This is a genomic window from Yoonia sp. SDW83-1 (genome assembly GCF_046762885.1).
Lineage (GTDB): Bacteria > Pseudomonadota > Alphaproteobacteria > Rhodobacterales > Rhodobacteraceae > Yoonia.
Window position 1 is genome coordinate 225881 of sequence record NZ_JBKQXO010000001.1, and the last position, 56375, is coordinate 282255.

At 59.3% G+C, this 56375-nt stretch carries 56 protein-coding genes and 1 pseudogene (2 of these 57 running past the window's edge); 32 read left to right on the forward strand and 25 right to left on the reverse strand.

Annotated elements, in window-relative coordinates; translation table 11 throughout:
• The 11 genes and pseudogenes from ACFWW4_RS01110 to ACFWW4_RS01160 all read left to right on the forward strand — a co-directional run.
• Positions 1–907, forward strand: partial view of a PQQ-dependent methanol/ethanol family dehydrogenase gene (locus tag ACFWW4_RS01110; protein WP_393927853.1) — the 3' portion only. 857 nt of this gene lie to the left of the window's left edge; 907 of the gene's 1764 nt are visible here — the last part of the coding sequence; the start codon falls outside the window, past its left edge; its stop codon occupies positions 905–907.
• A 251-nt stretch (positions 908–1158) separates the two neighbouring features.
• Positions 1159–3942, forward strand: a complete 2784-nt coding sequence (locus ACFWW4_RS01115) for a DUF1963 domain-containing protein (protein WP_411889174.1) — start codon at positions 1159–1161, stop codon at positions 3940–3942.
• A 237-nt stretch (positions 3943–4179) separates the two neighbouring features.
• Positions 4180–4881: a response regulator gene (locus ACFWW4_RS01120; RefSeq protein ID WP_393927870.1), complete on the forward strand. Its 702-nt coding sequence runs from the start codon at positions 4180–4182 to the stop codon at positions 4879–4881.
• Between the two features lie 36 nt (positions 4882–4917).
• Positions 4918–6072 (forward strand): FIST N-terminal domain-containing protein, encoded by a 1155-nt coding sequence (locus ACFWW4_RS01125; protein WP_411889175.1) that lies wholly within the window; start codon positions 4918–4920, stop codon positions 6070–6072.
• Complete coding sequence (locus ACFWW4_RS01130; RefSeq protein ID WP_411889176.1) at positions 6072–8300, forward strand: PAS-domain containing protein; 2229 nt, start codon at positions 6072–6074, stop codon at positions 8298–8300. The genes ACFWW4_RS01125 and ACFWW4_RS01130 overlap by 1 nt, the downstream gene beginning before the upstream one ends.
• 102 nt (positions 8301–8402) lie before the next feature.
• On the forward strand, positions 8403–9647 hold the full coding sequence (locus ACFWW4_RS01135; RefSeq protein ID WP_411889177.1) for an NAD(P)/FAD-dependent oxidoreductase: 1245 nt from the start codon (positions 8403–8405) through the stop codon (positions 9645–9647).
• 34 nt (positions 9648–9681) lie between these two features.
• A complete protein-coding gene (locus tag ACFWW4_RS01140; RefSeq protein WP_411889178.1) occupies positions 9682–10650 on the forward strand; it encodes a TRAP transporter substrate-binding protein in 969 nt (322 codons plus the stop codon).
• A 108-nt stretch (positions 10651–10758) separates the two neighbouring features.
• Positions 10759–11163 (forward strand): annotated as a pseudogene (locus ACFWW4_RS01145) (TRAP transporter small permease subunit); the annotation flags it as partial.
• 144 nt (positions 11164–11307) lie between these two features.
• Positions 11308–12630: a TRAP transporter large permease gene (locus tag ACFWW4_RS01150; RefSeq protein ID WP_393928158.1), complete on the forward strand. Its 1323-nt coding sequence runs from the start codon at positions 11308–11310 to the stop codon at positions 12628–12630.
• The gene (locus ACFWW4_RS01155; RefSeq protein ID WP_411889179.1) at positions 12600–13307 is read left to right on the forward strand and encodes an aspartate/glutamate racemase family protein; all 708 of its coding nucleotides are present in this window, start codon (positions 12600–12602) and stop codon (positions 13305–13307) included. The genes ACFWW4_RS01150 and ACFWW4_RS01155 overlap by 31 nt, the downstream gene beginning before the upstream one ends.
• A 62-nt stretch (positions 13308–13369) precedes the next feature.
• Positions 13370–14083 carry an acylneuraminate cytidylyltransferase family protein gene (locus ACFWW4_RS01160; protein WP_411889180.1) on the forward strand — a complete coding sequence of 238 codons (714 nt, stop codon included), beginning with the start codon at positions 13370–13372 and terminating at the stop codon, positions 14081–14083.
• Here ACFWW4_RS01160 and ACFWW4_RS01165 read toward each other — a convergent pair.
• Positions 14080–14775, reverse strand: coding sequence for a tyrosine-protein phosphatase (locus ACFWW4_RS01165; RefSeq protein WP_411889181.1), 696 nt, complete (start codon positions 14773–14775; stop codon positions 14080–14082). The two genes, ACFWW4_RS01160 and ACFWW4_RS01165, sit on opposite strands and share 4 nt — an antisense overlap.
• Positions 14776–14917: 142 nt before the next feature.
• On the opposite strand from ACFWW4_RS01165, the gene ACFWW4_RS01170 reads away from it, so the two are divergent.
• From ACFWW4_RS01170 to ACFWW4_RS01195, 6 genes are all read left to right on the forward strand, one after another.
• The gene (locus tag ACFWW4_RS01170; protein WP_411889182.1) at positions 14918–15946 is read left to right on the forward strand and encodes an N-acetylneuraminate synthase family protein; all 1029 of its coding nucleotides are present in this window, start codon (positions 14918–14920) and stop codon (positions 15944–15946) included.
• Positions 15943–17079 (forward strand): rhamnan synthesis F family protein, encoded by a 1137-nt coding sequence (locus tag ACFWW4_RS01175; protein ID WP_411889183.1) that lies wholly within the window; start codon positions 15943–15945, stop codon positions 17077–17079. Before ACFWW4_RS01170 ends, ACFWW4_RS01175 begins: the two co-directional genes overlap by 4 nt.
• A 3-nt stretch (positions 17080–17082) precedes the next feature.
• Positions 17083–17829, forward strand: coding sequence for a glycosyltransferase family 25 protein (locus ACFWW4_RS01180; protein ID WP_411889184.1), 747 nt, complete (start codon positions 17083–17085; stop codon positions 17827–17829).
• 69 nt (positions 17830–17898) lie between these two features.
• The gene (gene neuC, locus ACFWW4_RS01185) at positions 17899–19029 is read left to right on the forward strand and encodes a UDP-N-acetylglucosamine 2-epimerase (protein ID WP_411889185.1); all 1131 of its coding nucleotides are present in this window, start codon (positions 17899–17901) and stop codon (positions 19027–19029) included.
• A complete protein-coding gene (locus ACFWW4_RS01190) occupies positions 19016–20293 on the forward strand; it encodes a 3-deoxy-D-manno-octulosonic acid transferase (RefSeq protein ID WP_411889186.1) in 1278 nt (425 codons plus the stop codon). The genes neuC and ACFWW4_RS01190 overlap by 14 nt, the downstream gene beginning before the upstream one ends.
• On the forward strand, positions 20286–21572 hold the full coding sequence (locus ACFWW4_RS01195) for a 3-deoxy-D-manno-octulosonic acid transferase (protein ID WP_411889187.1): 1287 nt from the start codon (positions 20286–20288) through the stop codon (positions 21570–21572). Before ACFWW4_RS01190 ends, ACFWW4_RS01195 begins: the two co-directional genes overlap by 8 nt.
• Here ACFWW4_RS01195 and modC read toward each other — a convergent pair.
• The 4 genes from modC to ACFWW4_RS01215 are packed head-to-tail and all read right to left on the reverse strand — an operon-like array spanning position 21569 to position 25255.
• On the reverse strand, positions 21569–22630 hold the full coding sequence (modC, locus tag ACFWW4_RS01200; protein WP_411889400.1) for a molybdenum ABC transporter ATP-binding protein: 1062 nt from the start codon (positions 22628–22630) through the stop codon (positions 21569–21571). The genes ACFWW4_RS01195 and modC overlap by 4 nt on opposite strands.
• A complete protein-coding gene (gene modB, locus ACFWW4_RS01205; protein WP_411889401.1) occupies positions 22630–23322 on the reverse strand; it encodes a molybdate ABC transporter permease subunit in 693 nt (230 codons plus the stop codon). Before modB ends, modC begins: the two co-directional genes overlap by 1 nt.
• Positions 23322–24059 carry a molybdate ABC transporter substrate-binding protein gene (gene modA / locus ACFWW4_RS01210; protein ID WP_411889188.1) on the reverse strand — a complete coding sequence of 246 codons (738 nt, stop codon included), beginning with the start codon at positions 24057–24059 and terminating at the stop codon, positions 23322–23324. Before modA ends, modB begins: the two co-directional genes overlap by 1 nt.
• A 38-nt stretch (positions 24060–24097) precedes the next feature.
• Positions 24098–25255, reverse strand: coding sequence for an acetoin utilization protein AcuC (locus ACFWW4_RS01215; protein WP_411889189.1), 1158 nt, complete (start codon positions 25253–25255; stop codon positions 24098–24100).
• A 33-nt stretch (positions 25256–25288) separates the two neighbouring features.
• Here ACFWW4_RS01215 and ACFWW4_RS01220 point away from each other — a divergent pair, with 33 nt between their 5' ends.
• From ACFWW4_RS01220 to ptsP, 5 genes are all read left to right on the forward strand, one after another.
• Complete coding sequence (locus ACFWW4_RS01220; protein WP_393927893.1) at positions 25289–25762, forward strand: NUDIX hydrolase; 474 nt, start codon at positions 25289–25291, stop codon at positions 25760–25762.
• 63 nt (positions 25763–25825) lie between these two features.
• On the forward strand, positions 25826–26230 hold the full coding sequence (locus ACFWW4_RS01225; RefSeq protein WP_411889190.1) for a DUF1178 family protein: 405 nt from the start codon (positions 25826–25828) through the stop codon (positions 26228–26230).
• Positions 26231–26252: 22 nt separating this feature from the next.
• The gene (locus ACFWW4_RS01230) at positions 26253–26903 is read left to right on the forward strand and encodes an SDR family NAD(P)-dependent oxidoreductase (RefSeq protein WP_411889191.1); all 651 of its coding nucleotides are present in this window, start codon (positions 26253–26255) and stop codon (positions 26901–26903) included.
• A gap of 71 nt (positions 26904–26974) precedes the next feature.
• The gene (locus ACFWW4_RS01235) at positions 26975–28213 is read left to right on the forward strand and encodes an aspartate kinase (protein ID WP_411889192.1); all 1239 of its coding nucleotides are present in this window, start codon (positions 26975–26977) and stop codon (positions 28211–28213) included.
• A gap of 35 nt (positions 28214–28248) precedes the next feature.
• Positions 28249–30492, forward strand: coding sequence for a phosphoenolpyruvate--protein phosphotransferase (gene ptsP, locus ACFWW4_RS01240; RefSeq protein WP_411889193.1), 2244 nt, complete (start codon positions 28249–28251; stop codon positions 30490–30492).
• On the opposite strand, the gene ACFWW4_RS01245 is transcribed toward ptsP, so the two are convergent.
• Together ACFWW4_RS01245 and ACFWW4_RS01250 are read right to left on the reverse strand one after the other, a co-directional pair.
• On the reverse strand, positions 30483–31286 hold the full coding sequence (locus ACFWW4_RS01245; protein WP_411889194.1) for an EcsC family protein: 804 nt from the start codon (positions 31284–31286) through the stop codon (positions 30483–30485). The genes ptsP and ACFWW4_RS01245 overlap by 10 nt on opposite strands.
• 15 nt (positions 31287–31301) lie before the next feature.
• Entirely contained in the window at positions 31302–31817 is a 516-nt protein-coding gene (locus ACFWW4_RS01250; protein ID WP_411889195.1) for a GNAT family N-acetyltransferase, read from the reverse strand.
• 69 nt (positions 31818–31886) lie between these two features.
• On the opposite strand from ACFWW4_RS01250, the gene ACFWW4_RS01255 reads away from it, so the two are divergent.
• Positions 31887–32498: a flavin reductase family protein gene (locus ACFWW4_RS01255; RefSeq protein WP_411889196.1), complete on the forward strand. Its 612-nt coding sequence runs from the start codon at positions 31887–31889 to the stop codon at positions 32496–32498.
• Here ACFWW4_RS01255 and ACFWW4_RS01260 read toward each other — a convergent pair.
• The 3 genes from ACFWW4_RS01260 to ACFWW4_RS01270 form a co-directional block, all read right to left on the reverse strand.
• Positions 32495–33046 (reverse strand): hypothetical protein, encoded by a 552-nt coding sequence (locus tag ACFWW4_RS01260; protein ID WP_411889197.1) that lies wholly within the window; start codon positions 33044–33046, stop codon positions 32495–32497. The genes ACFWW4_RS01255 and ACFWW4_RS01260 overlap by 4 nt on opposite strands.
• A 77-nt stretch (positions 33047–33123) precedes the next feature.
• Positions 33124–34050: a calcium/sodium antiporter gene (locus ACFWW4_RS01265; protein WP_411889198.1), complete on the reverse strand. Its 927-nt coding sequence runs from the start codon at positions 34048–34050 to the stop codon at positions 33124–33126.
• 100 nt (positions 34051–34150) lie between these two features.
• Positions 34151–35776, reverse strand: coding sequence for a SulP family inorganic anion transporter (locus ACFWW4_RS01270; protein ID WP_411889199.1), 1626 nt, complete (start codon positions 35774–35776; stop codon positions 34151–34153).
• Between the two features lie 174 nt (positions 35777–35950).
• Between ACFWW4_RS01270 and ACFWW4_RS01275 the strand changes: the two genes are divergently transcribed.
• Positions 35951–36817 (forward strand): S-methyl-5'-thioadenosine phosphorylase, encoded by an 867-nt coding sequence (locus ACFWW4_RS01275; RefSeq protein ID WP_411889200.1) that lies wholly within the window; start codon positions 35951–35953, stop codon positions 36815–36817.
• 10 nt (positions 36818–36827) lie between these two features.
• Positions 36828–37358, forward strand: a complete 531-nt coding sequence (locus ACFWW4_RS01280; RefSeq protein ID WP_411889201.1) for an adenine phosphoribosyltransferase — start codon at positions 36828–36830, stop codon at positions 37356–37358.
• A gap of 273 nt (positions 37359–37631) precedes the next feature.
• On the opposite strand, the gene ACFWW4_RS01285 is transcribed toward ACFWW4_RS01280, so the two are convergent.
• The 11 genes from ACFWW4_RS01285 to ACFWW4_RS01335 form a co-directional block, all read right to left on the reverse strand.
• On the reverse strand, positions 37632–39044 hold the full coding sequence (locus ACFWW4_RS01285) for an FAD-binding oxidoreductase (RefSeq protein ID WP_411889202.1): 1413 nt from the start codon (positions 39042–39044) through the stop codon (positions 37632–37634).
• A gap of 58 nt (positions 39045–39102) precedes the next feature.
• Positions 39103–40227, reverse strand: coding sequence for a cobalamin-independent methionine synthase II family protein (locus ACFWW4_RS01290; protein WP_411889203.1), 1125 nt, complete (start codon positions 40225–40227; stop codon positions 39103–39105).
• 85 nt (positions 40228–40312) lie between these two features.
• Positions 40313–41278: a cupin domain-containing protein gene (locus ACFWW4_RS01295; protein ID WP_411889204.1), complete on the reverse strand. Its 966-nt coding sequence runs from the start codon at positions 41276–41278 to the stop codon at positions 40313–40315.
• On the reverse strand, positions 41275–41670 hold the full coding sequence (locus ACFWW4_RS01300) for a RidA family protein (RefSeq protein ID WP_411889205.1): 396 nt from the start codon (positions 41668–41670) through the stop codon (positions 41275–41277). Before ACFWW4_RS01300 ends, ACFWW4_RS01295 begins: the two co-directional genes overlap by 4 nt.
• A 3-nt stretch (positions 41671–41673) precedes the next feature.
• Positions 41674–42657, reverse strand: a complete 984-nt coding sequence (locus ACFWW4_RS01305) for an ester cyclase (RefSeq protein WP_411889206.1) — start codon at positions 42655–42657, stop codon at positions 41674–41676.
• Positions 42654–43667 carry a LacI family DNA-binding transcriptional regulator gene (locus ACFWW4_RS01310; protein ID WP_411889207.1) on the reverse strand — a complete coding sequence of 338 codons (1014 nt, stop codon included), beginning with the start codon at positions 43665–43667 and terminating at the stop codon, positions 42654–42656. The genes ACFWW4_RS01305 and ACFWW4_RS01310 overlap by 4 nt, the downstream gene beginning before the upstream one ends.
• On the reverse strand, positions 43667–44431 hold the full coding sequence (locus tag ACFWW4_RS01315) for an SDR family NAD(P)-dependent oxidoreductase (protein ID WP_411889208.1): 765 nt from the start codon (positions 44429–44431) through the stop codon (positions 43667–43669). Before ACFWW4_RS01315 ends, ACFWW4_RS01310 begins: the two co-directional genes overlap by 1 nt.
• A 53-nt stretch (positions 44432–44484) precedes the next feature.
• Positions 44485–45795 (reverse strand): histidinol dehydrogenase, encoded by a 1311-nt coding sequence (gene hisD / locus ACFWW4_RS01320; protein ID WP_411889209.1) that lies wholly within the window; start codon positions 45793–45795, stop codon positions 44485–44487.
• Positions 45796–45808: 13 nt separating this feature from the next.
• Entirely contained in the window at positions 45809–46819 is a 1011-nt protein-coding gene (locus ACFWW4_RS01325; protein ID WP_411889210.1) for a hypothetical protein, read from the reverse strand.
• Positions 46819–47310: an ester cyclase gene (locus ACFWW4_RS01330; protein ID WP_411889211.1), complete on the reverse strand. Its 492-nt coding sequence runs from the start codon at positions 47308–47310 to the stop codon at positions 46819–46821. Before ACFWW4_RS01330 ends, ACFWW4_RS01325 begins: the two co-directional genes overlap by 1 nt.
• Positions 47307–48353, reverse strand: coding sequence for an ABC transporter ATP-binding protein (locus ACFWW4_RS01335; RefSeq protein ID WP_411889212.1), 1047 nt, complete (start codon positions 48351–48353; stop codon positions 47307–47309). Before ACFWW4_RS01335 ends, ACFWW4_RS01330 begins: the two co-directional genes overlap by 4 nt.
• A gap of 229 nt (positions 48354–48582) precedes the next feature.
• Here ACFWW4_RS01335 and ACFWW4_RS01340 point away from each other — a divergent pair, with 229 nt between their 5' ends.
• From ACFWW4_RS01340 to ACFWW4_RS01355, 4 genes are all read left to right on the forward strand, one after another.
• Positions 48583–49821 carry an ABC transporter substrate-binding protein gene (locus ACFWW4_RS01340; protein ID WP_411889213.1) on the forward strand — a complete coding sequence of 413 codons (1239 nt, stop codon included), beginning with the start codon at positions 48583–48585 and terminating at the stop codon, positions 49819–49821.
• 65 nt (positions 49822–49886) lie between these two features.
• Complete coding sequence (locus ACFWW4_RS01345; protein ID WP_411889214.1) at positions 49887–50912, forward strand: carbohydrate ABC transporter permease; 1026 nt, start codon at positions 49887–49889, stop codon at positions 50910–50912.
• Positions 50913–50923: 11 nt separating this feature from the next.
• Positions 50924–51802, forward strand: a complete 879-nt coding sequence (locus tag ACFWW4_RS01350) for a carbohydrate ABC transporter permease (RefSeq protein WP_411889215.1) — start codon at positions 50924–50926, stop codon at positions 51800–51802.
• Entirely contained in the window at positions 51799–52785 is a 987-nt protein-coding gene (locus ACFWW4_RS01355) for a nuclear transport factor 2 family protein (RefSeq protein WP_411889216.1), read from the forward strand. The genes ACFWW4_RS01350 and ACFWW4_RS01355 overlap by 4 nt, the downstream gene beginning before the upstream one ends.
• A 16-nt stretch (positions 52786–52801) precedes the next feature.
• Here ACFWW4_RS01355 and ACFWW4_RS01360 read toward each other — a convergent pair whose 3' ends face one another.
• Complete coding sequence (locus tag ACFWW4_RS01360; RefSeq protein ID WP_411889217.1) at positions 52802–53413, reverse strand: helix-turn-helix transcriptional regulator; 612 nt, start codon at positions 53411–53413, stop codon at positions 52802–52804.
• 75 nt (positions 53414–53488) lie between these two features.
• On the opposite strand from ACFWW4_RS01360, the gene ACFWW4_RS01365 reads away from it, so the two are divergent.
• Positions 53489–53905: an SRPBCC family protein gene (locus ACFWW4_RS01365; RefSeq protein WP_411889218.1), complete on the forward strand. Its 417-nt coding sequence runs from the start codon at positions 53489–53491 to the stop codon at positions 53903–53905.
• Positions 53902–54318: a DUF6855 family protein gene (locus ACFWW4_RS01370; protein WP_411889219.1), complete on the forward strand. Its 417-nt coding sequence runs from the start codon at positions 53902–53904 to the stop codon at positions 54316–54318. Before ACFWW4_RS01365 ends, ACFWW4_RS01370 begins: the two co-directional genes overlap by 4 nt.
• On the opposite strand, the gene ACFWW4_RS01375 is transcribed toward ACFWW4_RS01370, so the two are convergent.
• Complete coding sequence (locus ACFWW4_RS01375) at positions 54315–54686, reverse strand: winged helix-turn-helix transcriptional regulator (RefSeq protein ID WP_393932004.1); 372 nt, start codon at positions 54684–54686, stop codon at positions 54315–54317. The genes ACFWW4_RS01370 and ACFWW4_RS01375 overlap by 4 nt on opposite strands.
• 86 nt (positions 54687–54772) lie before the next feature.
• Here ACFWW4_RS01375 and ACFWW4_RS01380 point away from each other — a divergent pair, with 86 nt between their 5' ends.
• On the forward strand, positions 54773–55402 hold the full coding sequence (locus tag ACFWW4_RS01380; RefSeq protein ID WP_411889220.1) for an ankyrin repeat domain-containing protein: 630 nt from the start codon (positions 54773–54775) through the stop codon (positions 55400–55402).
• Between the two features lie 55 nt (positions 55403–55457).
• Here the strand turns inward: ACFWW4_RS01380 and ACFWW4_RS01385 are convergent, their stop codons facing one another.
• Positions 55458–56042, reverse strand: coding sequence for a GNAT family N-acetyltransferase (locus tag ACFWW4_RS01385; protein ID WP_393932000.1), 585 nt, complete (start codon positions 56040–56042; stop codon positions 55458–55460).
• Positions 56042–56375, reverse strand: partial view of a M16 family metallopeptidase gene (locus ACFWW4_RS01390; protein ID WP_393931998.1) — the 3' end only. 935 nt of this gene lie beyond the right edge of the window; the window shows 334 of its 1269 coding nt (coding positions 936–1269); its start codon lies off the right edge, out of view — the gene reads right to left on this strand; the stop codon is at positions 56042–56044. The genes ACFWW4_RS01385 and ACFWW4_RS01390 overlap by 1 nt, the downstream gene beginning before the upstream one ends.

Genomic DNA, 56375 nt, shown 5'->3' on the forward strand with positions numbered 1-56375 from the left:
CAATGCCGGTGATAACCTTTATGCCGCCTCCCGCCTTGGCATCGATCCGTCAAATGGTGAGATCAAATGGCATTTCCAGACCACCCCTCGCGAGGGTTGGGATTATGACGGCGTGAACGAGGTGGTTGCCTATACCGACCGCGACGGCAATGACCGCTTTGCCACCGCTGACCGCAACGGGTTCTTCTACGTGCTGAACCGCGAGGATGGTGCGTTTGTTTCCGCTGTGCCTTTCGTCAAGGATATCAGCTGGGCGGAAGGAATTGATGAGACCGGGCGCCCGATCTTTGTCGAGGATAACCGCCCGGGTGACCCATCTGAGTCCACGGATGGCAACAAGGGTGAGGTGGTCTTTGCCTCGCCATCGTTCCTGGGTGGCAAGAACTGGATGCCGATGGCCCATTCGCCCGTGACCGGTCTGTTCTATGTGCCGTCCAATGAATGGGGCATGGATATCTGGAACGAGCCGATCACCTACAAGCAGGGTGCGGCCTATCTGGGGTCCGGGTTTACCATCAAGCCGAACTATGAGGACCATATCGGCAGCCTGAAGGCGATTGATCCTGACACCGGCGACATCGTCTGGGAGTTCCAGAACCCCGCCCCGCTTTGGGGTGGTGTGATGACTACGGCTGGCGGTCTGGTCTTTACCGGCACACCAGAGGGTGAGTTCATGGCGTTTGACGACCAGACCGGAGAGGTGCTGTGGTCGTTCCAGACCGGTTCCGGGATCGTCGGCCAGCCGATCACCTGGGAACAGGATGGTGAGCAATATGTCACGGTCATTTCCGGCTGGGGTGGTGCTGTGCCGCTCTGGGGTGGCGAGGTCGCGCAGAAGGTGAACTATCTCAATCAGGGTGGTCTACTGTGGACATTCCGGTTGCCGCAGCAGCTTGCGGCGAATTGAGCTGATCGGGCAGACGCCCGTCGGACATGCGTAAGACAAGGCCCCCGAGGAGATCTTCGGGGGCTTTCTTGTTTTTGATCTGTTGGGTTGAATACCAGTTTTCTGCAGATGGAACCGCCCATCAAACAAGGCGCCCGCGACTTTGAGGTGCATTGCATATTGGGCGCCGCGAAGTGGGCTTTTCTTGGTCCTTGTCACAGGGCACAACAGCCCGACGAATTTTCGTTAACAACGCGGGACAGTCTGAGACAATGATTTACGTCTTACTATCTATTGCAGCATTTTACTTTGCTCAAAAATACTTGATTAAAGCTCTTGAGCGTCGACCAAACGCGGGCGGCGGAGCGAAAGAACGTGAGTTGGCTCGTCACGCTGAGATTGCTCGAAGGCACCTTTACTTCGAGCATGTCTTTCGTTTCTTCGGACCCTTGAAAACCGAGAGATATGTATTTGGAAGCCCGTTTTCGGCTATCGATTTCAAATTACTCACATCCTGGGATGCTGCGTGCATTTTCATTGCGCAAAAGATCTGGTGTCGTATTGGGCAGGATGAGAACGCACCTACCAGAGAGGTTTTCGACCGTTTACTGGACACCGTTGCACGGCAACTTCAAGACATCGAAGACTCGGTCGAATTCAGGCAACTGCCAGCGGCTGTTCAAAGCTCACCGGCTCAGCCTCCTGTTCGAGACTACGTATATCGCAGTGGGAACAACGTCCTGCCGCCAATCCCACTTCGTGAGATACAAGACGCATTTTACATGTGCTTTGCGGCGGCAAAGATTATCCAATCGAAATTTGATGAAAAAAACCGCGCGAAGGTGCAATCGCTGGAGAGTATCCCCGGAGTCATAGATGAGTTGGAGAGCTTTTTGCATAAGCGCGAAGACGACGTTGCACTCTTCAAGAAGATTGTGATGCTTGATGGATACGCGCCCGGAAAGGCCCTGACCCCCGCGCAACGGTATTTTCAGCTCGAACAGATTTTTTCGGCTATGGCAGCAATCGAAGCTGACGACGCGCCGATTTCGGTGAAGAGGCAGCACTTCGATAGACTAACGCCTTCGAAAGCCGGACCGCAGTATGTTGTGACTGCCTATATGGCAAAGTATTTTTTTAAGCGGCGCGACGTAACCGATGCAGAACATGCCTATGACATGCTGAAAGCCTTTGACCAGCGCATCAGAACAGATCGAATTGCTGCAGCCAGAGAAACTGATCTACAACGGTTCAGCGATATCATGTCGCACTACTCGCACGTAGTACCTAGAAGTGATCAGGACAATCATTTCCTTGACGAAAGGCTGGGTCCTCTGACTGATCACGAAATCTTGGTTCTCGCCGGGCTGGCCAAAATTCCAAACAAATACGAATTTGATAGAGAACCATCTGAAATCGACAAAACCGTTATTCCCTTTGCGCAAGCTGAAGGTCTTGTCGAGGAGTTGGAACGCCAACTGGAATTGGCGACCCGCGAGAGGAAGATGCCAAAAGAAAAGTTGGCGGCCTTACTTGCTGAAAAGATGGAAAAGCGTCTTGAACGTGACCCTCTTTCCGTTGTCCTGCGTCCCCAGGTGCCAATCAGATTTGATGAAATCCCACGCTCTTGGCTGGGTGGACTGCCACACATGCCTGACAGCATAGTGTGGCCACGGGGTGGGGCGAATTCGCTGCCGATGCACTTTGCCGCTCAAATCTGTTGCGCAGATCTGCCCGAAGAGTTGTGGTGTGGTCACGGTCCGCGTGAAGGCTGGTTGCTGTTGTTCATCGACGGGTACCGAATGGGCAATTATGATGGTTTTGACGGAGATTATCCGGACGGCTGGTCCAAGGTTATCCATATTGATGAACTGGGTCCGGAACGATCGCCGCCGGATGATATTCTGGGCGTCAGTGATCCACACTATGCCGGAGCAGATTACGATGACGCCCTTGATGAGACGGACATTCCGACCATCTGGCGAAAATGGCCGATTGATATCGTGCCTCAAAAGATCGAACTGGAGCCGGGCAAGGTTGTTTCTTTTGTGAGCCGGTCTTTCGCTCTGAAATCAACAACCGGCAAAGAACTGTACGGCGTCGACGATAGTGAAATTTCAGACAGGCTGATCCCGGAAGAATGTCCGCCACTGACTTGGGGTGGTGCCTTGAGTTTCACCAAATGTGCGATCAAGGAGCAAAGACGACACGCAAATGCGACTTATCTGGATAAATCTACCGAATTGCGGACCACGCCGGGATGGACGGCGCCCCTGATTTCCGGACTTGAAGAAGACCTGCGGGTCCAGAAAGCACAGCTGGACCAGGCCAAGAGGCGACTATCAAAAGCAATCGAGGAGCAATCCGGAAGAGAGCAATACCTGCGAGACGACATTCGCTCGCGATCGGAACGGATCGTTCGGCAAGAAGAAACGCTTGCTTTGCTGCTTCAAAATACCGAGGAGCTTCCCGAGCGCGCGTTGTCCGAAAAAATTACACATGATGCCGAGACACATGCGGCATGGTGGGCGGAACAAGCTGGTAAGCTGGACGATTTGCTTAATAAGATACAGGCGCGTGACCAGTATGCGTATATCTCGACAGATGAATGGGCGCACCTATATGCCCAGCTCTCCGGCATTCGGCGCTCGTTTCTGCGTATCGGTGTTTCAAAAGATGGGGGCCTTGGCGGCGCACATCTGATCGAAAGCAACGTGGTTAGTCGAGCCTGGCCTGAATCCGTTGTCCGGCAGCATTACCTGGATGTTTATGCGCACAGCTCAGCAACGCGCGATTTGATCCCGAAAGAGACGCAAGAAATTGTCGCAAAGATCGTCCGCGAGGTAAGATGGGGACGACCGCACCGAATGGGAGGACTGGCCGACCCCTTGCAAAACGACATGGGACCGGATGATCCACCGCTGCTGTTCCAGATCGCAAGCGACGATACGCTGAACTGGATGTGGGGTGACGCGGGCGCGATTTTTATCCACACGACCGAGCAAGAATTGGCAGATCGCGAATTCAGCGTATTCGCGAATATGGAATGCCACTAGCGGACAAGAACACTTCGCAGCGCATTTAAGCAATGAGAAGCGGGCACATGACGTCATTGGATGGATTTAAGGTGCTGAGGAACGGTCAGTTGCGCTGCTAGAAGGCGGTTATCACAGGCCCGAAACATCCATCAGCACCCTGCTCTCTTTCTGCCCAGCCTCTCAATGCCGCCCCCTCCTCCACTCTAAGACCTTTGGCGGATTGGCCTGAAATGCCAAGGCTTGTTATACAGAGTTATGGCCACTCTGGAACAGACCACGCAAACGCCGCTTTCTCCCGATACACCCAAGGGTTGGGCGCTGATTATTGATGATCATCCGCTGTTTTGTGACGCGCTTGAGTTGACGCTGCGCGCGCTGGACAACTTCAAGGAAGTCGTAACCGCCCCCTGCATGGAGGATGGTCTGCGTATTCTGGAGGAGAAGAAGGCCCCGGCGCTGATCCTGCTTGACCTCAATCTTCCGGATGTCAGTGGCCTTGATGGCCTGATCCGTATCAAGCGCTGTGCTGAGGAATGTCCTGTCGTCATTGTCTCATCTGTCACCGACAATGCCACGATCAATGGAGCCATTGCCGCGGGCGCGTCAGGCTTTGTGCCCAAGCATTCGGGCCGCGCCGTTTTCAAGGAGGCGCTGGCCGAGATCGCCAACAAGGGTGTTTACAAGCCTGCGGGCTTTGTCGAGCCTGCGGCGACAAGTGATCAGGCGCAGGCCTTGTCGCGCCTGTCGTCGCTGACCAATCAGCAGGGCCGCATCCTTGAGCTGATTTGCGAGGGCAAGCTGAACAAGCAGATCGCTTATGATCTGTCCATCGCCGAGGGCACTGTGAAAGCCCATGTGACCGCCATTATGCGCAAGCTGGGCGTGCAAAGACGGACCCAGGCGGTGTTGGTCGCGCAAGAGGCGCGCTTTTTTAACGTCTTGCCAAGTTCGAAATAGTCATCCTATCCTCTCCTTCCGGGGGGAAGATATCAAATGACCGCAGACCTTTCGTGTCGCGAAAGTTTGCTTTGCAGGGCGCAGGTGCGGTGTTCGACAACGCACCCGGTTGAGGCGTTGCGCGAGGATCTGGGTGACAGGCCCCTGTCACTGCTGGCGCTTTTCGTCACACCGCAGATCAGTTTCGATGCCGTCGTGCAGGAGGCAGAGCGGCTTTATCCTGACACCGATGTGGTTGCGTGTACCACTGCCGGCGAGATCGGGCAGGACGGCTATGATGAGGGGTTGATTGTCGCGGTCGGGTTTCCGCAGTCCGATTTCGCCTCGACATCTTTGGCTATTCGGGACCTTGATCAGTTTCAGGCGGCGTTTGAGATGGACCGAATTGCGCAGGAGCGTGTGGCGCTTCTTGAACGCAGTGCTGATATGGAGGCCGGCTTTGCCTTTCTGATGATTGACGGGCTGTCCTTGCGCGAGGATACGGTTACCGCCAGCATATCCCCGGCCTTGCGTGATATGCCGCTCTTTGGTGCGTCTGCCGGGGACGGGGCCGCATTCCAGAACACGCTGGTTGCTTTGAACGGTCAGGTTCTGACCAACGGTGCCGTTCTGAACCTGATCCGCAGCCGTCACCGAACCGAGGTCTTCAGCCTCAACCATCTGATCCCGACCGAGACCCAGATGGTTGTGACGGATGCGGACCCGGAACGCCGCATCGTCAAGTCGATCAATGCCGAACCGGCGGCCCGCGAGTATGCCCGCATTGTCGGCAAGGACCCCGATCAGCTGGATCGTTTCACCTTTGCCTCGCACCCGGTTGTGGTACGCATTGGGGGCGATCATCATGTGCGTGCGATCCAACAGGTCAATGAGGCGGGCGAGCTTGTGTTCTTTTCCGCCATCGACGAAGGCATGGTGCTGACCGTGGCAGAGCCGCAGAACATGGCCGCCCATCTGCGCGCAAAAATGGCGATGCTGTCGGAAAAGACGATGTTCACCGATATCATCGGCTGCGATTGTATTCTGCGCCGTATCGAGGCCGAACAGACGCAGATGACGCGGGAGTTGTCGCAGGTTCTGTCGGAATACAATGTGACCGGCTTTTCGACCTATGGCGAACAGATTGGCCCGCTTCACGTCAACCAGACCATGACCGGCGTTGCATTCTATCGCAAGGACGCGGCCAACTGATGTCTATCGTGAACCCCAATGATCCGATTGAGAAGCAGAACCAGAAGCTGCTGGTGATCGCGCAATCGCTGATGCGGCGGGTGGAACAGAAGAATGATCAGTCAGGTCTGGCCTATCAGCAGTTCGAGCGTGCCGCACTTTTGGAGACGCAGGTCAGGCAGCGCACGAAGGAGTTGGAGCGCACGCTAGACCTGCTGCAGGAATCCAACACCCAGCTTGAGCATGCAAATGTCGAGACCGAGGCCGCCCGGTCCAACATTACCGAGGCGCTGGAAACCATCAATGAAGGTTTCGCCCTATTTGATCCCGATGAAAAGCTAGCCCTGTTCAACAGCCGTTTTTGTCGTGACATCGCGGATGTCGCTGACCGGCTGGTCGAGGGGCTGCATTTTGACGACTATGTCAATCTGGTTTCGCGCAGTGAACATCTGGCCATTCCTGACAATGAGACACCTGCGGATTGGGCGGCCAAGCGCCTTTCACGCCATAACCGCGACCATGTTGTATTCAACGTCCGGCTGACCTGGAACCGCTGGCTGCAGATCAGTGAACACCGCACACCCCGTGGCGGTACCGTGATCCTGCAGACCGATGTGACCGACATAATGCGGCTGGAACGCCAGCAGCGCGACAAGATGTTGGACCAGCAGGCCAAGATCTTGCAGGCCACGCTGGACCATCTGAACCAGGGCGTCTGTATCTTTGATCATGACAAGAAGCTGGTGGGCTGGAACAAGACATTTGATCGCATTCTTGCCCTGCCCCCGCAAAGCACGATTCACGGGCTGGAGTTTTCCGCCCTTTTGCATCTGTTGCGCAATGATTTGAAGTTTCACGGCGATTTCGATCATGACCGGCTAGAGACATGGGCCCATCGCCGGTCGCGCCGCCAGCCCATCGCGTTTGAGATCACCCGCAAGGACGTACAGATCCTGAGCGTTTTTGCCCAGGAGATGCCAGATCGAGGTTTCGTCATCAGCTTTACCGATGTCACAGCAGAGCGTGAGGCCGCCCGCGCCCTGTTCGAGATGAATGAAACGCTGGAGCGCCGCGTGATTGAGCGGACAGAGGAATTGGGCGAGGCGCTGGAAGAAGCCGAACGTGCCAATGCCTCCAAGTCGCGGTTCGTGGCCGCGGCCAGTCATGACCTGTTGCAGCCTTTGTCAGCGGCCAAGCTGTTCATGTCCTCACTCGCGGATCGGATGGACGACCCGGAGGCCCTGGGTGTTTTGGGCAAGGCTGAAACCGCACTGATGGGGGTCGAACATATTATCGAGGCGCTGCTTGATATCTCTCGGCTGGATGCAGGCAAGGCGGTGTTTGATATTCAGTCGGTCCCCCTGTCCGCCGTTCTGAAACCGCTACGCGATGAATTGACACCGATGGCACTGGCCAAGGGGCTGGACCTGCAAATCATCGATTCCAGCCTGAGCGTGATCAGTGATCCCGGTTATCTGCGCCGCATCTTGCAAAATCTAATCGCCAATGCGGTCAAGTACACGACCACCGGCCGCGTGATCGTTGGGGCGCGCCGCAATGGCGGGTCGGCCCGGATCGAGGTGTGGGATACGGGCCCCGGTATTGCAGAAGACGACCGGCAGACGATTTTTCAGGAGTTTGCCAGGCTGGACCGCCACACGAATAGTGACGGGCTGGGTCTGGGCCTTGCGATTGTGGAACGCGCGGCCAAGGGGCTGGGTCACGATCTGAGCCTGTGGTCCAGCGTGGGCCAGGGCAGTTGCTTTTCGCTCAATACGCGTATCGCACCGGAAATGCGCCCCGCCACCAAGGCCAGCCCGCAGTTGCAAAGTGACTGGAGCAATGCGCTGGACGGTATGATCGTTCTTCTGGTCGAGAATGACATGCAGGTGGCCCATGCCCTGTCGCTGATGATCGAGAACCATGGTGCAGAGGTTCTGCTGGCCCACAGCGCGCGGGAAGCGAAGGATTTGCTGGGTGAAATCCAGTTGGTCCCAGATGTTCTGTTGCTTGATTATCAGCTGGGGGCGGGGGCGCATGGGCTGTCCCTGTATGATGATATCCGCGAGACATATGGCCCTGTTCCAACCGCCATCATCTCGGCTGATCGGAGCATGGAGTTGCAGCACGACTGCGGGGCGCTTGGCTTGCGTCTGCTGGCCAAGCCCATCGACAAGGAAAAACTGCTGGGCTTTCTTGCGGCGACCGACGTTGGCGCGGTGCAAACGCTGACGCCGAGGGCAGGATGACAGCTGCCGCCCAATGCGATCTTTTCTGCCTTCGGGCATTCGACCAAATCTCTTGTAACGAATCCCTTCGTGTCATTTAGTTCCTGGCGGGGGACGAACTGATTGACAGATAAGACAATTATCGTTGTGGGGGCCGGGATTGTCGGCGTGGCGACGGCGCTGTGGCTGCAGCGCGATGGCTTTGATGTCACCCTTGTGGATCGCGAAGGACCGGCGGCGGGCACCTCCTATGGCAATGCCGGTATTCTTGCGGCGGGGTCGATTGTGCCGGTCAGTGTGCCGGGCCTTTGGCGCAAGGCACCGGGGCTTTTGTTTGATCCCAACCAGCCGCTGTTTTTGAAATGGCGCTATCTGCCCCGCCTACTGCCGTTTTTGCGCCAGTATCTGGGTCAGGCCCGCAATGTGGATCATATCGCTGCCGCGCTGTTTACGCTGTTGCATGATGCGGTCGATCAGCATCACGCGCTGGCGGGTGGCACGGATGCCGCCGCCTATCTGAGCGATGACGACTGGATTTACGGCTATCCGGACCGCGCCGCCTATGAAGCCGACAGCTATGGCTGGGAAGTTCGCCGTAACCATGGCGTTCGGTTCGAGGAGATGACAGCGGATATGCTGGCCGCCCATGACCCCGCGCTGGCCGGACGGTTCGGGTTTGGTGTGCGTTTGTTGCAGCATGGCCGGATCAGCGATCCGGGGGCTTATGTCACCGCACTTGCCGCCCTTTTCGCCGCTGAGGGCGGCACGATCCGGCAGGCCACCGTGACCGACATGATCCTGTCGGACGGGCAATGTTCCGGGCTTCAGACGGATCAGGGTGTGCTGCGTGCGGGTCAATATGTTCTGACGCTTGGCGCGTGGTCCTGTCCGCTGGCGCGCAAGCTGGGGATTACCGTCCCGATGGAATCGGAACGCGGCTATCACATCGAGTTCGTGAACCCGTCGATCAGTTTCCGGAATACGATCATGGTGGCGGCGGGCAAGTTCGGCATGAACAGCATGGACGGCCGGTTGCGCTGTGCCGGTGTCGTGGAATTCGGCGGGCTTGATGCGCCGCCCTCTGCCGCGCCGTTTGCGCTGCTGCGCCGGCAGGTGGCGGCCTTGTTTCCCGGACTGACATATGATCGGGTGGATGAATGGATGGGGCACAGGCCCAGCACGGCAGACTCGCTGCCCGTGATCGGACGCGCACCTAAGGCAGAGAATGTGCTGCTGGGCTATGGCCATCAGCATGTTGGCCTGACGGGTGGCCCCAAGACGGGGCGTTGGCTGGCCGCGCTGGCCAGCGGGACGCCCCCAAACACCGATCTAGGGGCCTATGCCCCCAATCGCACGACCCGGAGATAACCCGGGCATGACACACAAACGGAGAGGACGAATAATGATGTTAAGAACATTGCTGGCGACGTCGGTCGCAACGCTTGCCCTGACGGGTACTACATCGGCTGAAAACTGGGATATGCCGATGGCCTATCCGGCCAACAACTATCACACGGAAAACGCCCAGATGTTTGTAGATGCGGTCCGTGAGTGCACGAATGGAGAGCTGGAAATCACCATCCATGCCGGTGGTTCGCTGTTCAAGGGGGACGAGATCAAGCGCGCTGTGCAGGTGGGCGAGGCCCAGATTGGCGAGCGTCTGTTGTCGGCCCACGCAAACGAGAACGCGGTGTTTGGATATGATTCCGTTCCATTCCTTGCCACATCGTTCGAGGCGTCCGATGCCCTGCGCGATGCTGCCCGCCCGACGTTGAATGCGCTGTTGAACGAACAGAACATGACCCTGCTCTATTCCGTGCCATGGCCGCCGCAGGGCCTGTATTTTGCGCAGGAGGTCAACAACCTGGCTGATGCGGAAGGTCTGAAGTTTCGGGCTTACAATGCCGCGACGGCGCGTGTGGCCGAACTGGCTGGCATGGTGCCGACCCAGATCGAGGCGGCAGAGTTGAAGCAGGCGCTGGCTACGGGAGTTGTGCAGGCGTTTATCTCCTCCGGCTCGACCGGGGTGGATGAAAAGGTGTGGGAGGACCTGACCAATTTCTACGATGCCAAGGCGTGGTTGCCCCGCAATTCGATCTTTGTGAACAATGATGCGTTCAATGCGCTTCCTGCCGCATCGCAGGAATGTCTGATGACCCATGCCGCCGAGGCCGAGGCGCGCGGGTCGGCCAAGGCGGCAGAACTGGCTGGCGGGTTCCTGGCAACACTGGCTGACAACGGGTTGACCGTGTCGGAGCCGGGCGAGGAATTGGCCAATGATCTGGCTGAAATCGGCGTGACCATGACGGCTGAATGGCTGGAACAGGCAGGCGAGGCGGGCAACTCCATCGTCGACGCCTATTCGAACTAGGTTGACAGTTGGCCCCTGCTGATGCGGGGGCCTCTTCTTCATTTCATAGACGACAAGAAGGAGCCAGCCGTGCGCAGCCTGCTGGACGGACTTTATAAAACCTCTGGCATGGCTGCGGCGATTGCCCTGATCGCAATTCTGGCACTTGTGACGGCCCAAATGGTTGCCCGTTGGGCCGGGCAGATTTTCCCGGGTGGCGCGCAATATGCAGGCTATGCGATGGCGGCAACATCGTTTCTGGCGATGGCCTATACCTTCAATCATAATGCCCATATCCGCGTCGCGCTGTTCGTGTCCAAATCCGGGCGCTATCGCCGTGCGGTTGAGATCTGGTGCTATACACTGGCCAGCCTGTCAGCCCTGTTTCTGGCATGGTACGCGGTCAAGGCGACCCTGCTGTCGGCCCGGATCAACGATATTTCGCAAGGGCAGGACGCGACACCACTATGGATTCCCCAGACATTCATGGCGATTGGGGCAGTTATCTTTGCCATTGCTGTTGTCGATAATCTGCTGCGCCTGGTTTTGACTAATTATCAGGGCGTAGACGCGCATGAGGACCCGATTGACTGGGCCGCCGCCTTGCTGGGGTCCCACACCAGCCGCGCGATCATGGTAGGGGTCGTCCTGCTGGTGGTCTATGCCGGGGTGCAGGCGATGACTGGGTTTGACCGCGATGCGGTTGCGCTGAAGATCGGGATCTTCCTGTTCGTGATGTTCTTTCTGCTGGGCACCGGGATCTGGGTCGGGTTGGCCCTGATGGGTGTCGCCTATATCGGGATGGTCGGGTTCACAACGCGCAATCCCGGCAATGCGATGATCATCACGGTCTGGACGAGTGCGAGCAGTTGGACACTGACCGCCCTGCCCTTGTTTATCTGGATGGGCGAGGTGCTGTACCGGACCCGCCTGTCAGAGGATATGTTCAAAGGGCTGGCCCCGTGGCTGGCGCGTATTCCGGGCGGGTTGCTGCATACAAATGTCGTCGGCTGCACGGTGTTTGCCGCTGTGTCCGGATCGTCGGCGGCGACCCTGACGACAGTAGGCAAAATGTCGATCCCGGAATTGCAGAAACGCGGCTATCCGGAGTTCATGACCGTGGGCACGCTGGCAGGGGCGGCGACGCTGGGTCTGATGATTCCGCCATCGCTGACGCTGATCGTCTATGGTGTGACGGTCAAGGAGAGCATTACCAAGCTGTTCATGGCGGGTGTCCTGCCGGGGCTGGTGCTGGCGGCGATGTTTATGGCCTACATCGTGGCGTGGTACTATCTGCGTCCGGGCGAACGGCCTGAGCCGGAACCGCGTATTGGCTTTGCCGCGGCGTTGAAGAATTCGACATTGCTGATCCCTGTGATTGCACTGGTCGTTGTGGTGATCGGGTCGATGTATACCGGCTATGCCACCCCGACCGAGGCGGCGGCGTTTGGCGTGATCGGCGCGCTGATCCTCGCCGCGCTGCAAGGATCGCTGAACTGGGATACGTTCATGGACAGCCTGCTGGGCGCCACGCGCACCAGTGCGATGATCGCGTTGATCCTGATGGGGGCTGCGTTTTTGTCGCTGTCCATGGGATTCACCGGGTTGCCGCGCGCTTTGGCCGCCTGGATTGCCACGTTCAATCTGTCACCGGTGGCCCTGATCGCCGCCCTGACCGTGTTCTACATCATCATCGGTATGTTTCTGGATGGGATATCGGCGGTCGTCCTGACCATGGCGATTATTGAGCCGATGATCCGGGCGGCAGGCATCGACCTAATCTGGTTCGGCATCTTCATCGTTGTGGTGGTCGAAATGGCCCAGATCACCCCGCCCATCGGGTTCAACCTGTTTGTTCTGCAATCCATGACCAAACACGACATCACATATATCGCCAAGGCCGCCCTACCGATGTTCGGGATCATGGTGCTGATGGTGGGCGTTCTGGTGGTGTTTCCGGGGCTGGCTACGTGGCTGCCAGAGCAGTTGCTGACCCGATGACCGGGTTCATCGGGGTGCTGATGCTGGACACCGCGTTTGAGCGGGTGGTGGGGGATGCAGGTAATCCCGAAAGCTACCACCGCCCTGCCCGACTGCGCGTTGTGGAGAATGCCGGCAGCCCCGAGATTGTCCGCGATGGGTTGCCCGACCCTGACCTGATCTCCGCGTTCTGTCTGGCCGCGCAGGAGTTGCAGGCGGCGGGGGCGGTTGCCATCACCTCCACCTGCGGGTTTCTGATCAGTGTGCAGGACAGGATTGCGGCGGCGGTCACTGTTCCGGTGATAGTGTCCGCCCTGTCGCTGTTTCCGCTGATCCGTGCCGCCCATGGCAACAGGCCCGTGGGGATCTTGACCGCATCGCGCCAGCAGCTTGGGCCAAAGGCATTGGGGGCCGCAGGGGTCGTGCCGGATCAGGTCAGGATTGCCGGGATGGAAGATTGCCCGGCCTTTGCGCAGGCGATCCTTGTGCCGAAATCGGACCAGCCGGCCAGAATTGACCGGCAGGGGATTGCGGATGCTGCAGTGGCGCGTGCCTTGATGTTGTGTGACGAGACCCCCGATCTGGGGGCCATCCTGCTGGAATGCGGGAACCTGCCGCCTTATGCGGATGCCATCAGTGCCGCAACGGGCAGGCAGGTTTATTCCATCCTTGATGCGGCGCGGCTGATCGCGCCGTGACCCCGGATTGACCCCGGCCGGCCCATCAGCCAATTGTGGGACGAAGAGAAGGAAAACCAGCGATGATCATCGGCCATATCGGCGCACGTGCGGGCAGCAAGGGTGTGCCCAACAAGAATTTTCGGATGCTGCATGGCAAGCATCTGATCGACTGGTCGCTGGATCAGCTTTTTGCGACTGAACGGGTGGATCATGTGGTTGTGTCCACGGATTCAGAGCAGATGTATGAACATGCGATCAAGCGGGGCTGTCTTGATATCGGTCTGCGTCCTGCGGAACTGGCCACGGATACGGCGGCCAAGTGGCATGTCTGGCAGCATGCCTTGTGCGAGGTGGAAAAGCAGACGGGCCCTGCGACTGCATTTCTGGACCTTGATTGCACATCGCCGCTGCGCTTGCCTGAGGATATCGAGGCCGGGCTGGACCTGTTCGCGCGCGCCGCGCCGGATATGGTCATGTCCTGCTGTGAAAGCCGCAAGAACCCATATTTTAACATGCTCGAAACCGATGAGACCGGCGCGCTGCATGTGTCAAAACCGCTGCCGCATGGGGTTGTCGCCCGGCAGCAGGCGCCGATGGTTTATGACCATGTGGGGTTGGTTTACGTGGTCAAGCCGGATTACCTGCGCAGCGCGCAAAGCCTGTTTGAAGGGCATGTGATCCCGCTGGTCGTGCCGAATGAACGGGGGCTGGACGTGGACAGCCCGTTTGACTGGGACGTGATCGAGTATCTTCTAGGCAAGCAGATTGCCGAAGGGCTGCGCGATCCAGCCTAGCGCCAGCCTTGCCAGAACCACAATGCGTTCTGCTTGGCTCTGAAGCTCTTGGTCAGTGCATCGGGATCGTATTCCGTCCTGATCCACTCATCAATCGCGATGGGTGAATGGGCGATGCGGGCGGCATAGACATCGAGGAAATGATCGAGGATGCCAGTTTCGCTGCGGCGGATATGAATGTAGCGGAAACTCAGTTGCTTTTGGGCGACCTCCAGCGGGGTGTCTTCATAGAGCATCAGGTAGATCGCTGCAGCCAAACCAGTACGGTCGGCGCCCGATTTACAATGCATCAGAAACGGCCGTTCGATTGTCTCAAAAGCATCAAGCAGCCGGGTCAGTTCATCAACCGTCGGCGCGCGCCGGGCGGCCATCTGGGTTGTCACCAGGTTCAGCCCCAGCGCCTCGCAGCTTTCAACCTCAAACAGGTAATGCGGCTGCGTGGCCGGGCCGCGCAGATTGAGCACGGTCTTGATCCCCATCGCGGCATACCGTTCGAATCGTTTGTGATCAGGGTGGTTGGACCTGTAGGCGCCCGGCGCGAATTCTTCGAAGTTATGCCAGTTCTTGCGCAGGATCCCGTGATCCAGCCAGTTCAAGTGCCATGTGGATTTCCGGCGCTCTGCCGGGTTGGTGATGTCATGGCCAAAGGAATTGCGCCAGGCGCGTTCCTTTTCTTCCAAAACTTGAAGCACTCTTCGGATCATCGCGGCCTGACCATACACGTTTCCCTGTCACTTGGCCCATCATGCACCGTATTGCAATGGTACGGGGCCAATTGCTCCGCCGCGTCAAACCACATAGATATCCATCAACACTGGATGCAGGAGTAGCAGGATGAAGATCGCAGGACGCGAGATCGGGCCGACACACCCGCCGCTTGTCATTGCCGAGATCGGGATCAACCATGGCGGTGATCTGAATGTGGCCAAGGAGATGGCGCGTCTGGCCGCCGGCGCGGGCTGCGAAATGATCAAGCATCAAACCCACATTATCGAAGACGAGATGACTGAAGAGGCCAAATCGATCTTTCCGCCCAATGCCGATGTGTCGATCTGGGATGTGATGGCCGCCTGTGCGCTGTCGCTGGAGGATGAGGCAGAGCTGAAGCGATACACCGAAAGTCTTGGCATGATCTGGATATCGACCCCGTTTTCGCGGGCGGCGGCCGATTTTCTGAATGACCTGGACGTGCCTGCCTTCAAGATCGGATCGGGCGAGGCTGATAACCTGCCCCTGATCCGCCACATCGCCCGGATGGGCAAACCGGTGATCATGTCGACGGGCATGCAGAGTATCGAGACGATCCGGGCGTCCGTCGATATTCTGGATCAGGCGGGGATTGAATATGCGCTGCTGGAATGTACCAATCTTTACCCCTCGCCGCCCGAAATTGTGTCTTTGCAGGGGGTGACTGACCTGAAGGCGGCGTTTCCTGATGCCGTTGTCGGGTTTTCGGACCATTCCATCGGGCCTGAAATGGCGCTGGCGTCGGTCGCGCTGGGGGCCTGTATTCTGGAGCGGCACTATACCGATACCCGCTATCGCAAGGGTCCCGATATCATCAATTCCATGGACCCGTCAGAACTGCGCCACATCATCGACCGGTCGCGCGAAATTCACACGGCCTTGATGAACCCCAAGCAACGGACAACCGCCGAAGAAGATGTCTACCGCTTCGCCCGGGCGTCAGTTGTGGCCGACAAGGACTTGCCCGCAGGTCATGTCATTGGCGAAGCCGACATCTGGGCACGCCGCCCTGGATCGGGCGAAATTGCGGGGTATGATTTTGACAAGGTGGTGGGGAAGACGCTGACGCGCGCTGTCACGCGCAATACGCAGTTGAAGTGGGGCGATCTCGCGTGAGCTTTGACAAAAGAAAGCTGAAACGTGAGTTGAAGCGACCGGTCGATCAGCTTCGGGCGGCACTGCTTTACCCGTTCGAGATTTACTGGAAATACGCCCACGATCGCGACTTCCGCACCAATATCAGGATGACAAATGGAGAACAGCCCGTCGACCGGAAGGTGGCTATTTATCTGATTTATCAGCCAAAAAAGCTTGCCGAGTCCACCCTGGTCACTTGTGAGCATCTGCAGCGACACGGATATGCGGTTCTTTTGGTGTCGAACACGGCGCTTTCCGAAGAATCCAAACAACGGCTCAAACCCGTGATATGGAAGATCATGGAAAGGCCGAATTTCGGGTATGATTTCGGCGGCTATCGTGACGGCGTGAGATTCATTCAGGACAGCGATCTGTCGCTGGATGCGATGGTGATCCTGAACGATAGCATGTGGTGGCCGGTGTTTGAAAATGACACGACGCTGGCCCGCATGGAAAGATCTCAGCACGATCTAATGGGAATGATCATCCGGCCATTTGGCAAGCGGCGAAAGGCGATGGCTGAACGCCCGCAGCACCTGCAATCCTACTTCTATTGGTTCAATGCAAAGGCCATTTCATCAAAAGCGTTTCGAGATTTCTGGGATCGTTATCTGCCGTCCAGTTTCAAGTATAATGCCATCCGTCGAGGTGAATTGAAATTCACCGAGGCGATGAAATCTGGTGGACTGTCAATCGGAACGCTTATCCGTTTCGATGATTTTTTTGACGCTTTACGCCAAAAGCCCAGCGATTATCTGAACAAGCTACTCGGTTATGCTGCCTACAAAAATGCGGCGCAAACGGAGCAATCGCACGCATTGCAAGACGCAGCGACAAAAGATGATGTGTGGCGTGAAAATGTGTTTGAGTTCATCAATCATGTCGAAGCCACAAGCGAGTTTCATATGTCTTTTCAGGTCAACTGTATGGATTTACTTGGGCTTAATCACACCAAGCGCTCTTCAGGTGAACCAAAGGACTCGCCACACCATGTGGCCCGCGATCAGTTTCTTAAAGCGGTTGAAAATGCTGACCTTCCGGGTCCAATCCCGTTGGTCTTGGCCGAGATTGAAGAACGACACCGGATCGGTGCACAGGCCGTAGGGCGCTAAGCGATGCGCGAGCGCCTTGATACTATTCCGATCTACCTGATCAATCTCGAACGTTCGGAAAAGCGCCGCGCCACGATGCAAAACCGCCTTGATGCCCTGGGTTTTCAGCACCACTGGTTCAGGGCGCGCGATGGGCGGGCGGATTGGGAGAAACTTGCTGACACCGTCGATATTCCGGCCTTTGAACGCAATACCGGTCGCAAGGTCATGAAAGCGGAAATCGGGACATTCCATTCGCATTTGGGCGTCTGGCAGGCCTTTCTTGAGACCGGCCAGGACGTGGCACTGGTTTTGGAAGACGATGTGGTTTTTCATGATAACTTTGTTGATGCGGTGAACGCTGCACTTGCGCAGAAGGACCGTTGGGACTTTCTCAAACTCAACAAGATAAGGGCGCAGTATCCCACACAACGCGGAGAGATCGGCTCTTACACGCTGAACGCCTATGTCGGGTCAGCAACTGGCCTTGGGGCTTATCTCATTACCCGCGCGTTGGCCGAACGTCTGCTTCCCCGGATGCTTCCGATCACCCGGCCTATCGACCACGAGCTTGATCGCATTTTTGTTCACCGGTTCCGGCACTACGGGTTGGAGCCATTTCCCAGCCATGTCGATGACGGCAATGAAAGCACGATTACAGGGACCGGGTTTTCCGAAGTTCGCAAATTCCCGAAATGGAAGCGATTGCCGAACTACCTGCTGCGCTTGCGCAATCTGGTTGGTAAGTGGTGGTATCTTCGACGGCACTGAGCGTCGCTGCGCGTTGCACCGTGGCCCGATTGCCATTAACCCGGATGAAACAAACAAGGACAGGGTGCCGTGGCGATTTCCCGCAAACTTCTTTTCGTGACAGGAACCCGCGCTGATTTCGGCAAGCTGGAGCCCCTTGCCATCGCGGCGCGGGATGCCGGGTTCGCGGTCAGTTTCTTCGCCACCGGCATGCATATGCTGGATCGCTATGGCCTGACCAAGCTGGAGGTGCATCGCACCAGTGGTGTGCAGGTGCATGAGTTTCTGAACCAGCGCGAGGGTGATCCGCAGGATATGATCCTGGCCAAGACCGTCATGGGGTTTTCGGATTTCGTGCAGGAACACACCCCTGATCTGGTGATCATCCATGGCGACCGGGTCGAGGCGCTGGCCTGTGCTCTTGTCTGTGCCACCAACTATGTCCGCTGCGCCCATATCGAAGGGGGTGAAGTGTCAGGCACGATTGATGAGATTTACCGCCATTGTAACAGCAAGCTGGCGACCTATCATTTCGTGTCGTCGGAGGATGCGGCCCGCAGGGTGATGTCGCTGGGTGAGGCCAAGAGCCATATTCACGCCATCGGATCGCCTGAACTGGATTTTCATGCCGGTCCGACCGGTGTTTCGCTGGCAGAGGTCAAGGAACGTTATGCGATCCCGTTTGATGATTACGGGATCTGTGTGTTCCACCCTGTCACGTCGGAAGCCGCCACGATGGGCGCGCAGGCGAAGGCTTTGTTTGATGCGCTGGATGCGTCGGGCCGCAGTTTCGTGCTGATCGCCCCCAATAATGATCCGGGGTCAGCGGCGATTTTTGACCGGATCGCGCAGCTTCCGGCGGACCGGTTCCGGGTTCTGCCCTCCATGCGGTTTGCGCATTTTTCGGAACTGATGAAGAACGCATCCGCCATGGTCGGCAATTCGTCGGCGGGCGTGCGCGAGGCCCCGTTCATCGGGATTCCATCGCTTGATATCGGGACCCGCCAGACGAACAGGGCAAAGGCCCCGTCGGTGTTCTTTGCCGACGCCGGAGAGACGCAGAAGATCAGCGATTTCCTGACCCGCGAATGGGGCAAATCCTATCCGCGCCATGATGCTTTTGGCGGGGGCAGTGCCGCGGAAAGGTTCGTGAGCATCCTGCAATCCGAGGCGTTCTGGGACGCGCCGATGCAGAAAACCTTTCACGATGCCGCGGACTGAGATGCAGCGTGGCTGGCTGTTGCGGGCCTATCTGCTGGCAAGCCACGGCTTTCCCCTGATCGCGCCCCGCCTGCTGCGCAAACGTCTGGCGCGCGGCAAGGAAGACCCGGCACGCTGGCGGGAGAAGCTGGGACAAGGGCTGGCGCCGCATCCGGGCCATCCGCTGATCTGGCTGCACGCGGTCGGTCTGGGTGAGGTGTTGTCATTGCGCGGTCTGATTGCGCGTCTGGCCGACAAACATGAAACGGCGTGGTTTCTGGTGACCTCGACCACAGCCGCATCGGCGCAGGTCTTCGCCAGAAACCTGCCGCCCCGCACGATCCACCAGTTTCTGCCGATTGACGCACCGGGTTATCGCCGCCGGTTTCTAGATCATTTTCGCCCTGATCTGGTGGTCTGGGCCGAGCAGGATATCTGGCCGGGTTTTGTCAGCGATCTGGCCGCACGCGGTGTGCCGCAGGCCATTGTCGCGGCCCGGATGAACGAGACGTCGTTCCGGTCGCATCGGCGGGCTGCATCACTGTACCGGGATGTCTATCGGGCGATGGACATGATCACCGCGCAGGATGCCCGGACGGCGGAGCATCTGACGGCGCTGGCCATTCCTGCCACCGTGGCGGTCACCGGATCGCTGAAGCCCGCCGCACCACCGCTAGAATGTGATGCAGAAGAACTGACCGCGCTGACATCCGCGCTGGCGGGCCGGACCGTTTGGGCGGTGGCCCCGTCGCATCCCGCCGATGAGGCGATTGCCATCGCGGCGCATGAGGCGCTTCGCAAATCGGACCCCGGTGCGCTGCTGATCATTGCACCGCGCTTTCCTGACAGGCGGGATGAGATCGCGAAGGGATGTGATCTGGCGGTGACGTTCCGCTCTGATGGCGGCCTGCCTGCGCAGGGCGATGCGGTTTGGGTGTGCGATACGTTTGGCGATCTGGGGCTGGTCTATCGGTTGTGCAAGCTGGTGCTGATTGGCGGGACGTTCAGCGAGATTGAAGGGCATAACCCGTGGGAGGCAGCAATTCTGGGTGTCGCTATCGCTCATGGGCCGCGTGTGGCCAATTTTGCAGATGATTTTGCCGCTCTGGACGAGGCCGAAGCGGCTGCGGAAATCAGTGACGCGAACGATTTACTGACCCTGCTGCAGTCGGACCGGATTGAAGAAATGACGCAAAGCGCCAGAGCCGTGATCGCGCGGGCGAGTGGTCAAACGGACCGGCTGGTCGACGATCTGCTAAAGCTGTTGGAGAACGGTGATGGCTGACAGGTTTCCGACCCCGAAGCTGCGCATCGCCTTGGTAGTCTATGGCATTCTGTGGTGGGTACTGATGCCCGTGATCCTGATCTATCTTTGGAAACGCGGACGAAAGGACCCGCTTTACAGCCAGCATATTGCTGAACGCTTCGGTCGTTACCCTGATCCACGATCGGGTGCTGTGTGGGTTCATGCGGTGTCACTGGGTGAAATGCGGTCCGCCACGCCCTTGATCCGCGCCCTGCTGGCCCGGGGCGAACATGTTGTCACGACCCATTTCACCCCCGCCGGGCGACGCGAGGCGGAACGTGAGTTTGCCAGCGAAATCGCCGAGGGGTCGGTGCGCACCGTCTGGGTACCGTTCGAATATGGATTTGCCTATCGTCGGTTTCTGACCCGCTTTGCCCCGAAATACGGGCTGGTGATGGAAATCGAGATCTGGCCGCGCATGATCATGGCCTGCCGCGCCGCTGGCGTGCCGCTGTTCATGTGCAATGCGCAATATCCGCTGAAGAGCTACAACAAGGACAAAGGCGGGCTGCGCGCCGCGCTGCTGGCCGGTTTCGCGGGTGGTTTTGTGAAATCGCAGGCGCAGAAAGACCGGTTCGCTGCCGCTGGCATGTCGAACATCCATATCACAGGCGAATTGCGGTTTGATCAGCCGATCCCGCAGGCGCATCTGGATGCTGCGGCGCGTGTTCATGCGGACCTGACCAAGGGGCGGCGGACCTTTACCCTGACCAGCGTCGTTGAGGGCGAAGATGAAATCTATATCGATATGATCCGGCAGAGCCCCGATGCCTGTTTCATCTATGTCCCCCGCGCGCCGGAACGGTTTGACGTGGTGGCCGGAATGCTGCGCGATGCCGGTATCGGCTTTGCCCGCAGGTCCGAGATGCTGGGCGCCGATCTGTCACCTGCCGGTCCGCTGCCTGATGTTGACGTCTTGCTGGGCGACAGCATGGGCGAGATGTATTTTTATCTTGGCCTTTGCGATCGGGCGATTGTGGGGGGCGGCTTTGTCACCAAAGGTGCGCATAACGTGATTGAGCCGCTGGCGCTGAAAAAGCCGGTGATCGTCGGGCCGCATATCTGGACAATCGAATATCCCGCGACAGAGGCGATTGCGGCGGGGGTCTGTCAGCTTGTCCAGACACCGGCGGGATTGCATCGGGCCGTCAACGACCCGGTTCCGGTCACCGAAGATCAGATCACGGCGTTTTATGATGATCATGCGGGCGGGGTCGCGCGGACGCTGGAAGCCATCGCGCAGGCCTTGCCGCGTTAGCCGCCGATATCTTCCGGGCCGACGGCGGTTGCCTTGATGATGGCGAAGATCTGCTGGCCTTCCGCCAGTTCCATCAGTTTGGCGCTTCTGCGGGTCACGCGGGCCAGCAACTGGTCATTGCCTGCCCGAAGGCCGACCGCCACGCCCGGACCGCGCCCCTGTTCGATGGCTGTGATCGTCACGGGCAGCACGTTCAGCGCGCTGATGCCTTTGGGCGCCTCCCGCGCGAGGATCACGTCCTGCGCGGGGATCCGCAGCCGCACCTTTTGGCCCAACCGCCCCAGATTGCCAGGCAGGACGATGCGCCCGCCGGAAAAGGCAACCTCTGTCAGGCCGTCATCCAGCAGACGCCCGGCGACCTTGGCGATGATGACCGAACCGGCGTCGCGGACCCCAAGCAACGGCACGGCATCAGGGCGCGCCAGAACGTCGCCTGCCGGGCCGGATGCGACGACGCTTCCCCGCTCAAGCACGACGAGGGTGCTGGCAAGGCGCGCGACCTCTGACATGTCGTGGCCGACATAGAGGATAGGCACCTGCACCTCGTCCCGCAGCCGTTCGATGTAAGGCAGGATTTCGGCCTTGCGTGGTGCGTCGAGTGCCGCAAGCGGTTCGTCCATCAGCAGTATCTGCGGATCGGACATCAGGGCGCGGCCCAGCGCCACCCGCTGGCGTTCGCCGCCCGACAGACCCGCCGGACGCCGCTGCAACAGATCGCCAAGACCCAGTACATCGATCACCCGCGTCGCATCGTGGTCGCCGCCATAGGTCAGGTTGCGTTGCACGTTCATATGGGGAAACAGCCGCGCGTCCTGGAAGACATAACCGACGCGACGCTTTTGCGGGGCCAGGTTTTGCCGGGTCTGGCTGTCGAACAGGACCTGATCACCGACGGCGATTCGCCCTGCATCGGGCCGCAGCAGGCCCGCCACGGCATTGACCAAGGATGTCTTGCCCGACCCGGATCGCCCGAAAATCGCGGTCACGCCTGCGGGTGCCGTGACATCCACATCAAGGGTGAAATCGCCCAGCCGCTTTGTGATCCGGACCTGCAGCATCAGCGCCCCACCTGCCGGGCCATGCGTCGCGCGAGCCATTCGGATATCAGCAGCGCGCCCATAGCCAGAATGACGGAGACGATCACGAGACCGACCACGGCCGGTTCACCGCCCGGCACCTGCAGCAGCCCGTAGATGGCAGATGGAATTGTTTGCGTTTGACCGGGGATCGCGGCGACAAAGGTGATCGTTGCACCAAACTCGCCCAGCGCCTTGGCAAAACCGAGGATGGCGCCGGCCAGAACACCCGGCAGGATCAGGGGCAAGGTAACCGTGCTGAAAATCCGCCAGCGTGAGGCGCCGAGGGTTGATGCGGCCTCTTCCAGCCCTTGATCGACAGCCTCGATCGCGAGCCGGATCGCGCGGACCATCAGGGGGAAGGCCATGATTGCGGCGGCGAGCGCGGCCCCGGTCCAGCGGAATGCCAGTGTGATCCCGAATGTATCATTGAGAAACCCGCCAATAGGGCCGGTCTGACCGAACAGAACCAGCAGCAGATAGCCGGTGACCACAGGCGGCAGAACCAGCGGCATGTGGACCAGCCCGTTCAGCAATTGCCGCCCCGGAAACCGTTTGCGCGCCAGCAGATAGGCGACAGCAACCGCTACGGGCAGCGCGCAGATCGTGGCGACCACGGCCACCCGCAGGGACAGCCAGATCGCGGTCCATTCCGCAGGGCCGAGGCTTTCCATCATTGCGTCAGGTCCTGTGGCGGCAGAAATCCCGCGGCGGCAAATTGGGCGCGCCCGGCGGGCGAGGACATATGGGCCAGAAACGCGCCTGCCTCTGCCTTGTCCGATGTCACGGCGCCGAGGTAGCGGATGGGCGGATGGCTGTCGGCGGGAAAGGTCGCCACGATGCGGACCGCTTCGCTAACCCTAGCGTCGGTGGCGTAGACGATGCCCAGCGGCGTCTGTTCGCGGATCACCAGCGTCAGGGCGGCGCGGACGTTGTCAACTTCGGCGAGCCTGTCCGCGAATGCGGGCCAGAGGTTGAGCGATGTCAGTGCTGCCTTGGCGTAGATGCCTGCGGGCACTGCCTCGGTCAGGCCAACGGCGATGCGGCCGCTCCCCAATGCATTACCGATGCCGTCCCCGGTCAGGGGAACGTCAGACGCTTCATTTGTCCCGATCAGCACCAACCGGTTGCTGGCCAGATCGACGATCCCGTCCGCACTGATCCGTCCGGATGTGACAAGTGCCTGCATCCATTCATCATTGGCCAGCACAACGACATCCGCCGGTGCACCCAAGGTTAGTTGACGCGCTAGCGTGCCGCTGCCGCCGTAGGACAGAGTGACGTCACCGAAATCTGCGGCCATCGCATCCAGTGGTTCTTTCAGGCTTGCGGCTGCAAAAACCACGACCTCCGCGTTGGTGGCGGTCGCTAATATCAGCCAGAAAACAAAAGTGAAAATGCGCGCCTTCATGCGGCGACTATCCGGCGGTTAGGCGGTCATGGCAAGGGTCAGACCCATGCCCTTGCGCGTGCAATCAGGGCATCGGCGCGTTGCCGCACATCCGCATTGATCGGACCGTTATGCGGCACATCGCGCAAGGTCGCGATCCAGTGCGGCTGCGGCTGGCGCGCCCGCTTCGGGCCGTCCCAACGCAAGGCGCGCAACACATCCTGTGCAGCGTCTGGCAGTGTGTCGGGGATCTGGGCTCCGGTCAGGGTGGCCCAGACACCGGTCCAGAGCCTGCCGACCGACCACGGGTTATAGCCGCCACCGCCCAGCACCAGATAGCGCGAGGTGAGCGTGCCCAAAGCGGCAACAATCGCCCAATGGGCATTGTTGGACAGGGTCAGGCGCGATTGTGGATCTTCGGCCACCGCATCGGCCCCGCATTGCAAGACGATGGCATCTGGCCGGAACCCGGCGACAAGCGGCAGGATCACCTGATCGCGGATCAGCGCCATGTCATCATCGTGCAGGCCGGGCGGTACGGGCAGGTTATAGACTTGGCCCACACCGCGATCCGTCAGTGCGCCGGTGCGCGGCCATCGGTTCTGCTCATGCACTGAAATCAGCAGCGTGTCGGGATCGTCGGCAAAGGCATGTTCCACCCCGTCCGGGTGATGGGCGTCGATATCGACATAGGCGATGCGGCGCGCGCCATTGCGGCGCAGTGACTGGATCGCAAGCACCGGATCGTTCAGGTAACAAAACCCGTTCGCCCGGTCGGGCAGCCCGTGATGGGTGCCGCCCGCCGGGGTGTAGATGACACCGCCCTTGGCAAGCAGTTCGCCGGCCAGCATGGCCGCACCGGCTGAGGTGGCGGGACGGCGATACATCTCTGCAAAGATAGGGTTGGATGGTGTGCCGAGGCCGTGCCTTTCGCGGACATGATCGGTCACGGCTTGCGCGTCTTCAGCGGCCTGCAGGGCGGCGACATATTCCGGCGTGTGAAACCCATGCAACGCAATAGGCTTGGCACGGGGGCTGTTGACGAACTGCGCAGACGGCAACCACCCCATCGCGCGGGCCAGATCCATCACGGTCGATACGCGCGGGACACGCAATGGGTGCCACGCGCCATAGCTCGAATGACGGTAGATCTCGGACCCGATAAATCGCGGCAGGGGGGTTGCCGGGCCTCGTGACGCGTGAATAACTGCAGACATGTCAGGGATGTAACCCAATTTACGATCGGAACCATGGCGAAATCACCGGCACAACAGCTTCCCCTCAAATTTCGGACCGGGCGGAAAACCGATGTGCGGGCGCAGTTTGCGGCACTTTGCTGGCGGATCAAGAACGATCAGTTGCAGATCTGCCTTGTGACCAGTCGCAACAGCCAGCGCTGGATCCTGCCGAAGGGCTGGCCGATGCACAAACAGACACCGGCCCTGGCCGCCGCGACCGAAGCAATGGAAGAGGCCGGGGTCAGCGGCGATGCCATTGATCACTGTGTCGGGGTCTATACCTATAGCAAGCCGCTCAAGGTTGATGGGGCGCCGATTGTCGTGATGGTCTATCCGGTGCATGTCCTTCATGTTCACAGCAAGTGGCCGGAAAAACACCAGCGGCGGCGCAAGTGGTTCAGCGCGAAAAAGGCGGCAAAAAAGCTGTCGGAACCCCAGCTGAAACACATCGTCGCCACCTTTGCCCCGCATAAGTTGCGTAAGTAGGCAAAACTTGCATGGGTCGCGAAAACCCCTATTTAACGGTCCAGATGTACAGGTACCAAGGCCATGATCCGTTTTCACCTCAAATGCGACCAGAACCACGCCTTTGAAAGCTGGTTTCAGTCCGGCGCCGCGTTCGACAAGCTGGTGGCAGCAGGTATGATCAATTGCACCTCCTGCGGATCGACGGCGGTGACGAAATCCGTCATGGCGCCGTCGGTCAGCACATCGTCGGACATCACGGTGCCCAAAAGAACTGAGACCGCATTGGCCGAGCTTCGCAAGCAGGTCGAGGCGAATTCCGACTATGTCGGCACCTCTTTTGCGAAAGAGGCGCGTGATATGCATGATGGTATCGTGCCGGAACGTCCCATCTATGGTGAGGCCAAGCTGGACGATGCCAAGAAACTGGTTGATGACGGTATTCCCGTCATGCCGCTGCCATTCGTGCCGCGCAAGAAAACGAACTGATCCCAGACAAGGGGAAGCATAGATGACGATCCTGATTACAGGGGCCAGTCGTGGCATCGGCAAGGCCCTGTTCGATGGTTATGCTGACGCGGGCGCAACTGTTATCGGCACGCACCGGCAACCGGATGCAGGGGCAATGCGTGAACTGGATGTGGCCGACCCTGCGTCGCATGCCCGGCTGGCCGCATCGTTGGGCGACACGGCGATTGACCTTCTGATCTGCAATGCGGGGATCTATCCTGATAAGGGGCAATCGCTGGATAGGGGCTATCCTGCCGACATGTGGGCGCAGGGGTTTGCCACTAATGTGACCGGTGTCTTTATGAGCATCCAGCATCTACTGCCGCATCTGCGTCGCGCGGGTAGCGCCAAAATCGCCATTATTTCCTCGCAGATGGCCTCGGACACGCACGCGCCGGGTGGCAGCTATATCTATCGGGCCAGCAAGGCGGCGGCGCTGAACCTTGGCCGGAACCTTGCCACTGATCTGGCGCCGGAGGGGATCAGCGTTGGCGTCTATCACCCCGGCTGGGTGCGCACGGATATGGGCGGCGCATCCGCCGCGATCAGCACAGAGCAAAGCGCGCGCGGGTTGATGGACCGATTTGCCGCACTTGGCCCCGAAACGACCGGCTGTTTCGAAACCTGGGACGGTCAGGCGCACCCCTACTAACCGATTGCCCTTCGCCCCCGGCCTCTTTAAAGGGAACGCCGACCAAGTACCTCGTTTCCTTAGGAAGACTGATGCCGACGCTTGTGATGAAATTTGGGGGCACATCTGTTGCCAATCTCGACCGGATCGCACGCGCGGCAAAGCGTGTGGCCGTTGAGGTGGCCAACGGGTATGACGTGATCGTCATCGTCTCGGCCATGTCGGGCAAGACCAACGAGTTGGTGGGCTGGGTTGAGGAAACATCGCCCCTGTATGACGCACGCGAATATGATGCGATCGTGTCGTCTGGTGAAAACGTAACCGCCGGATTGATGGCGCTGCGGCTGCAGGAAATGGATATTCCGGCCCGCAGCTGGCAGGGCTGGCAGGTGCCGGTCATGACCACATCCGCCCATTCCAGCGCCCGGATCGAGGATATCCCGACGGATAATATCACCGCCAAATTCGGTGAAGGGATGAAGGTCGCCGTTGTCGCGGGCTTTCAGGGGATCAGCCCCGAAGGCCGGATCACAACGCTGGGGCGCGGTGGGTCTGACACGACCGCAGTGGCCTTTGCTGCCGCCTTTGGTGCCGAACGCTGTGATATCTACACTGATGTCGACGGTGTCTATACCACGGATCCGCGCATCACATCCAAAGCACGCAAGCTGGACCGGATTGCGTTTGAGGAAATGCTGGAACTGGCGTCCCTTGGCGCAAAGGTCCTGCAGACACGGTCGGTTGAACTGGCAATGCGCTACAAGGTGCGCCTGCGGGTGCTGTCATCATTCGAAGAACCATCGGACAGCGCCGGAACGCTTGTCTGCGATGAGGAGGAAATCATGGAATCCAACGTTGTCGCCGGTGTCGCCTATTCCCGTGATGAGGCCAAGATGACCCTGATCTCGGTTGCGGACCGGCCCGGCATTGCCGCCGCCATCTTTGGCCCGCTGTCAGATGCAGGGGTCAATGTGGACATGATCGTGCAGAATATCTCGGAAGAGGGACGCACGGATATGACGTTTTCCTGCCCCACCGATCAGGTGCTGCGCGCTGAAAAAGCCATGCAGGACGCGAAAGCAAGCGGCGAGATCAACTTTCACGATCTGGTCGCCGATGAAGGCGTCGCCAAGGTTTCCGTTGTTGGCATCGGCATGCGCAGCCACACGGGTGTTGCCGCCAAGATGTTCAAGGTACTCTCGGCTGAGGGTATCAACATCAAGGTCATTACAACCTCTGAGATAAAAATTTCCGTCCTGATTGACAGAAAATACATGGAACTTGCTGTGCAAGCCCTTCATGATGCTTTCGAATTGGAAAAGGCAGGCTAACCCGTCTCACAGGGTGGTCTGCTCAAAGGGGGCTTATGCCACATCGGTTGGAAACGGAAAGCCGCAAGCTGCTTGGCCGCTTGCGCGAGGCGTTGGCAGCGGACAACGAAGGTCAGGCGCGGCTTGATTCGGTTGTGAACCTGATCGCCAATTCGATGCAGACCGAGGTCTGTTCGATCTACCTGTTTCGCGATACCGAAACGCTAGAGCTGTGCGCCACCAAAGGACTGGAGCGCGAGGCGGTTCACCAGACACGGATGCGATTGGGCGAGGGTCTTGTCGGCCGCACTGCCAAAAGTCGCAGTGTGATCAACACCGCGGACGCCCCCGCCGAAAAAGGGTTCCGCTACATGCCGGAAACCGGCGAGGAACGGTTTTCGTCGTTCTGCGGCGTACCGATCCAGCGCCTCGGGGATGTGCTTGGCGTGCTGGTGGTCCAATCAAAGGCCGCGCGCAAGTTTACCCCTGATGAGGTCTATGCCCTCGAAATCGTCGCCATGGTCATTGCTGAAATGACCGAACTTGGCGCGTTTGTTGGCGAAGGGGCTGCTTTGTCTGCCCGTCACCAGCAGCCCGTAATGCTGCGTGGCTCCGTCGCGCAGGAAGGTGCCAGCGAGGGCAAGGTGTTCCTGCATGAACCCCGCGTGGTGGTCACAAACCCGATTTCGGACGATCCTGAAAAGGAGAATGACCGGCTTTATGCCGCGATTGAGGAACTGCGCAAGGCGGTCGACAATATGCTCGTCGGGGCCCGGTCGGCGGATACGGATCAGATTCAGGTTCTTGAAGCGTATCGCATGTTTGCCAATTCAGACGGCTGGCTGCGCCGCATGAAGGCCGATGTCGAAAACGGCCTTTCCGCCGAAGCTGCGGTTGAAAAGGAACAGTCGCTGGCCCGTGCCCGGCTATCGAAATCCGCTGACCCTTACATGCGCGAGCGCCTGCATGACCTTGATGACCTGTCCAACCGTCTGTTGCGGATCCTCACCGGTCAGGGGGCCGACGCCAAGGCTGATATGCCCGACAACCCGATCCTTGTGGCGCGCAATATCGGCCCCGGCGAATTGCTGGAATACGGCAAAAAGCTGAAAGGCATCGTGCTTGAAGAAGGCTCTGTCGGGAGCCACGCGACCATTGTTGCCCGCGCCTGGGCGATCCCGCTGGTCATCAATGCCAAGGGGGTTGTCCGTGAGGCGCTGAACGGTGACCCGATCCTTGTGGACGGCGAACAGGGCATCGCCCATTTGCGACCTGACGATACCGTTCATGCTGCGTTTCGTGACAAACTGGCGATGCAGACCCGCGCGCAGGAACGCTATGCCTCGATCCGTGATCTGCCGGCGGAAACGAAATGCGGTAATGTCATATCGCTGCAGATGAATGCTGGCCTGATTGCTGATCTGCCGTCGCTGGCCGGGTCGGGTGCTGAAGGGGTTGGCCTGTTCCGCACAGAACTGCAATTCCTGATCCGCAACCAGATGCCCAAACGGGCCGAGCTTTCCGCGCTTTATTCGCGTGTCGTAAATGCCGCTGCGGGCAAGCGTGTGGCGTTCCGGACACTGGATATCGGGTCCGACAAGGTCCTGCCCTATATGAAGCCCAATGACGAACCGAACCCGGCCATGGGCTGGCGTGCGATACGGGTGGGCCTCGACAAACCGGGTGTCTTGCGCATGCAATTGCAGGCCTTGCTGCGCGCCGCGAATGGCGGACCACTTGCTGTGATGTTCCCGTTCATTACCCAGATCCGTGAATTCCGCGATGCCAAGGCCGAGATGGACAAAGCCATCGCAAGGGAAAAAATTCTGGGGCACCCCCTGCCGTCCAGCCTAGAGGTTGGGGCAATGCTGGAAACGCCATCGCTGGCTTTTGCGCCCGATGCTTTTTTTGATGAGGTGGATTTCGTCTCGATCGGTGGCAATGACCTGAAACAGTTCTTCTTTGCCGCAGACCGCGAAAATGAACGGGTGCGCAAGCGTTACGACACGCTTGATGTCAGTTTCCTGTCTTTCATCGAGCGGGTGATCAAACGCTGCGAGATCCACAACACGCCGCTTTCCTTCTGCGGCGAGGATGCCGGTCGCCCGGTCGAGGCACTTTGCTTTGCCGCGCTTGGCCTGCGCAGCCTGTCGATGCGCCCTGCCTCCATCGGGCCGGTGAAGCATCTGTTGCGCCGGGTCGATCTGTCAGAGGTCAAAGCCGTGATGGACGAGGCCATTGCCAATGGCGATCAGTCCGTGCGGCGGGCCGTGGCCGATTGGCTGGTCTATCAGGTCTGAGGCAGATCAACGGCGGCGAGGACGCGGTGAAATTCGTCAATCACCGCTTTCTCATCATGATTGCGCACCATCTGGCGCAGACCGAAATGCACATGGGCAATCGAGACATAGTAATCGAGAAAGGCATAATTTGTACCTGCACCCGCAGCGGCGCCCAGAACCGGCACCGTCTGCGTGGCGAGCTTTTGCGATAGCACTGCCGCGAATTTCGGGGCCACCTTGCTGATCAGCTTGTTCACTGCCACGCCCGAAAGGCTCAACCGCGCGCCGACAAAAGACGTATCGACCCCGTCATCATCTGACCCGGGGCCACCGGCCCCAAAGACTGCCAGGCATTCCAAGCGCGTCTCTTCTGACAGTGGGTCTTCGCCGTATTCCGCAGCCACGCTTTGAACCGCACGGAAAATCAGCGTTGTGGCCACGGGCAGTTCCGCAATCGCTGTGGGCAAGCCGCCAAAGCCGCCGACCGCACCCGATACCGTGCCCATGACCTTATGCGCGCGATCCGATGCGATCCTTTGGCCCATACCATCGCGTGATTTCGCGGCCACGTCATAGCTTTGGCGTAAGGCCCTGCGCGCCACGTCGTTCAATTGCAGCCGGACCTTTTGAGGCAGCAGTTTCAGGCCATCCTCGACCTGACCACCAACAAAGTTGACGGCCTGCATAAGGATACCCTTGGCCTTGCGTTGCCTGCGGGCAATTTCGGCAATCTGCTCGCGGGCCTCTGGTGACAAGGCGCGTGATGCTTCGGGTGTATCGTTTTTTTCGACAATAATATCAGGTTCGCTCATGTCCCTAAGATGGGGTCAGCCTGTCGAATTGCAATCACTGGCCTTGCAAACCGGGCCGTGTACCCCGTCCCACGCCGCGTCTTTCAGTGCCAGACCCAGGACCCGGTCCGGGTTGGTGGGGGGTGGCATTTCGACACCGTCAAGCCGCTGAAACCCGAAACGCTGATAGTAAGGCGCGTCACCCACCAGCAACACGCGCGGCCAGCCCAGATCGCTGGCCGCTTCTATGATCTTGTAGATCAGCAAGGCCGCGATCCCTTCGCCTTGCCGCGTCGGGTGAACAGCGATGGGACCCAGCAGAATGGTCGCCTGATTGGCCACCTTCACAGGCCAGCAGCGGACCACCCCGGCCAGCACATCTTCGCCATCACGCGCCGTCCAGCAAAGCTCGGCAATGGGCGGCACGTCCTCTCGCAGCCGGTAGGATGACAATGCGGTCCGCCCCGGCGCAAAGCACAGGTCATAAAGCGCCTCGACCTCCCACCAGTCATCTGGCGTTTCCCTGGCCAATTGGATGGATATTCGCTGCATTTATCTTTCGTCTGGCCAAGGGCTTGGCGCCACGCTACCCCTTGGCAAACCTGACGAAAAGGCTGCTTGATGTTTTACAAACCCGAAAATGGTCACGGATTGCCGCATAACCCGTTCAACGCTGTCGTCTCGCCCCGCCCGATTGGCTGGATTGCGACGCGCGGCGCAGACGGGCAGGACAATCTGGCACCCTATTCATTCTTCAACGCGGTAGCCTACGTTCCCCCGCAGGTCATGTTCGCATCAACCAGTGCGAAGCCGGACCGGGGTGATACCAAGGATAGTGTGGCCAACATCCGCGACACGGGTGTGTTTGCGGTCAATATCGTCGAATATGCGGCCCGCGAGATCATGAACCAGACCTCAGGCCCATGGGAGCGTGAAACGGATGAATTTGCGCTGGCCGGCGTCGAAAAGGCAAAGTGTGAAACGATCAACTGCCCGCGCGTCGCAAACACCCCCGCGACGCTGGAATGCAAGCTGACACAAATCGTTCAGCTGCCGGGTGAGGCAAATTTTGCCGTGTTTGGTGAGGTCACAGGTGTGCATCTGCGCGATGATTGCCTTGTCGATGGCAAGTTTGACGTGACGACCTACAACCCTCTCACCCGGCTTGGCTACCGCGATTATTCGGTCATCCGCGAGGTTTTCAGCCTAAACCGCCCCGATGACAGGCCCTAGTCACTGAACTGAAAATTCAGCCGTGCATCACCGCGATAATCGGTGGGCCGGTCGGGGTTGCGGAATGGGCTGCCACCAGGCGACGCCTCGTGCTGCAGGAAGCTGTTAAAGACGATTGCAATACTCATCAACACACCAGTACCCTGCATGCCGGTGCGTTCCATGGCTGGCTGGATGCGATTGAGGATATGCCAAGCCGGGTTTGCCATGCGGTTGGTCAAGCGAAAACTGCGATGTGCTGAATCGTCCACCCACATCAAATTGCTACTGCGAAACGAAAACGACAGAATGATATCACCGCCTGCCTGCATCATCGTACAGGCATCGCGGAAATGGTGAAGCTGTTGAATATCGCTCATCGCGGTCAATGCGCGCTCGAGCCCGGATGTATTCACCTCGGCATCTGCGGCTGCAATTGCCGCGTGCGCACGACTGGGTGCTGTCATGACGCTGGCCATATTTGCCATCTCGAAAACCTCGCCGACGCTGATACTTGTGCGCCGATACTCAAAACCACCGCTTCCCACGGCAAACAGGCGAATAGGCATATAAAGATCCTTTTTACTAATGCCGCGATATTAGCAAAAAAACCGACAACGGTAAATCGACTGAGCTTTTTGCCCGCTTACGTCCCTATGACAAGTACGGCGGTATATCCGGCATAGGCCAGCACCATCAGAACGCCTGCCAGTCGGGTGATACGACCAAAGGCCAGCATGATCGCAGCCGGGGCCAATGCCGCACCTACAAGCATCCAAAGGCTGAGCCCTTGCATATCGGCAGGCACGTCAAGCGGATGCACCACAGCCGTGATCCCCAGAATGCCCAACACGTTGAAGATGTTGGAACCGACGACGTTGCCAACGGCGATGTCACCCTGCCCCTTGCGGGCCGCAATGACCGAGGTGACGAGTTCAGGCAACGACGTACCGACAGCCACAACCGTCAGACCGATGACAGCGTTCGACACATTGAAGGCCGCCGCGATAGCACTCGCCCCATCGACCAGCAGCTTTGCCCCGATCAGCACACCGACAAGACCGGCGAGAAAGAAGCCAAAGCCATACCAGACCGGCTTTTTCTCGGTCGGGATATCGGCGACCGGCTCCACCTGTCCCTGCCGCAGCGTCGTAAACAGATAGATCGCCAACAGGATTACGCAGACCAGCCCGGCGATCCGACCGACCTGCCCCATCAGCATCAGACCGGCGCACAAAACGGTCACGCCAATCATGATCCAGCCATCCCGGCCAATGACGGCACCGGCTACAACAGGGGCGATCACCGCAGAAAGACCCAGGATCAGCAGGATATTGGCGATATTGCTGCCCACCACATTGCCCAGCGCGATGCCGGGCAAACCATCAAAGGCGGCGATCAGGCTGGTCATCAATTCCGGCACCGAGGTCCCGAAACCGACCAGCGTCAGGCCAATCACCAGCGGGGAAAGCCCGGCGCGCATGGCTACGGCCACAGAGCCGCGCACCAGCGCATCGCCACCAAGGACCAGCGCGGTCAGGCCGCCAAGAACGAAAAGGATATCAACCAGCATGGATGATCCATCCGGGGCCAGAAACTGCAACGATCTGCCGCGCCGCTGGCCTGCCGGACGCGCACGGGATTTATGATGTCACAGAGACCGTTTCAAGGGTTCAGTGGCCCCCGATAATCCCGGTTTTTACGCTATAGTCCACGGCCAGCGCATAGTCGGGATCATCGTCACTATCGATCATCAAATGCCCGGCTTTCGACAAAAGCTGATGGCAGTCACGACTGAGGTGGCGCAACTGAATCACCTTGCCTGCGTCTTCGTATCGCTGGGCCACCGCCTCGATTGCCTGCAAGGCCGATTGGTCGGCGACACGGCTGGCCGCAAAGTCGACGATCACCACATCCGGGTCGCTTTCCACATCGAAGATTTCCATGAACCCGTCAGCAGAACCAAAGAACAGCGGCCCCTGGATTTCATAAACCTGTGCACCCGCCTCTGTCCGGCTTTCACGCTTGATCGCGTGGATGCGGGTTGCGTTGCTCCAAGCATAGGCGAGGGCCGAGACGATCACACCAACGACCACCGCCGTTGCAAGGTCGGTCGCCACCGTCACGATGGTCACAAGGATCGTCACAAATGCATCCGTGCGCGGCACCTTGCGCAGGATACGCAAGGAGTTCCATGCAAACGTCCCGATCACCACCATGAACATCACGCCCACAAGTGCGGCCAGCGGGATTTGACCGATCAACCCGCTTGCAAACAGAATGAAGGCCAAAAGAAACAGCGCCGCCGCAACGCCCGCCACGCGGGTGCGCCCGCCGGATTTTACGTTGATCATCGACTGGCCGATCATGGCACAACCGCCCATGCCGCCAAAGAACCCGGTGACCGTATTGGCCGCGCCTTGGGCCAGGCATTCCTGGCTCGCCCCGCCACGCTTGCCCGTCATCTCACCCACAAGGTTCAGGGTCAGCAGGCTTTCGATCAGACCAATGGCGGCGAGGATCAGGGCATAGGGCAGAATGATCTCAAACGTCTCCCAATTCAGCGGGACCATGGGAACATGGAAGGGAGGCAAGCCACCCTCAATGCTCGCCAAATCAGCGACGAGCGGTGTATCCAGACCAAAGCCGATCACGATGGCGGCCACGATGCCGATCCCGGCAAGCGGGGCGGGGATGACATTGGTGATCTTGGGCATCACCCAGATGATCAGCATGGTCAGCCCGGTCAGCCCCAGCATCAGGTAAAGTGGGATGCCCGTCAGCCAATCGCCATTGGCCATCCCATGCCCGCCACCACCATGGGCCGTGCCGGGCACCTGAAACTGGCCCAGTTGGGCCAGGAAAATCACAATCGCCAGACCGTTCACAAAGCCAAGCATCACCGGATGCGGCACCAGCCGGATAAACTTGCCCCAGCGCATGATACCCACAAAGATCTGGATCAGTCCCATCAGGACAACGGTCGCAAACAGGTATTCAACCCCATGCTGCGCCACGAGGCTGACCATGACGACCGCCAGCGCACCTGTGGCCCCCGAAATCATCCCCGGACGCCCACCAAACAGCGCGGTGATCAGCCCTACGATAAAGGCGGCATAAAGCCCCACCAGCGGCTCCACCCCCGCGACAAAGGCAAAGGCCACGGCCTCTGGCACCAGCGCCAAGGCGACGGTCAAGCCCGACAGGATTTCCGTCTTCAACTGCGACGGCGTCAGCGGCGCGTCAGGGTCGCGAAGGGAAAGACTGTCGGCGAAACTCGCCAATAATGCGCGGGCCATAGAATGTCCTGTCGATAAAGGGGGTGTTGGCGCCGCCCTAAAGGACGCGAGGACCCTTGTCACCCCTGCAATCGGCCCCGTGACGCAGTGTTGCTGCATCGGCACGGCGCGCGGGGTTCACTTTTCATTCATTCCAATCCAGTGTCCTGCAGGCAGGTTAACACGAGGTAACCCATGAAAACCAAAATCGGAATCATCGGTGGCTCCGGCATTTACAATATGGATGGGCTGCAGGACGCCAAATGGGTCAGTCAAGACAGTCCATGGGGCCAGCCATCTGACAATACCCTGACGGGCGTTCTGGATGGTGTTCCCATGGCCTTCCTGCCCCGGCACGGGCGCGGGCATGTGCATTCACCGACGACGGTCCCCTACCGCGCCAATATCGACGCGATGAAGCGCCTTGGTGTCACTGATATCATCAGCGTCAGCGCCTGCGGATCGTTTCGCGAGGACATGGCGCCGGGTGATTTTGTCATCGTGGATCAGTTCATCGACCGGACCTTCGCCCGCGAAAAATCATTCTTCGGCACCGGCTGTGTGGCCCATGTCAGCGTGGCCCATCCGACCTGCGAACGGCTGTCAGACGCCTGCGAAACCGCTGGACGCGATGCTGGGATCAAGATCCACCGGGGCGGCACGTACCTGGCTATGGAAGGCCCCCAATTCTCATCCCAGGCCGAAAGCAAGCTCTACCGCGAATGGGGCTGTCATGTGATCGGGATGACGAATATGCCTGAGGCAAAACTCGCCCGCGAAGCCGAGATTTGCTATGCCTCTATCGCGATGGTCACCGATTACGACAGTTGGCACCCCGATCATGGGGCTGTCGATGTCAGCGATGTGATCAAAATACTGCAGGGCAACGGGACCAAGGCGCAAGACCTCGTCAGTCGCCTGCCCGCACTTCTCGGGCCAGACCGCGCACCCTGCCCCCATGGCTGCGACCGCGCGCTGGAATACGCCCTGATGACCGCCCCCGACAAACGGGACCCTGCCCTGACCGCAAAACTCGACGCCATCGCCGGCCGCGTTCTTTGAAAGAGTATCCATGAAAACTGTCCAGGACTACATTCGCACCATCCCTGATTTCCCGCATGAGGGGATCATGTTTCGTGATGTCACCACGTTGTTCGGCGATGCGCGCGGTTTCCGTATCGCCATTGATCAGTTGCTGCACCCTTACGCAGGCCAACCGATTGACAAGGTGGTCGGGCTGGAAGCACGCGGTTTCATCCTCGGGGGTGCCATCGCCCACCAGCTTTCGGTCGGCTTTGTACCGATCCGCAAAAAGGGCAAACTGCCCGGCAAAACGATCGAACAAAGCTATACGCTGGAATACGGCGAGGCGATCATGGAGGTTCATGACGACGCCCTGCAAGCGGGCGAAAAGGTGCTGCTGGTCGACGACCTGCTCGCCACCGGCGGCACGGCAGAGGCGGGGATCAAGCTGATCGAACGGATGGGGGCAGAGGTGATCGGCTGCGCCTTCATCATCGACCTGCCCGATCTGGGCGGGCGCAAGAAGCTGGAAGCGTTGGACATGAATGTCCACGCACTGTGCGAATTCGAGGGCGACTGAGACTCCGGCGGGAGTTATTTTGAAAGAAGTCAGGAGATGCGCGCGACCCCGTTGTCCGGTCCAGACTGACCTGGTTGAGGTCCGAACGCCGCGCGACGTCTCCCTTCACGGTCATCAACTCTCCAGCCTGTGCCGCATCACGACCGTCCCAGAACAAGGTTAACATCTTCTTTCTTCCCCAATAACTCTCGCCGGAGGCATCTGTGCTTTCAACACCGCGCAACGGTTGTTCCTCTCACCAAAAATGTCGTGCGCCGCAGGCGCTCCTTTTGGTCAAACTTGGCGCAGAACGGCACCGGGGTTCATAATGCCCAGCGGGTCCAACGCGTCCTTGATCGTGCGCAGCATGGATAGCTTAACGGGGTCGCCATAACGTTCCAGGTCATCCACCTTCAACCGTCCGATCCCGTGTTCGGCGCTCACCGATCCGTCCATTGCGTCCACCAGATCATGTACCACTTCCTTCGCGCGCGGCCGTTCTGCCTCGTAATCCGCGCGGGTCCGCCCAGGCATGGGAAAGATGTTGTAATGCAGGTTGCCGTCGCCCAGATGGCCAAAGCAGTTGATGCGGAATGCCCCCACTTCGGCCAGCGCCTGCTTGCCGCGCTGGATGAATTCGGGGACGGCGCTGAGCGGGACGGAGATATCGTGTGAACTGACCGACCCGATCCGACGGTTCGCCTCTGGAATGCTTTCGCGGATATGCCAGAACGCATCGCGCCGCGCGTGGCTTTGCGCGATGACGCCATCCGTGACCAGATCAGCCTCAAAAGCCGCTTCGAAAAGCCCTTCCAGCGCCGCTTCGGGCGGCAGGCCGGCTGGCAGACCGACGTCGATCAAGACGCACCATTCGGGGATATTGTCAAAGGGCTGTTTCACCTCGGGCCCCACTTCTGCCAAAAAATCAAAGCCTTGCCGATGCATGATCTCAAACGCCGAAACCCCGTCGCCGATCCGCTCACCCGCCAGGGCCAGCAGGTCCAGCGCAGCCGCGGGCGAAGGCACCGCCATCATCGCGGCCCCTACACCAACCGGGCGGGGGGCCAGTTTCAGCGCGGCACCGGTGATGATGCCCAGCGTCCCTTCCGCCCCGATCATCAGGTTGCGCAGATCATAGCCGGTGTTGTCCTTACGCAGTCGCGTCAGCCCATGCCAGACCGACCCGTCCGGGCGCACGACCTCCAGCCCCAGGCATTGCGCGCGGGCATTGCCGTAGCGTAGCACATTCACTCCGCCCGCATTGGTGGACAAGAGCCCGCCGATCCGTGCCGAGCCTTCCGAGGCCAGTGACAGCGGGAACAGACGCCCCAAATCTTCGGCCGCCTTCTGCACATCAGCCAGGATCACGCCTGCGTCACAAACCAGAACGTTTTCAGATGGATAGATATCGCGAATGCGGTTCATCCGCTCCAGTGACAGCACAACCGGCGCGGGGCCGTCCTGCAAAAGTTGCCCGCCGACAAGGCCGGTGCCGCCGCTATAGGGCACGATACCAATCCGCGCGTCGGCGCAAGCTTTCACGACCGCCGCAACGTCCTCAGTCGTGCCGGGGGCGACCACAAGCCCCTGCCCTTCCCAGCGTCCGCGCGGTTCGGTCAGGTAGGGGGCGCTGTCATCCTTGAAGGCGGCGGCGGGCAGCATCGTGCGCAATTGCGCTTCAAAGGCTTCGGTGACGGGGTTGAGCATGTCATGGGTCCTTTCAGCCCATTACATGGGCCAAAAGGCAGGTCAGTCCAACCGGATTCTAAGCAGCTTTCGACGCACCCTCTGCAAGCGCACCGAGCTTGGCATAGGCGATCTCGGGATCGACGGCGCCAAAACCGGCGAAGGTGCCAAAACCGCAGTCCGACCCGGCGATCACGCGATCAGCGCCGACAATTTGGATAAATCTTTCAATACGTTGTGCAACCAACTCCGGATGTTCGACAAAATTTGTTGTCGTATCCACCACACCGGGCACCAAAACCTTACCATCCGGTATATCGCCCGCGCGGTCGCGGAAGACGGTCCATTCGTGGCCGTGGCGGGGGTTGGATGTTTCGAACAGCACGTAACGCGACTTGGTGGACATCAGCGTGTCAAACATCTTGGCCATCGGGATATCGCAGACATGCGGCCCTTCGTAATTGCCCCAGCAGATATGCACGCGCACCTTGTCCTCTGGCACGTCGGCCAGCGCGTGGTTCAGCGCCTCCACATGGCTGGCGGCGATTTTGAGGAATTCATCATCCGACAAATCGTTAAACAACATATGACGCGACAGTGCGAGGTCGGGGCAGTCGAGTTGCAGATCGAGGCCCGAAGCCACGATCGTCTCATACTCCGCCTTCATCGCATCGGCGAGTGCGGCCAGATACGCCTCGCGGGTTTTGTAGTAATCGTTCTGCAAAAACAAAGAGATAACACCCGGGGATGCCGCATTCATAAAGCCGCGTTTCACCCCGTGTTCGGCCATCGCGGCCTTGAGATTGGCGATATCCTTCTCCAATTCGCCTTGCCCTTTTGACTTCACCTCGTTCACGCACATCGGGCGCGCGTATTTCGGGGTGCCGCCGTCATCGGCTAACCGCTTGAGAAAGCTTGGGAATTGCTTCAGGTCAGCGGGCGCGTTGCGGGGGCTGTCGCCGTCGAAACCGGTGTAACGATCCTTGACGTAGGTGGCGTATGATATCTTGGAAGTCTCGCCATCGCTGACGATATCAATCCCTGCATCCACTTGTTTTTTCACGGTTTCCGAGACCGCCGCCGTCATCGCCGCATCAAAGGCACCTTGATCATAGGTCTCACCATTTTCGCGGGCGAAGATGAAATCGACGACCTCTTGCGTGCGCGGCAGAGAGCCTGTGTGGGTTGTTAAGACTTTGGCCATTGTGGCATTTCCTTCCTGTCGGCATCGCGTCGGATTTGCGTCGGCAAAACGTCGGACCCCAACGTACGGTGGGGGTCGTTAACCATTAACCTGTCCATGTCGGTCCGGCGGCATCATCGGTAGCCACGATATGGAACAGGCTGGCCTCACCGGTCATGGCGGACACGGCGGTGTGCATCAGGTTTTCGGGAATGGATACGGTATCGCCGGGGTTCAGTGTTGCCTCGCCGCCTTCCCAGATCAGCCGCCAATGCCCGCGCATCGGCATCAGGACCGACGGGCGGTCATGCTGGTGCATGTCCGTGGTGGATGAGGCGCGGGTCAGGAACCCGACCTCGAACCCCGGCTTGTCAGGCAGCATCCCGTTTTCACCGATCACGAGGGCCGGTTTACGATCCGCCATCGCTACCATATCCCAGTAGCGGGCCACGTGGCGTGGGATCACGTCAGCTGTGGTTGGCTCCGGGTAGCCCGCCAGTTCCTCCTCGGTCAGCAACGGCATCGGCTTGACGCCATCAGGCAGGCGTTGGTCCTTCTTACTGTCATAAAGCTTGCCGTTCTCGCCCAGCACCAGCCCGTGGTCTTTTGCATCTTCGATCACCTGCGGCGCCCAGATCACGCCACCACCGGCATCATCGCCCCCAAGGATCGCCATGATCATCCCGTAATCAGTGCCGATATTCTCGAACCCGCGGAAGATGCCGGTAGGGATGTTGATAATGTCCCCTTCCTCCAGCACGACCTCGCCCGCCTTCCCGTAACGCCCCCAGAAGAAGCGCCAGCGGCCTTTGAGCACGAAAAACACTTCGGCCGTGCGGTGACTGTGCAGCGAGTTGCGGCATTTGGGCGGTTGTCCGGCCGCGCCGATGTTGAAACCATGCGGAATAGCGATATGGACATGCTGATCGGGGCTTTCGGACACGCCGCCGCCGATAATGGTGAAGTTTTCCTTTTGATCAGAGCCCGGCGTATGCGCATCGATAAACGCGGTCTTGCAGGGTTGGAGGTCACCATAGCGGACAATGCGGGTTTCCATTTCGGCGGGCGTCATGATCCGGTTCCTTTTTTGGCGATTATGCGCAGTTCACAGATGGTTCCCGGCGTAACAAAACCCGCCACCTCGATTGCGGTCCAGGCAGGATAAGGGGCCTGAACAAACCGGTCGCGAATTTGCCGAAAATCGCTGATGTGGCTTTGGAGGCCAACATGGTAGCTGGTCATTTCCACCACATCGCCAAAGCTGAGACCCGCATGTGTCAGAACGTCATCTGCCCGCTGAAACGCCAGTTCGATTTGCTTTGCCGGATCCGGATCAACGGTGCCGTCCGGGCCAGCGCCGGTCATGCCGGTCAAAAACAGGAAATCCCCTGAAAAGATCGCTGGCGACATTTTCCAATCGGAGACATAGCCTTCCATGCCGGGCGGGACGATGCTGCGTGTCATGGCTTAACTGCTCTGCATCAAAATCTGTTTCCAGATCGCGATTTCATCATAAAGCGCCCATTCGCGTCGCAACCCGACACCATCCGGCCCGTAGGGTCCGAATTCGGCGTGGCATATGCCCATCACATGCACATGTGCGCCCGTCGGTTCGCCAAAACTGCCCCAGCCGTCATGTGCACCGTCCAGCGACCAGCGGATCGCGGCGCGCGGGGGCAGCATGTTACCCTCCATCCCGATCTGGTGATGGATCTTGAACTCCGCATTGGGAAAGGACGACCGCAGCCCGACCCAGAATTCCAGCACGCCATCCCAGCCCACGGCGCGTGTCGCCCCGGCATATGCGCCGATCACCGCCCGGTCATAGCTGTCGCGGATATGGGTGAAATCGTGGTTCATGATCCGGGTCAGCGTTTCTGCATAGCGCTGGCCCCATTCATTGTCATTGCCGGTGCCGTGATAGCCGCCATCCACGTCGATGGCCGGGGTGAACGGCTTTTTGGCCGTCTCTGGCCCGCCTTCACGCGCGATCAGGGAGGCTGCATAATCGCGCGGGTCCATCCCCAGTTGCCGTACGATCCCGCCATAGTCGCGCACCAGCCATTCGTCATAAATCGTGTCCTCTTTCGCCGCACAATCGGCGATGACATAGACCTGCCAGTGCTTGCCGGTGGCCGGTCCGAATTGCCCGTCGCGCGTATGGGTGGCTTTGGTCAGCAGCCGGTGGGAGGAGAGGTAGCCAATGTCTGCATCACCCGACCAGATCACGTCTTCGCCGAGCAGTTCCCGATCCGGAAATTCGTTAATCGTGGCCATGGTTGAGGCGATCACCGCCTGATTGCCGCGCTGGATGCCCATGGGCGACCGCACGGGGATATCAGGGGCGTAGTAATGGTTCAGCTTGCCGACGCCCCGATCTTCCCAAATCTCTTTGGTGATCCCGATGATGTAGTCAGGGAAATCTTTCCAGCGGCTGGAAAAACCTTTCATGATGGCAGTCCTTCGGGAATACGGGTTGAGCCGCGCTGGATCAGAGGGCTTTCAATTTCGATCCGGCGGGCGGGGACGCCCGGGTCATTGATACGGGTCAGAAGCGTGGTAATTGTCGCCTCGACCATCCGGTTTACCGGCTGGCGCATGGTGGTCAGGTTGTAGGCGGGCCAAGCCGCCAGCGGCACGTCATCATAGCCCACGACGGCGACATCATCTGGCACGCGCAGGCCCAGATGGCTGCGCAGCGTATCCATGACGGCAAAGGCCATGTGGTCATTGCCCACGAAAATCGCGTCAGGCGGGTCGGACTGCAGCATCAGTTTACGGGTGGCAGCAGCTGCGGTGTCACGGTCATATCTGCCGTCAATCACTTGCGGTTTCACCCCGGCCTCGGCCAGCGCTGCGTAAAACCCGTCATGCCGGTCCCGCCCGGTCGATGACCCCTGCCAGCCGCTGATATGGGCGATGTTGCGGTGCCCACAGGCCAGCAGGAATTCGGCCACCTTGCGCCCGCCATCCACATTTGCGGAGGTCACAGATGACACATGATCGCCATCCTGCCCCCGGTTGAACATCACCACCGGAATGCCAGCCGCCGCGCACCGATTGGTCAGGTCGTTGGTCATGCCGACCGACGCGGTGATGATCCCGTCGACCTGATAGTCGAGCAGTTCCTTCATTACCTCTTCTACGTCGTCCCGGCTGTTGTCCGCGGTGAAGACGAGGATGTGATAGCCCTGTTCCTGCAGCGCGTTTGATAGCCGCTCCATCGCCAATGGATAGAACTGGTTGTCGAGATAGGCCACGACCAGCCCGATGATCCGGCTTTTCCCGGTGATCATCGCCCGCGCCATCATGTTAGGGCGATAGCCGAGCTCATCGGCCGCCTTGCGCACTTTTTCGATGGTCTTGGCACTGGCGGAGGCGCCGGGCGTGAAAACCCGGCTGACCGCCGATTGGCTGACCCCGGCCAGTTCGGCCACCTGTAATGATGTTACCTTTTCCATTAATCCGCCGTCCATCCGCCATCAATCAGCATATGGGTGCCCGTCATGAGGGCGGACGCGTCTGACGCAAGATAGACGACAGGCCCCATGATATCGGCCACTTCACCGACCCGTCCCAGTTTGATCTTCTCGGTGATCCATTTGACCCGGTCGGGGTTGTTGAAGGTCGGTTCGGTGAGCGGGGTCCGGATGAAAGTCGGGCAGATCGTGTTGACCCTGATGCCGTGGTGGCCCCATTCGATCGCCATCGCCTTGGTGAATCCTTCGACAGCATGTTTGGTGGCGCAATAGACCGCCCGGTCGATGCCGCCCACATGGGCCATCTGGCTGGAGATGTTGATCAGGCTGCCGGGTTTGCTTGCGGCGATCAGCCCCTTGGCCACCGCCCGAGTCAGGAAATAGGCGCCTTTGATGTTGAGGTTTGCGACCGCGTCGAAATCCGCCTCGGTTGTTTCGATGGCGGGAGAATGGATCGCCAGTCCGGCTGAGTTGACGAGGATGTCAAACGGTCCCGCTTCGGCCACTGCCGCCTCGGTCCCGGCCACGTCCGAGACATCCAATTGCAGCGTTTCCACCTGCATCCCGGCGTCGGACATCTGCGCCGCGGCGTTTTGCAACTTGTCGGCATTGCGCGCGGCCAGTGTGACCTGCGCGCCTGCTTGCGCCAAAGCGACAGCGCAGCCCAGCCCGATGCCCGATGAGGCCCCGGCGACAAGCGCGCGTTTGCCGGTCAGGTTGAAGGATGGGGTTTGGGGTAAATTCATAAGGGGTCTGCCTTTTGCGGGGATCAAATTTCTAGAAATTTGATCCGGCCCATTTATTCGGCCGCCGTCCCATAGGCCACGTTCTTGCCTCCGTAACGACGTACCCTGATATTGCATTGTTCGGCGTGGCCCACAAACCCTTCGAGCATGCAAAGCCGTGAGCCGTATTCGCCCACCAGCGTTGCGGCCTCATCCGTCAGCACCTTCTGGTAGCTGTGGGTTTTGAGGAACTTGCCGACCCATAACCCGCCAGTATAGCGCCCTGCTTTCTTCGTGGGCAGCGTGTGGTTGGTGCCGATCACCTTATCCCCATTGGCCACATTCGTGCGCGGCCCAAGGAACAGCGCGCCATAGCAGGTCATTTTCTCGAGGAACCAGTCGTCGCGATCGGTCATCACCTGCACATGTTCAGAGGCTATATCATCAGCGACCTGCAGCATCTCGTTGTAGGTGTCGCACAGGATCACCTCACCATAATCATTCCAAGAGGTCCGGGCAGTTTCGGCTGTGGGAAGGATGTCGAGGATGCGGTCGATCTCGGCCAGGGTGTCGCGCGCGAGTTTTTCGGAGTTGGTGACCAGCACGGCAGGCGAGTTGTACCCATGTTCAGCCTGCCCCAAGAGGTCAGTGGCGCAGAGTTCGGCATCGACCGTGTCGTCAGCAATCACCATGGTTTCGGTCGGTCCGGCGAACAAATCAATGCCGACCCGCCCAAACAACTGCCGCTTGGCCTCTGCCACAAAGGCGTTGCCGGGGCCGACAATCATGTGGACAGGATCAACGGTTTCGGTGCCCAGCGCCATGGCCCCCACAGCCTGCATCCCGCCAAGCACGTATATCTCATGCGCGCCACCCAGATGCATGGCGGCGACAATCGCTGGATGCGGCTCCCCGTTTTGCGGCGGGGCGGAGGCGACGATGCGTGGCACACCGGCCACCTGTGCTGTCAGGACCGACATATGGGCCGATGCGACCATGGGAAACTTGCCGCCGGGCACATAGCAACCGACGGATTGGACGGGGATGTTTTTGTGGCCGAGGATCACACCGGGCAGGGTTTCCACCTCTATATCGGTCATGGACGCGCGCTGCGCTTGCGCGAAGTTGCGGATCTGGTCCTGCGCGAATTTGATATCTTCCATGTCACGGGTCGAGACCTTGGACATCGCGGCCTCGATTTCTGAAGGAGACAGGTGGAAACTGGGGGGAGAATATTTGTCGAATTTCTCGGACAGGTCGCGCACCGCTGCATCGCCACGGGTCTCGATTTCGGCCAACGTATCCTCGACGATCTTGCGGACCTTGGCGTCATCCTCGGCCCGTTCGGCCTCGGGCTTGCCGGATTTCAGATAGGTGATTGCCATAGCGAGATACCTTTCAAGCTGCCATGCGGGGGCCTGGCGCCACATCATGCTGGCCGGAAAACAGATCAACGCCCATCTGCAACAGAACATCCGGAATATCGACGAAAACCCAGTTTTCGACCAAAAGATCACCTTCGCGGCGCCACCAGTCACAGACCCGCATCAAGAGCGTATCAGTGCTGGGTGGCTGGCCCAGAAATACGTCCTTTCGGACAGCCATGAGTGAGGGCCAGCCCGCGCTCCAGACATAGTCACCGTCACCCTGTCGAGTCAGATGCCGGGTCACGCCGTTGCCAGCGGAGCCGCCGGACCAATGCGAAAAGGCCTGTTCAAACGGCACCTGAAATCCAACGAAATTTTCGAGGCCGACAAAGGAACCAAAGGCGGCAGGCCCGTACCAGACCATGTTATCGTGCCAATAGGGGCGCCATGCTTCGTCCGGTGTTGCCAGTTGCCGCAGCATATCCGTGACGAGCGTGGCGGAAACTTCGCTATGCGCCGGGTCGTTTTCATGCAGTTGCAGCCCGTCCTGTGTCGCCGGTCCCCGATGCGGGCCGGTATAGCCCCGGTCGCGCCCCGGGCTGTCGCTGATCGGCCATTGCCCGGCGGCGATCATCAATTCGGGTATGTCCAGATAAACCCAACTTTCAACGGCCTGTCCGTTTTCCATCCTGTGAAACTCACCGACGCGAAGATATGCCAGCGCGCGGGTCGCCTTGATGCCCAGCCAGTCGCTGGCGAAGTGGCCCACGTAATAGCCGGTCGCGGTGACCCAATCAGCCCCTTCGAACGCACCGCCGGTCAGGATGTAATCCCGCCGGAAAAGCCCTTGAAACGCGGTCTGAAGCGGTGACACGAACCGGGTGATGTAGTCATCTGCCCCGGACAGATCATTGAACGGATGGCTGTGATGGATCACCGCGCCCGGTGCGAAGAAGTCGCGCACGGCGTCATGCTGCCCGCCCGGATGAGCAAGGGCATCAAGATAGGTTTTCAGACGTTGTTTATTGGCCAGATGTGGCATCATGTTTCCTGGGGTGTGGCCGGTGTCGCGGTCCCGTTGTCGTAGTTTTCCCAGCCATGGGCACCGAACACGTCGACACCAAGCTGCTGCATCACGGATGCGAAATCGACCGAGACCGGGTTATCGGCAATCCGTCCATCCTCGATCCGCCAGAAATCCATATACGGGATTTTCACCCGCTTGCCGGTGGCGGTGATCCCCATAAAGGTGCCGGAATGTGTCGCCTCGATATGGCCAAAACAGGCCGCCCAATCGCCGTCGGCCAGGAATTTTTCGGTCTTGTAGTCCCGGTCCGTAAAGGCCGCGCGCAATGGAAACTGCCAGTTGCGCTGGAATTCCGCGATGCCGTGTTTGGTGCCGCAGCCTTGATTGCCCCGCCAAACGAAGCTTTCCGTGAAATAGGGGGTCATGTCCATTTCGCCGGCGGCCAGCCCGGCCTCCATCCGTTTGACGGCGGCCAGCGATGCGGCTGATTGTTCGTCATGGGTCATAGCCGTTCCCCCGACTGCGCATCAAACAGGTGGCAGATGTCGGCGGGGATATGAGCGCTGACGGGATCACCGATTTCGACCCTGTAGTCCTTGCCGGATTTGACAGAGATGATGGTGCCCCCGGCCCGCATCGTCACCATCGTCGCCTCGCCCAGAAGTTCCAGCGAATAGACGGTGGAGTTCACCTCGGCCTCGCCGGTGGCGACGCTGGCATCCTCGGCCCGGAAGCCAAGCGTGACAGGGCCGTTATGTGTGTTGGGCAGGCCCGAGATTGTCATGTTCTTGGCGGTGAATGTTCCACTCTCCAGCGTGCCATCGATCAGGTTCATGGCGGGCGATCCGATGAATCCCGCCACAAAGGTATTGGCCGGGTGGTCGTAGATATCGGTCGGTGTACCCACCTGCTGGACCACACCCTGGTTCATGACCACAACCCGGTCGGCCAGTGTCATCGCCTCGATCTGGTCATGGGTGACGTAGATCGTTGTGGTCTTCAATTCATGGCTGAGGTTCTTGATCTGTGCGCGGGTCGAGACCCGCAATTTCGCGTCAAGATTGGACAGCGGTTCATCCATCAGGAACACGTTGGGTTCGCGCACCACGGCGCGGGCGAGCGCCACCCGCTGGCGTTGTCCACCGGACAGTTCCGCTGGTTTGCGATGCAGGAAGTCGTCCAGTTCCACCATGGCTGAGGCGCGTTTGACCCGGGCGTCATGCTCCGATTGGGGAATGCCCCGCACCTTTAGTGGAAAGCGGATGTTTTCGTAGACGTTCATGTTGGGGTAAAGCGCATAGGACTGGAACACCATCGCCACATCGCGGTCCTTGGGGTCCAAATCGTTGATCCGCTTGCCATCGACCAGGATGTCGCCGCCCGATGCATCCTCCAGCCCTGCGATCATGCGCATGGTTGTGGTTTTGCCGCAGCCGGAGGGGCCCAGAAGCACAAGGAATTCCTGATCAGCGATGGTCAGATCGAATTCCTTGACCCCCACAAACGACCCCCAGCGTTTGGTCACATTGCGCAGCTGAATTTCGGCCATGCGGGCCCCCTTGCATACGTTTGCAAAAATACTTGCCCGATTCCGGCATTCGCGCAAGCCCCATTCTGAAACCCCGCAAAAGTTCTTGCGTCAGCGCCCGATTTGCCGGTTAATTGCAAACGTATGCAAAACGGATCACGATTCGCGCGTGGCCGAAAGTCGTATGGCGGGTATGATTGCAGCATGGCCTTCAACCGGAACGACTGCACAATTGGGAGAGTAACAGCATATGACGATCATGAAAAATCTGACTCTTGGCACGGCGTTCGCCGCGCTTGGTGCAACATCAGCGCTGGCGGGCGGACATGCCTGTGCCGAAGGCCGCGTGAGCATCGTCGGCAATGAATTCCCGGCGATCCAGTCAGTGGCAGCCGCCGCATTGGAATGTGCGGGCGATACCGCAGAGGCGAACCTGACCGCCGATCACCAGAAGATCAACGTGGCTGGCATGACGGGCAACCCGGCGGAATACACAACGGCTATCGTTGCCAATTCATCCATCGTTGCCCTGATCAATGAAGATGTCATTCGTTCGTTGGATGATCTGGTTGCCGAACATGGTGGCGACATCCCGCAGCAGCAACTGATCACAGTGGATGGCAAGGTCATGGCTGTGGCGTTCATGGCCAATGCCCAGCACCTTGTGTACCGCGAGGACGTGCTGGAACAGATCGGGGCCGATGTGCCCACGTCCTATGAGGACGTGCTTGCTGCCGCTCAGCAAATTCGCGAGGCCGGGATCATGGAACACCCTGTGGGTGGCGCTTATGCCGCTGGCTGGAACCTCGCCCAGGAATTTACCAACATGTATATCGGGACCGGGGGTGAGTTCTTCAAACCCGGCACCGCCGAGGTCAGCATCAACAACGAAAGGGGCGTTGAAGCGCTGGAAACGATGAAGGCCCTGTCGGAATATATGAACCCCGATTTCCTGACACATGACAGCAACGCGACATCCGCCGAATGGGAAGCGGGCAACGTGGCCCTGATGAACATGTGGGGCAGCCGGACCGGTGTTTTGATGGATGACGAAGGATCCGCACCCGAAGTTTATGAAAACACCAAGGTTGGCGGTCCGCTGACCGTCGGCGATAGCGGTGTGCCCGCAACAACGCTGTGGTGGGATGGCTGGACCGTGGCCAAGAATATCAGCGATGAAGACGCCGTCGCGACGTTCAAAGCGATGAAGGCCGGTTCGTCCCCTGACATCCTGAATGACGAGACGATGTCGCAGGCTGTCTGGCTGATGGAGGGGTTTCAGCCGCAGGAAGTGAACGAGGGTGTTCTTGCCTCGGTTGCTGCCGGATCGACCCCCTATCCGATGGTCCCGTTCCAAGGCCTTTTGCACACTGCATTGGGTGACAATATCGCTGACTATTTGCAGGGCAATGAAAGCGCCGAACAGACGCTGGCCGATATTGAGGCGGCTTATACCGCCGCGGCCAGGGAAAACGGCTTCTTGCAGTAAGATCATGATAAAGGGGGCTGCGGCCCCCTTTATCACCGACGACCAGACAGCCCGGGGCAAGCGACATGAAACACAGCACGTTCTTCTGGTTCGTTTTTCCGTCCGTGCTGTTGATGATCGCCTTCATCGCCCTGCCCATTGTGTCGGTCGTCACCCAATCGCTTTATTCCAAGCACGAACAGGTCATCATCGTTGTTGAAAACTGCGGCCCGTTCGGCTGCACGCAATCGACCACCGTGGATCAGGCGGCGACAGAGGCCCTGCGCGCCGAGGAGCCACTGGGGAAATGGGCTGGTCTGGATATCTACAAGGACCGCAATCACCTGGCGGTTAACGAGGTCGCAAGCGCTTGGGTGAATTCAGACGGGTTGCCCGATTTTGGCCGGACACTGATGAATCTGCCATTTTACAGCGCGATGGCCTTTACCCTGACCTACACCGCCATCGTGACCCCGCTAACCATAATACTGGGGTTCTTTATCGCCATCGCGGTCAATTCGGTCGCCCGGCGCTTGCGCGGGCCCACGATCTTCTTCTCGCTTCTGCCGATGATCGTGACCCCGCTGGTGGGGTCACTGATCCTGTTCTGGATGGTCGATGCGCGGGGTATTCTGGGCACTGGTCTGCAATGGCTGGCCAATGATCCGTCGCTATCGGTCAAGGCATCAACCCCGCTGATGTGGGCGATGCTGATGGTTTACGGCGTCTGGCATTCGGCCCCTTTCGCCTTCATCGTTTACTATGCGGGCCTGCAAACAGTGAATACCGACACGCTGGAGGCCGCGATGATCGACGGGGCCAGCCGGTGGGAAAGGATCCGTTATGTCGTGATCCCGCATCTGGTGCCACTGACGACCTTTATCGCCCTGATCCAGTTGATGGATAACTTCCGGGTGTTCGAACCCATCGTCAGTTTCGCGGCAGCGGCCCATGCGACATCGCTATCTTATGCCATCTTCAACGATCTGGGGGGCGAGACGCGGTTGTTGTCATCCGCCGCCGCCACGTCCGTGCTGACGATCATTTTCGTTGCTATCCTTCTGTCACCCGTCCTTGTGCGCACCTGGCGCGACTTTGGCACGCAAAAGTAAGGGATCGCCTGATGTCCGTCGCCACCCGTCGCCCGCTGAGCATCCGGTTTCTGGCCACAAGCTTTCTGGTGCTTTGGCTGATCATGGCCGCATTTCCGTTTCTTTGGACGCTGTGGGGGTCGTTCAAGGTTGAAGGTGATTTCTTTTCCAAGGCAGACTGGGCCAATTCGATCTTTGGCACGCTGACCCAAGTCGAAACCGGGGGTAGTTTTACCAGCGATGGGTATCACGGGGCCTGGGTGCAGGAAGAGTTTTGGCGCGCCGCCTTCAACACCGCAATTGTCTGCATCTGCGTCGTCACGATCTCGCTGACCTGCGGCACACTGGCAGGTTACGCCCTGTCCCGGTCCACCTATCGCTATGCGTTCTGGCTGCTGCTGTTCGCGCTGATTTTTCGGGCGATGCCCCCGATTACGCTGGTGTCGGGCTATCTGCTGCCGTTTTTTGAATGGAACCTCTGGGGGCATCTATCGACGACGATCATCGTGCTGGTGGCGATCAATCAGCCCTTTACCCTGTGGATGCTGCATTCGTTTTTCAAGAATATCCCCAAGGATCTGGATGAAAGCGCCATGGTTGATGGCTGCACCCGGTTTCAGGCATTTCGCCATGTCATCATCCCGGTGATGTGGCCGGGGGTGATCACCACTGGGCTATTTTCATTCCTGCTGGCTTATAATGACTTTGCTGTCACCTCGATGCTGCTGGCCAAGGAAAACCACACCATGGTGCCCAAGATCGCAAGCTTCCTTGGCACGACCCAGACCAAGGGGAATGTGATGTTCGCAGTGACTGCCGTTGTGTCGGTCACGGCACCCCTTTTTGTGATGATCCTGTTCTTCCAGCGCCAGATTGTGTCGGGCCTGACCGCAGGTGCGGTAAAGGGATGAGCTTTCAGACAGAAAAGGCGCTGGTCCGCGCCCATTATGATGCGCTGTCCAAGGCGACGCCGGATAACGTGGCCTCGGTTCTGGCAGAGCGCACCAGTCCCGACTGGCACTGGCGCGGGATGCATCCGTTTCACGAACAACACGGGGCGCAGGCCGTGGCTGATGCGTTCTGGTCGCCGTTTCTGGCGGCCATGTCGCGGGTCCAGCGACGGCAGGATATCTTTATCGCGGGCCGGAACGAGATTGACGGGTTCCAGTCTGCCTGGGTCATTTCCATGGGCCATCTGATGGGCCTGTTTGATGCCCCGTTTCTCGGGATCAGGCCAAACCGGCGCATCGCCATGCTGCGCTATGCCGAGTTCAACAAGGTTGTGGACGGCAAGATTGTTGAAACGGCGCTGTTCTGCGACCTGCTACATCTGATGCGGCAGGCGGGCCAATACCCCCTGCCCCCGCAGACGGGGATGCATCTGGTCCAGCCGGGACCGGCGACACATGATGGTTTGCTGTTCGACGACGCCGCACCGGCCGAAGGCGAACAGACACTCGCGCTGGTCAACCGCATGATCGGTGACATCAACGCGCATCAGCGCTTTGACAGCCCGCAACAGGAACTGGCCCAAAGCTGGCACGATGATTTCATCTGGTGGGGGCCAGAGGGGATCGGGGCGACCTACACCATTGACCGCTACATCGCACAACACCAGCGCCCGTTTCGCACCCAGATCAAGGACCGGATCTATAACGGCCATATCTGCCGGCTGGCCGAGGGCAATTTCGGCGGCTTTTTCGGCTGGGCCAACCTGACCGTGACGAATGCGGGCGGCTATATGGGCCTGCCCGCTGGAACCCCCGCCGATATGCGGGTGGTCGATATGTATCGGCGGGACGGTGACAAACTGGCCGAGAACTGGATTTTCATCGACATCCTGCATTTTTTGAACATGCAGGGGTTGGATGTGTTGGGGCGGTTAGAAACCTGACACGAGGGCGGGCGTTTTATTCAAATCTGTGCGCTGAAATGTTGATATCACCGCTGTCTGTCAGCGCGAAATCCTCACCGGTCTGCCCATCTGTCACGAACCATCCCTGCCCTGCCAACCGCATCGCCACCGGATGCACGAGCCGCGCCTGGGGTCCGCTGGCATTGATCCGCACGATCCGCCGACCGCGTATGGCATTTGCAAAGGCGGGGACGCGCGGATCATCCTCTGGTGCTGCCATTGTAACCACAAACTGACCCATGGCGCGCTGTACGGTTTCACGCACCTTGTAGGGAAAGCTCTCGACCAGTTTGGCCTGCGCGCGCTTCGCGGCCTGTTCCATCCCCAGCGCCACGAGGGCCGGGTTGCGCGTGTCAAGGATGACGCCCAGCGCCTCCGCTTCATCCTGATCCAACCCGGTTAGCCGGGTTCTGTAGTTGAAGCCTAACTCGATCCCACCCTGATTGCCCTGAAACACGATGATCGGCAGCCCGGCTTCGGTCATCGCATCAACGTCGCGCAGGATGGTACGCGGCGTGACCTCAAGCTCTGCCGCCAGTTGGGCCGAGGTCAGGCGCCCCCGGTTCTGGAGCAGCAGAAGGATCTGCAAAAGACGGGATGCGCGCAAATCAACCTCTCAAACATGACATAAGACGTCATATAAGGGTTGCTAAGCCAATCGGTGTCAAGACGAGGAGTATGCATGACACCCTATCACGTGACCCGCGATATCGCGGCCCCGCCTGGCGCCGTCTGGTCCATTCTGACCGATGCAGAGCGCCTGTCGGACGGGAATTTCAGTATCATCAGGATCGACGGACAAATTGCGAAGGGCGCGCGTTTCAGGCTGTGGTCCGAGGTCGATCCCAAACGCGCCTTTCCGATCAAGGTCGCAGTGATGGAGCCTGAACTCCGAATGGAATGGCATGGCGGCATGCCGCTGGGTCTGTTTCTGGGTAACCGGCAATTCATCCTGACGCCCATCGGGACCGGCACGCGGTTTGAAATGCGGGAAACCTATTCCGGCCCGTTGAAAGGTCTGATCACCAAGGCAATCCCCGACCTGCAACCCAGTTTCGAAAAGTTCGCGGATGCGTTGAAAGAAAGGGCAGAAGCATGAACCGTGTCACCTATGGGATGGGGGTCGCTGGCGATCCGTGGATCCTGAAAACGCCGCCGCAGACCTCTGATTTCGAAGTCTGGAAGGACGAGGCCGCCGATCCCCCGGCCCTGATCGTGCAGGTCGGCAAGACCCGGCTCTCTTACCAGCTACGCGCGATTGATGACGCCCACGCAATGCTGAAGGCCCACGGCGACTGGATGCCCTTGGGCAACGCGGATGAAGGCAAACCGACCAAGGAGGGCACGCTGGAACACTGGGCGCGCAGCGCGGATAATCCGGTCGGTGGCTATTACGGGCTGCGCAAAGGCTATCGCGGGCGGTTCGCCAACTATGTCGCGCCGGTGATGGAAATGCTGGGGCTGGTCGAACTGGAACATAACGCGCGCAACAATAGGGTCCGCGCGCTTTAAGCGTGATCCGAGGGTTCCCAGCCCAATAATTCCGGCGGCGGGTCATAGGCATGGTCCAGATGGGCCGCGCCCCACGCCGCCATGGCCTGAATGACCGGTAGCAGTGCCGCACCCTTGGTGGTCAGCTGATATCGAAAGCGGGGTGGATGGTCCTGATAAGGTACGCGCAGCACCAGACCGTGATCGGTCAGACGCTTCAGCCGGTCGCTGAGGATATTGCGTTTCATTGCTTCGGCACTGGTCAGAAAATCAGAAAAGCGCTGCGCCCCGAACATCATGTCGCGCAGGATCAACAGGGTCCATTTGTCACCGATCAAATCAAGGGTCGATGAAATCGGGCAGTCAGAACGATAGTCTTTGGTGTCCATAGGCCGGACCCTATCCAAGTCAGTTGCAAAATGGAACTCACTTGATAAAGTAAGTTGCAAATCAGGACTCACTTTAGGAGATCATCATGCGATCACTGCTTGCCGCCATCCTGTTCTGTTGTTCCGCCACAATGGCCGATACGGCCCCGCTTGATCAGGCGGTGCGCGCCGGCGACATCGCCGCAGCGCAGGCCGCCATTGCTGGTGGGGCGGATATCAACCACCCCATTGCGCCCCTGTTGATGCCACCGCTGACCATCGCGGCGATCCGCAACGATCTGGACATGGTACAAACGCTGCTGACCGCCGGGGCCGATGCAAACCAACCCGGTAATCGGGGGATGAATGCATTGTCTGCGGCGGTGCGTAGTTGCCGCTCGGGCGCTGCTGTCATTACCGCACTGGTCGATGCAGGCGCCGATTTGGAAGACCGGTCAGGCGCCGGCCTGACCCCGCTAATGGCGGCCATTCAGGAGGAACGCACCGATATCGCGCTCCTGCTGATTGTACGGGGCGCCAATATCAACACGCGCAACCAATACAGCGACGGGGTGCTGAACTATGCCATCTATACCGAGAACGCCCGCGTGGTTCAGGCGGCCATGGCGCGCGGCGTCGATACGGACCAACTGAACGTTCTTTTCACGACCGGTATCTACTACTATCCGGGGTTCGGACAGGCGCGGGCGCATGGAGGTGCAAACTGCGCAGGGTAGATGTCGCAAATGTTGGTCAAAACTCCCCGGCAGAAAAATCTTGGCTAAGGTTTTTCTAACCCACGTCCGTTTTGCCGCGCCTGTCGTGGCGCAGGTTGGCGTAGAGCACGTGGTTCCGCCAGCGCCCGTTGATCTGCAGATAACTTTGCGCGACGCCTTCGTATTTGTAGCCGCACTTTTCCAGCAACCGGCGCGAGGCCTCGTTTTCAGGAAGACATCCTGCCTCCATCCGGCTGATGTCCAACACGGTGAAGGCGTGATGCACAACCGCCTCAATCGCCTCGCGCATGTAGCCCTGCCTGGCGAAGGGTGCGCCAATCCAATACCCGGTCGTGCCCGCCTGCGCCGGACCACGCCGGATATTGTCCAGCGTGATGGCGCCCAGCAGCATGCCATCCGCCCGGCGGGTCAGAAACAGCGGCATCGCCGTGCCATTCGCAATTGATCGTTGCGCCCAATAGACCCGGTTGGTGAACGCCTTGCGCGTCAGGTGGTCATGCGCCCATGTCGGCTCCCAGGCGCGCAAGAATTCCTCGCTTTCGCGGCGCAGTGCTGTCCAGGCGCGGAAATCGCCATGCATCGGCGGGCGCAGGGTCAACCGTTCGGTTTCGATCCGAACCTTGCGCTTGGCCCCAAGCATCAGGCAGCCAGCCGGGCTTTCAATGCATCAAGGCTCGGGGCCGCATCAGCCGGTCCATAAAGCGCCATGGCCGTGCCTGCCTGCCCGGCCATCTGGCCGGCGAAGCCTTTGACATCGCCGGTTGTCACCTCATCAATGCGCGCAATGGTTTCGTCAAGGGATGGGATCCGGTCCCAGATCGACAGAAGGCGCGCCAAACGCTCGGCCCGATTAGACGGGCTTTCCAGCCCCATCAACAGCCCTGCTTTCATCTGCGCGCGCGCCCTCGCCACCTCGGCCGCAGTCATGTCGTCTGCCGCGCGTTTCATCTCGTCCATGGTGATATGGGCAAGT

What these genes read in the sequence shown, in the direction of transcription:
- ACFWW4_RS01215 (WP_411889189.1), bottom strand. Translation starts at nt 25,255, where the DNA reads ATGTCTGCAGTTATTCACGCGTCACGAGGCCCGGCAACCCCCCTGCCG.
- ACFWW4_RS01370 (WP_411889219.1), top strand. Translation starts at nt 53,902, where the DNA reads ATGAACCGTGTCACCTATGGGATGGGGGTCGCTGGCGATCCGTGGATC.
- ACFWW4_RS01325 (WP_411889210.1), bottom strand. Translation starts at nt 46,819, where the DNA reads ATGCCACATCTGGCCAATAAACAACGTCTGAAAACCTATCTTGATGCC.
- ACFWW4_RS01140 (WP_411889178.1), top strand. Translation starts at nt 9,682, where the DNA reads ATGATGTTAAGAACATTGCTGGCGACGTCGGTCGCAACGCTTGCCCTG.
- ACFWW4_RS01340 (WP_411889213.1), top strand. Translation starts at nt 48,583, where the DNA reads ATGACGATCATGAAAAATCTGACTCTTGGCACGGCGTTCGCCGCGCTT.
- ACFWW4_RS01330 (WP_411889211.1), bottom strand. Translation starts at nt 47,310, where the DNA reads ATGACCCATGACGAACAATCAGCCGCATCGCTGGCCGCCGTCAAACGG.
- ACFWW4_RS01250 (WP_411889195.1), bottom strand. Translation starts at nt 31,817, where the DNA reads ATGCAGCGAATATCCATCCAATTGGCCAGGGAAACGCCAGATGACTGG.
- ACFWW4_RS01355 (WP_411889216.1), top strand. Translation starts at nt 51,799, where the DNA reads ATGAGCTTTCAGACAGAAAAGGCGCTGGTCCGCGCCCATTATGATGCG.
- hisD (WP_411889209.1), bottom strand. Translation starts at nt 45,795, where the DNA reads ATGGCAATCACCTATCTGAAATCCGGCAAGCCCGAGGCCGAACGGGCC.
- ACFWW4_RS01350 (WP_411889215.1), top strand. Translation starts at nt 50,924, where the DNA reads ATGTCCGTCGCCACCCGTCGCCCGCTGAGCATCCGGTTTCTGGCCACA.
- ACFWW4_RS01170 (WP_411889182.1), top strand. Translation starts at nt 14,918, where the DNA reads ATGAAGATCGCAGGACGCGAGATCGGGCCGACACACCCGCCGCTTGTC.
- ACFWW4_RS01115 (WP_411889174.1), top strand. Translation starts at nt 1,159, where the DNA reads ATGATTTACGTCTTACTATCTATTGCAGCATTTTACTTTGCTCAAAAA.
- modB (WP_411889401.1), bottom strand. Translation starts at nt 23,322, where the DNA reads ATGGAAAGCCTCGGCCCTGCGGAATGGACCGCGATCTGGCTGTCCCTG.
- ACFWW4_RS01280 (WP_411889201.1), top strand. Translation starts at nt 36,828, where the DNA reads ATGAAAACTGTCCAGGACTACATTCGCACCATCCCTGATTTCCCGCAT.
- ACFWW4_RS01120 (WP_393927870.1), top strand. Translation starts at nt 4,180, where the DNA reads ATGGCCACTCTGGAACAGACCACGCAAACGCCGCTTTCTCCCGATACA.
- ACFWW4_RS01225 (WP_411889190.1), top strand. Translation starts at nt 25,826, where the DNA reads ATGATCCGTTTTCACCTCAAATGCGACCAGAACCACGCCTTTGAAAGC.
- ptsP (WP_411889193.1), top strand. Translation starts at nt 28,249, where the DNA reads ATGCCACATCGGTTGGAAACGGAAAGCCGCAAGCTGCTTGGCCGCTTG.
- ACFWW4_RS01190 (WP_411889186.1), top strand. Translation starts at nt 19,016, where the DNA reads ATGCCGCGGACTGAGATGCAGCGTGGCTGGCTGTTGCGGGCCTATCTG.
- ACFWW4_RS01380 (WP_411889220.1), top strand. Translation starts at nt 54,773, where the DNA reads ATGCGATCACTGCTTGCCGCCATCCTGTTCTGTTGTTCCGCCACAATG.
- ACFWW4_RS01275 (WP_411889200.1), top strand. Translation starts at nt 35,951, where the DNA reads ATGAAAACCAAAATCGGAATCATCGGTGGCTCCGGCATTTACAATATG.
- ACFWW4_RS01130 (WP_411889176.1), top strand. Translation starts at nt 6,072, where the DNA reads ATGTCTATCGTGAACCCCAATGATCCGATTGAGAAGCAGAACCAGAAG.
- modC (WP_411889400.1), bottom strand. Translation starts at nt 22,630, where the DNA reads ATGCTGCAGGTCCGGATCACAAAGCGGCTGGGCGATTTCACCCTTGAT.
- ACFWW4_RS01260 (WP_411889197.1), bottom strand. Translation starts at nt 33,046, where the DNA reads ATGCCTATTCGCCTGTTTGCCGTGGGAAGCGGTGGTTTTGAGTATCGG.
- modA (WP_411889188.1), bottom strand. Translation starts at nt 24,059, where the DNA reads ATGAAGGCGCGCATTTTCACTTTTGTTTTCTGGCTGATATTAGCGACC.
- ACFWW4_RS01160 (WP_411889180.1), top strand. Translation starts at nt 13,370, where the DNA reads ATGATCATCGGCCATATCGGCGCACGTGCGGGCAGCAAGGGTGTGCCC.
- ACFWW4_RS01150 (WP_393928158.1), top strand. Translation starts at nt 11,308, where the DNA reads ATGACTGGGTTTGACCGCGATGCGGTTGCGCTGAAGATCGGGATCTTC.
- ACFWW4_RS01310 (WP_411889207.1), bottom strand. Translation starts at nt 43,667, where the DNA reads ATGGAAAAGGTAACATCATTACAGGTGGCCGAACTGGCCGGGGTCAGC.
- ACFWW4_RS01285 (WP_411889202.1), bottom strand. Translation starts at nt 39,044, where the DNA reads ATGCTCAACCCCGTCACCGAAGCCTTTGAAGCGCAATTGCGCACGATG.
- ACFWW4_RS01270 (WP_411889199.1), bottom strand. Translation starts at nt 35,776, where the DNA reads ATGGCCCGCGCATTATTGGCGAGTTTCGCCGACAGTCTTTCCCTTCGC.
- ACFWW4_RS01230 (WP_411889191.1), top strand. Translation starts at nt 26,253, where the DNA reads ATGACGATCCTGATTACAGGGGCCAGTCGTGGCATCGGCAAGGCCCTG.
- ACFWW4_RS01125 (WP_411889175.1), top strand. Translation starts at nt 4,918, where the DNA reads ATGACCGCAGACCTTTCGTGTCGCGAAAGTTTGCTTTGCAGGGCGCAG.
- ACFWW4_RS01245 (WP_411889194.1), bottom strand. Translation starts at nt 31,286, where the DNA reads ATGAGCGAACCTGATATTATTGTCGAAAAAAACGATACACCCGAAGCA.
- ACFWW4_RS01300 (WP_411889205.1), bottom strand. Translation starts at nt 41,670, where the DNA reads ATGACACGCAGCATCGTCCCGCCCGGCATGGAAGGCTATGTCTCCGAT.
- ACFWW4_RS01255 (WP_411889196.1), top strand. Translation starts at nt 31,887, where the DNA reads ATGTTTTACAAACCCGAAAATGGTCACGGATTGCCGCATAACCCGTTC.
- ACFWW4_RS01375 (WP_393932004.1), bottom strand. Translation starts at nt 54,686, where the DNA reads ATGGACACCAAAGACTATCGTTCTGACTGCCCGATTTCATCGACCCTT.
- ACFWW4_RS01235 (WP_411889192.1), top strand. Translation starts at nt 26,975, where the DNA reads ATGCCGACGCTTGTGATGAAATTTGGGGGCACATCTGTTGCCAATCTC.
- ACFWW4_RS01345 (WP_411889214.1), top strand. Translation starts at nt 49,887, where the DNA reads ATGAAACACAGCACGTTCTTCTGGTTCGTTTTTCCGTCCGTGCTGTTG.
- ACFWW4_RS01180 (WP_411889184.1), top strand. Translation starts at nt 17,083, where the DNA reads ATGCGCGAGCGCCTTGATACTATTCCGATCTACCTGATCAATCTCGAA.
- ACFWW4_RS01290 (WP_411889203.1), bottom strand. Translation starts at nt 40,227, where the DNA reads ATGGCCAAAGTCTTAACAACCCACACAGGCTCTCTGCCGCGCACGCAA.
- ACFWW4_RS01295 (WP_411889204.1), bottom strand. Translation starts at nt 41,278, where the DNA reads ATGACGCCCGCCGAAATGGAAACCCGCATTGTCCGCTATGGTGACCTC.
- ACFWW4_RS01335 (WP_411889212.1), bottom strand. Translation starts at nt 48,353, where the DNA reads ATGGCCGAAATTCAGCTGCGCAATGTGACCAAACGCTGGGGGTCGTTT.
- ACFWW4_RS01385 (WP_393932000.1), bottom strand. Translation starts at nt 56,042, where the DNA reads ATGCTTGGGGCCAAGCGCAAGGTTCGGATCGAAACCGAACGGTTGACC.
- ACFWW4_RS01220 (WP_393927893.1), top strand. Translation starts at nt 25,289, where the DNA reads ATGGCGAAATCACCGGCACAACAGCTTCCCCTCAAATTTCGGACCGGG.
- ACFWW4_RS01195 (WP_411889187.1), top strand. Translation starts at nt 20,286, where the DNA reads ATGGCTGACAGGTTTCCGACCCCGAAGCTGCGCATCGCCTTGGTAGTC.
- ACFWW4_RS01265 (WP_411889198.1), bottom strand. Translation starts at nt 34,050, where the DNA reads ATGCTGGTTGATATCCTTTTCGTTCTTGGCGGCCTGACCGCGCTGGTC.
- ACFWW4_RS01365 (WP_411889218.1), top strand. Translation starts at nt 53,489, where the DNA reads ATGACACCCTATCACGTGACCCGCGATATCGCGGCCCCGCCTGGCGCC.
- ACFWW4_RS01315 (WP_411889208.1), bottom strand. Translation starts at nt 44,431, where the DNA reads ATGAATTTACCCCAAACCCCATCCTTCAACCTGACCGGCAAACGCGCG.
- ACFWW4_RS01305 (WP_411889206.1), bottom strand. Translation starts at nt 42,657, where the DNA reads ATGAAAGGTTTTTCCAGCCGCTGGAAAGATTTCCCTGACTACATCATC.